At 67.6% G+C, this 56,798-nt stretch carries 50 protein-coding genes and 1 pseudogene (2 of these 51 cut by a window edge); 29 read left to right on the top strand and 22 right to left on the bottom strand.

The window, feature by feature from the left end; genetic code table 11:
- From maiA to gtdA, 5 genes are all read right to left on the bottom strand, one after another.
- A protein-coding gene (maiA, locus tag ACO1P8_RS16660) for a maleylacetoacetate isomerase (protein ID WP_486296994.1) crosses the window boundary here: on the bottom strand, positions 1-92 show its 5' end (the start). The gene continues 547 nt to the left of window position 1, outside the view; 92 of the gene's 639 nt are visible here — the first part of the coding sequence; it begins with the start codon at positions 90-92; the stop codon falls past the left edge of the window.
- Between the two features lie 31 nt (positions 93-123).
- Complete coding sequence (locus tag ACO1P8_RS16665) at positions 124-1,089, bottom strand: tripartite tricarboxylate transporter substrate binding protein (RefSeq protein ID WP_486296995.1); 966 nt, start codon at positions 1,087-1,089, stop codon at positions 124-126.
- Positions 1,090-1,147: 58 nt separating this feature from the next.
- Positions 1,148-2,404: a flavin-dependent oxidoreductase gene (locus ACO1P8_RS16670; RefSeq protein ID WP_486296996.1), complete on the bottom strand. Its 1,257-nt coding sequence runs from the start codon at positions 2,402-2,404 to the stop codon at positions 1,148-1,150.
- A gap of 3 nt (positions 2,405-2,407) precedes the next feature.
- The gene (locus tag ACO1P8_RS16675; protein ID WP_486296997.1) at positions 2,408-3,106 is read right to left on the bottom strand and encodes a fumarylacetoacetate hydrolase family protein; all 699 of its coding nucleotides are present in this window, start codon (positions 3,104-3,106) and stop codon (positions 2,408-2,410) included.
- A 295-nt stretch (positions 3,107-3,401) separates the two neighbouring features.
- Positions 3,402-4,451: a gentisate 1,2-dioxygenase gene (gene gtdA, locus ACO1P8_RS16680; protein WP_486296998.1), complete on the bottom strand. Its 1,050-nt coding sequence runs from the start codon at positions 4,449-4,451 to the stop codon at positions 3,402-3,404.
- Between the two features lie 108 nt (positions 4,452-4,559).
- Here gtdA and ACO1P8_RS16685 point away from each other — a divergent pair, with 108 nt between their 5' ends.
- Together ACO1P8_RS16685 and ACO1P8_RS16690 are read left to right on the top strand one after the other, a co-directional pair.
- A complete protein-coding gene (locus ACO1P8_RS16685; RefSeq protein WP_486296999.1) occupies positions 4,560-5,480 on the top strand; it encodes a LysR family transcriptional regulator in 921 nt (306 codons plus the stop codon).
- Between the two features lie 74 nt (positions 5,481-5,554).
- Positions 5,555-6,181, top strand: coding sequence for a LysE family translocator (locus ACO1P8_RS16690; RefSeq protein ID WP_486297000.1), 627 nt, complete (start codon positions 5,555-5,557; stop codon positions 6,179-6,181).
- Between the two features lie 88 nt (positions 6,182-6,269).
- Here ACO1P8_RS16690 and ACO1P8_RS16695 read toward each other — a convergent pair whose 3' ends face one another.
- From ACO1P8_RS16695 to ACO1P8_RS16705, 3 genes are all read right to left on the bottom strand, one after another.
- A complete protein-coding gene (locus ACO1P8_RS16695; protein ID WP_486297001.1) occupies positions 6,270-7,262 on the bottom strand; it encodes a Bug family tripartite tricarboxylate transporter substrate binding protein in 993 nt (330 codons plus the stop codon).
- A gap of 203 nt (positions 7,263-7,465) precedes the next feature.
- Positions 7,466-8,659, bottom strand: a complete 1,194-nt coding sequence (locus ACO1P8_RS16700; RefSeq protein ID WP_486297002.1) for a CaiB/BaiF CoA transferase family protein — start codon at positions 8,657-8,659, stop codon at positions 7,466-7,468.
- Positions 8,660-8,864: 205 nt separating this feature from the next.
- Positions 8,865-9,644: an alpha/beta fold hydrolase gene (locus ACO1P8_RS16705; RefSeq protein ID WP_486297003.1), complete on the bottom strand. Its 780-nt coding sequence runs from the start codon at positions 9,642-9,644 to the stop codon at positions 8,865-8,867.
- A gap of 147 nt (positions 9,645-9,791) precedes the next feature.
- Between ACO1P8_RS16705 and ACO1P8_RS16710 the strand changes: the two genes are divergently transcribed.
- The gene (locus ACO1P8_RS16710) at positions 9,792-11,357 is read left to right on the top strand and encodes an HD domain-containing phosphohydrolase (protein ID WP_486297084.1); all 1,566 of its coding nucleotides are present in this window, start codon (positions 9,792-9,794) and stop codon (positions 11,355-11,357) included.
- A 5-nt stretch (positions 11,358-11,362) separates the two neighbouring features.
- Here ACO1P8_RS16710 and ACO1P8_RS16715 read toward each other — a convergent pair whose 3' ends face one another.
- From ACO1P8_RS16715 to ACO1P8_RS16725, 3 genes are all read right to left on the bottom strand, one after another.
- Positions 11,363-12,259 (bottom strand): LysR family transcriptional regulator, encoded by an 897-nt coding sequence (locus tag ACO1P8_RS16715; RefSeq protein ID WP_486297004.1) that lies wholly within the window; start codon positions 12,257-12,259, stop codon positions 11,363-11,365.
- Between the two features lie 112 nt (positions 12,260-12,371).
- Positions 12,372-13,919, bottom strand: coding sequence for a glycerol kinase GlpK (glpK, locus tag ACO1P8_RS16720; RefSeq protein ID WP_486297005.1), 1,548 nt, complete (start codon positions 13,917-13,919; stop codon positions 12,372-12,374).
- Positions 13,909-15,297: a DHA2 family efflux MFS transporter permease subunit gene (locus ACO1P8_RS16725; protein WP_486297085.1), complete on the bottom strand. Its 1,389-nt coding sequence runs from the start codon at positions 15,295-15,297 to the stop codon at positions 13,909-13,911. The genes glpK and ACO1P8_RS16725 overlap by 11 nt, the downstream gene beginning before the upstream one ends.
- 166 nt (positions 15,298-15,463) lie before the next feature.
- Here ACO1P8_RS16725 and ACO1P8_RS16730 point away from each other — a divergent pair, with 166 nt between their 5' ends.
- From ACO1P8_RS16730 to ACO1P8_RS16745, 4 genes are all read left to right on the top strand, one after another.
- Complete coding sequence (locus tag ACO1P8_RS16730) at positions 15,464-15,652, top strand: DUF3460 family protein (protein ID WP_486297006.1); 189 nt, start codon at positions 15,464-15,466, stop codon at positions 15,650-15,652.
- A 17-nt stretch (positions 15,653-15,669) separates the two neighbouring features.
- Positions 15,670-16,560 carry a segregation and condensation protein A gene (locus tag ACO1P8_RS16735; RefSeq protein ID WP_486297007.1) on the top strand — a complete coding sequence of 297 codons (891 nt, stop codon included), beginning with the start codon at positions 15,670-15,672 and terminating at the stop codon, positions 16,558-16,560.
- A gap of 44 nt (positions 16,561-16,604) precedes the next feature.
- A complete protein-coding gene (gene panC, locus ACO1P8_RS16740) occupies positions 16,605-17,447 on the top strand; it encodes a pantoate--beta-alanine ligase (protein WP_486297008.1) in 843 nt (280 codons plus the stop codon).
- Between the two features lie 205 nt (positions 17,448-17,652).
- Positions 17,653-17,886 carry a response regulator transcription factor gene (locus tag ACO1P8_RS16745; protein ID WP_486297009.1) on the top strand — a complete coding sequence of 78 codons (234 nt, stop codon included), beginning with the start codon at positions 17,653-17,655 and terminating at the stop codon, positions 17,884-17,886.
- Between the two features lie 52 nt (positions 17,887-17,938).
- On the opposite strand, the gene ACO1P8_RS16750 is transcribed toward ACO1P8_RS16745, so the two are convergent.
- Complete coding sequence (locus ACO1P8_RS16750) at positions 17,939-18,733, bottom strand: copper resistance protein NlpE N-terminal domain-containing protein (RefSeq protein WP_486297010.1); 795 nt, start codon at positions 18,731-18,733, stop codon at positions 17,939-17,941.
- A gap of 157 nt (positions 18,734-18,890) precedes the next feature.
- Between ACO1P8_RS16750 and ACO1P8_RS16755 the strand changes: the two genes are divergently transcribed.
- From ACO1P8_RS16755 to ACO1P8_RS16785, 7 genes are all read left to right on the top strand, one after another.
- Positions 18,891-19,715: a prepilin peptidase gene (locus ACO1P8_RS16755; RefSeq protein WP_486297011.1), complete on the top strand. Its 825-nt coding sequence runs from the start codon at positions 18,891-18,893 to the stop codon at positions 19,713-19,715.
- Positions 19,716-19,730: 15 nt separating this feature from the next.
- The gene (gene coaE / locus ACO1P8_RS16760) at positions 19,731-20,369 is read left to right on the top strand and encodes a dephospho-CoA kinase (protein ID WP_486297012.1); all 639 of its coding nucleotides are present in this window, start codon (positions 19,731-19,733) and stop codon (positions 20,367-20,369) included.
- A gap of 73 nt (positions 20,370-20,442) precedes the next feature.
- A complete protein-coding gene (gene zapD / locus ACO1P8_RS16765) occupies positions 20,443-21,192 on the top strand; it encodes a cell division protein ZapD (RefSeq protein WP_486297013.1) in 750 nt (249 codons plus the stop codon).
- 211 nt (positions 21,193-21,403) lie between these two features.
- Entirely contained in the window at positions 21,404-22,744 is a 1,341-nt protein-coding gene (locus ACO1P8_RS16770) for an MdtA/MuxA family multidrug efflux RND transporter periplasmic adaptor subunit (protein WP_486297014.1), read from the top strand.
- On the top strand, positions 22,741-25,923 hold the full coding sequence (locus ACO1P8_RS16775) for an efflux RND transporter permease subunit (RefSeq protein ID WP_486297015.1): 3,183 nt from the start codon (positions 22,741-22,743) through the stop codon (positions 25,921-25,923). Before ACO1P8_RS16770 ends, ACO1P8_RS16775 begins: the two co-directional genes overlap by 4 nt.
- Positions 25,920-29,051 (top strand): multidrug efflux RND transporter permease subunit, encoded by a 3,132-nt coding sequence (locus tag ACO1P8_RS16780; RefSeq protein WP_486297016.1) that lies wholly within the window; start codon positions 25,920-25,922, stop codon positions 29,049-29,051. Before ACO1P8_RS16775 ends, ACO1P8_RS16780 begins: the two co-directional genes overlap by 4 nt.
- The gene (locus ACO1P8_RS16785; protein WP_486297017.1) at positions 29,048-30,610 is read left to right on the top strand and encodes an efflux transporter outer membrane subunit; all 1,563 of its coding nucleotides are present in this window, start codon (positions 29,048-29,050) and stop codon (positions 30,608-30,610) included. Before ACO1P8_RS16780 ends, ACO1P8_RS16785 begins: the two co-directional genes overlap by 4 nt.
- Before the next feature lie 10 nt (positions 30,611-30,620).
- On the opposite strand, the gene ACO1P8_RS16790 is transcribed toward ACO1P8_RS16785, so the two are convergent.
- From ACO1P8_RS16790 to ACO1P8_RS16815, 6 genes are all read right to left on the bottom strand, one after another.
- Positions 30,621-31,589, bottom strand: a complete 969-nt coding sequence (locus ACO1P8_RS16790; protein ID WP_486297018.1) for a Nudix family hydrolase — start codon at positions 31,587-31,589, stop codon at positions 30,621-30,623.
- Positions 31,582-32,451: an ATP-binding protein gene (locus ACO1P8_RS16795; RefSeq protein ID WP_094843910.1), complete on the bottom strand. Its 870-nt coding sequence runs from the start codon at positions 32,449-32,451 to the stop codon at positions 31,582-31,584. The genes ACO1P8_RS16790 and ACO1P8_RS16795 overlap by 8 nt, the downstream gene beginning before the upstream one ends.
- A gap of 30 nt (positions 32,452-32,481) precedes the next feature.
- On the bottom strand, positions 32,482-33,708 hold the full coding sequence (argJ, locus tag ACO1P8_RS16800) for a bifunctional glutamate N-acetyltransferase/amino-acid acetyltransferase ArgJ (RefSeq protein WP_486297019.1): 1,227 nt from the start codon (positions 33,706-33,708) through the stop codon (positions 32,482-32,484).
- 102 nt (positions 33,709-33,810) lie between these two features.
- Positions 33,811-34,854, bottom strand: a complete 1,044-nt coding sequence (locus ACO1P8_RS16805; protein ID WP_486297020.1) for a hypothetical protein — start codon at positions 34,852-34,854, stop codon at positions 33,811-33,813.
- 27 nt (positions 34,855-34,881) lie between these two features.
- Positions 34,882-35,370: a MarR family winged helix-turn-helix transcriptional regulator gene (locus ACO1P8_RS16810; protein ID WP_486297021.1), complete on the bottom strand. Its 489-nt coding sequence runs from the start codon at positions 35,368-35,370 to the stop codon at positions 34,882-34,884.
- A complete protein-coding gene (locus ACO1P8_RS16815) occupies positions 35,367-36,296 on the bottom strand; it encodes an alpha/beta hydrolase (protein WP_486297022.1) in 930 nt (309 codons plus the stop codon). Before ACO1P8_RS16815 ends, ACO1P8_RS16810 begins: the two co-directional genes overlap by 4 nt.
- 160 nt (positions 36,297-36,456) lie before the next feature.
- Between ACO1P8_RS16815 and ACO1P8_RS16820 the strand changes: the two genes are divergently transcribed.
- The 9 genes and pseudogenes from ACO1P8_RS16820 (at position 36,457) to siaD (ending at position 45,147) form a co-directional block, all read left to right on the top strand.
- The gene (locus ACO1P8_RS16820) at positions 36,457-37,620 is read left to right on the top strand and encodes an ABC transporter substrate-binding protein (RefSeq protein ID WP_486297023.1); all 1,164 of its coding nucleotides are present in this window, start codon (positions 36,457-36,459) and stop codon (positions 37,618-37,620) included.
- A gap of 7 nt (positions 37,621-37,627) precedes the next feature.
- Positions 37,628-38,548, top strand: a complete 921-nt coding sequence (locus tag ACO1P8_RS16825) for a branched-chain amino acid ABC transporter permease (RefSeq protein WP_486297024.1) — start codon at positions 37,628-37,630, stop codon at positions 38,546-38,548.
- Between the two features lie 2 nt (positions 38,549-38,550).
- A pseudogene (locus tag ACO1P8_RS16830) lies at positions 38,551-39,504 on the top strand (branched-chain amino acid ABC transporter permease); the annotation flags it as partial.
- 114 nt (positions 39,505-39,618) lie between these two features.
- A complete protein-coding gene (locus ACO1P8_RS16835) occupies positions 39,619-40,380 on the top strand; it encodes an ABC transporter ATP-binding protein (RefSeq protein WP_486297086.1) in 762 nt (253 codons plus the stop codon).
- Between the two features lie 20 nt (positions 40,381-40,400).
- Positions 40,401-41,111, top strand: coding sequence for an ABC transporter ATP-binding protein (locus ACO1P8_RS16840; protein WP_486297025.1), 711 nt, complete (start codon positions 40,401-40,403; stop codon positions 41,109-41,111).
- A gap of 280 nt (positions 41,112-41,391) precedes the next feature.
- Positions 41,392-43,380 carry a biofilm regulation protein phosphatase SiaA gene (gene siaA / locus ACO1P8_RS16845; RefSeq protein WP_486297026.1) on the top strand — a complete coding sequence of 663 codons (1,989 nt, stop codon included), beginning with the start codon at positions 41,392-41,394 and terminating at the stop codon, positions 43,378-43,380.
- Positions 43,381-43,398: 18 nt separating this feature from the next.
- Positions 43,399-43,941, top strand: coding sequence for a biofilm regulation protein kinase SiaB (gene siaB / locus ACO1P8_RS16850; RefSeq protein WP_486297027.1), 543 nt, complete (start codon positions 43,399-43,401; stop codon positions 43,939-43,941).
- Positions 43,942-43,969: 28 nt separating this feature from the next.
- Positions 43,970-44,344, top strand: a complete 375-nt coding sequence (gene siaC, locus ACO1P8_RS16855; RefSeq protein ID WP_486297028.1) for a biofilm regulation phosphoprotein SiaC — start codon at positions 43,970-43,972, stop codon at positions 44,342-44,344.
- Positions 44,344-45,147 (top strand): biofilm regulation diguanylate cyclase SiaD, encoded by an 804-nt coding sequence (gene siaD, locus ACO1P8_RS16860; protein ID WP_486297029.1) that lies wholly within the window; start codon positions 44,344-44,346, stop codon positions 45,145-45,147. The genes siaC and siaD overlap by 1 nt, the downstream gene beginning before the upstream one ends.
- Positions 45,148-45,169: 22 nt before the next feature.
- On the opposite strand, the gene ACO1P8_RS16865 is transcribed toward siaD, so the two are convergent.
- The 3 genes from ACO1P8_RS16865 to ACO1P8_RS16875 form a co-directional block, all read right to left on the bottom strand.
- Positions 45,170-45,955 (bottom strand): DeoR/GlpR family DNA-binding transcription regulator, encoded by a 786-nt coding sequence (locus tag ACO1P8_RS16865; RefSeq protein WP_486297030.1) that lies wholly within the window; start codon positions 45,953-45,955, stop codon positions 45,170-45,172.
- 61 nt (positions 45,956-46,016) lie between these two features.
- Positions 46,017-48,227 carry a phosphocholine-specific phospholipase C gene (locus ACO1P8_RS16870; RefSeq protein ID WP_486297031.1) on the bottom strand — a complete coding sequence of 737 codons (2,211 nt, stop codon included), beginning with the start codon at positions 48,225-48,227 and terminating at the stop codon, positions 46,017-46,019.
- Between the two features lie 88 nt (positions 48,228-48,315).
- Positions 48,316-48,513 (bottom strand): hypothetical protein, encoded by a 198-nt coding sequence (locus ACO1P8_RS16875; protein WP_486297032.1) that lies wholly within the window; start codon positions 48,511-48,513, stop codon positions 48,316-48,318.
- Between the two features lie 336 nt (positions 48,514-48,849).
- Here ACO1P8_RS16875 and ACO1P8_RS16880 point away from each other — a divergent pair, with 336 nt between their 5' ends.
- The 6 genes from ACO1P8_RS16880 (at position 48,850) to ACO1P8_RS16905 (ending at position 56,466) form a co-directional block, all read left to right on the top strand.
- A complete protein-coding gene (locus ACO1P8_RS16880) occupies positions 48,850-51,288 on the top strand; it encodes a bifunctional salicylyl-CoA 5-hydroxylase/oxidoreductase (protein ID WP_486297033.1) in 2,439 nt (812 codons plus the stop codon).
- A complete protein-coding gene (locus ACO1P8_RS16885; RefSeq protein ID WP_486297034.1) occupies positions 51,285-52,079 on the top strand; it encodes an SDR family NAD(P)-dependent oxidoreductase in 795 nt (264 codons plus the stop codon). Before ACO1P8_RS16880 ends, ACO1P8_RS16885 begins: the two co-directional genes overlap by 4 nt.
- Positions 52,080-52,257: 178 nt before the next feature.
- A complete protein-coding gene (locus ACO1P8_RS16890; RefSeq protein WP_486297087.1) occupies positions 52,258-53,088 on the top strand; it encodes an enoyl-CoA hydratase family protein in 831 nt (276 codons plus the stop codon).
- A gap of 67 nt (positions 53,089-53,155) precedes the next feature.
- Entirely contained in the window at positions 53,156-54,343 is a 1,188-nt protein-coding gene (locus ACO1P8_RS16895; protein ID WP_486297035.1) for an acyl-CoA dehydrogenase family protein, read from the top strand.
- A 22-nt stretch (positions 54,344-54,365) separates the two neighbouring features.
- Positions 54,366-56,051 carry an AMP-binding protein gene (locus ACO1P8_RS16900; protein WP_486297036.1) on the top strand — a complete coding sequence of 562 codons (1,686 nt, stop codon included), beginning with the start codon at positions 54,366-54,368 and terminating at the stop codon, positions 56,049-56,051.
- Between the two features lie 10 nt (positions 56,052-56,061).
- A complete protein-coding gene (locus tag ACO1P8_RS16905) occupies positions 56,062-56,466 on the top strand; it encodes a RidA family protein (protein ID WP_486297037.1) in 405 nt (134 codons plus the stop codon).
- A gap of 149 nt (positions 56,467-56,615) precedes the next feature.
- On the opposite strand, the gene hemL is transcribed toward ACO1P8_RS16905, so the two are convergent.
- A protein-coding gene (hemL, locus tag ACO1P8_RS16910) for a glutamate-1-semialdehyde 2,1-aminomutase (RefSeq protein WP_486297038.1) crosses the window boundary here: on the bottom strand, positions 56,616-56,798 show its final stretch. It continues 1,101 nt past the right edge of the window; 183 of the gene's 1,284 nt are visible here — the last part of the coding sequence; the start codon falls outside the window, past its right edge; it ends in the stop codon at positions 56,616-56,618.

Raw genomic sequence — 56,798 nt, forward strand, 5'->3', positions numbered from 1 at the left:
ATGGGCCGGTATTCCGGGTCCAGGCCCTTCAGTGCCAGCGCGATGCGGACCCGATAGGAAGTCGAACTGTTGAAGAAGCTATAGAGTTGCATGAAGCCAGTTCCGTGTGTTGCCTGACGGGCGTCAGTCCGCCTTGATGCCGGCGCGCTTGACGATATCGCTCCAGCGCTTGGCGTCCTTGGCGATCAGGGCGGCGAATTCCTCCGGCGTGGAGGTGGCCGGTACCATGCCCTGGGCTTCGAATGCGGTGGCCGTGGACGGCGCCTTCAGGGCTTCGCCGATCTGCTTGTTCATGCTGTCCACGATCGCGGCGGGGGTGCCCTTGGGCGCCAGCACGCCGTACCACATGTCGACGTCCGCGCCCGCGAGTCCCGATTCGGTCAGGGTCGGCACGTCGGGCAACTGCGGAATGCGCTTGGGGCTGCCGGTGGCGATGGCCTTCAGCTTGCCCGCCTTGATCTGCGGCAGCGCCACGTGCACCGGCAGGAACATGTAGTCCAGCCGTCCCGCCAGCATATCCGTGACGGCGCCCGCCGTACCCTTGTAGGGCACATGCAGCATCTCGGTCTTGCTTTGGTCCAGCAGCAGCGCCATGGCCAGATGGTGCGGCGTGCCGACCCCCGGCGTGCCATAGGTAAGCTTGCCCGGCTGCTTGCGCGCGGCGTCTTCCAGCTGTTGCACGGTGTTTACCGGATTGGATGGGTGGGTGACCAGCAGCAGCGTGCCCCAGGATGTCAGGCTGACCGGCGCGAAGTCCTTGACCGGGTCGTAATGCAGCTTTTCCTTGTACAGCGGCTGGTTCATCACGAAGGTATTCACGGTCACCAGGAAGGTATAGCCGTCCGGCGCGGCACGGGCGACTTTCTCCGTACCGATGTTGCCGCTGGCGCCGGCCAGGTTTTCCACGATGACCGATTGCCCGAGCGTCTTGGGCAAGGTGGCAGCCAGTTGCCGCGCCACCAGGTCGATGCCGGTGGCCGGCGTGAACGGCACGATCAGCGTGATCGGCCGGTCCGGCCAGGCGGCCTGGCTAACGGATGCCGTCGCGGCAAGAACCAGCGCGGCCAGGGCGCGAAACAGGGTTTTCATTGTTATCTCCTTGCGGGCGCGGTGTCTCGGCCGCGCCCGTCGGGTGGTACTGCGGGGATCAAAGGAAGGACGGCCGCGAGGTCAGCGTCGCGGGATCGAATCCGGCGACCTGTTTGTAGCGGTCCGAGATGGCTTGCAGTTCGTCGCGGCTGATCACGTCCTCGATACGCTCGAAGCGTTGGTCGTGAGAACGCTCGTAGGCTTCGCGCAGGATAGCGTCCGGCGGATTGCTGCGATTGGTCAGGACCACCTTGGTGGTCGCCGCCACGCGCGCCTTGTCGTATTCCTGCAGCGCAGCCGGGGTCAGGCCCTGCGTCTTGAGCCGCCCCGCCAGGAACCGCGCGTCGATGATGGCCTGGCCCGCGCCATTGGAACCGCGCGGCACCATGGGGTGCGCGGCATCGCCCAGCAGGGTCATGCGGCCCTGCGTCCAGGTGGGCAGAGGATCCTGGTCCACCATGGGGTATTCCAGCACCGAATCGGCGTTCTCGATCAGCGCGGCCACGTCCAGCCAGTCGAAATGCCAATCGGCGAAGGCCGGGAAGAAGTCTTCCAGGCGTCCCTGGCGGGTCCAGTCGCGCACCGCCGGTTCGGGCGATTCGATTTCGGCGACCCAGTTCACCAGCTGGTTGCCTTCGGCGTCGACGTTGTCGCGGATCGGGTAGATCACCATCTTGCCGATCGACAGCCATCCCGCGCGCACCATGCTGCCGCCGCTCAGGAAGGGCTTGCAGCGCGTCACGCCGCGCCACATGTTGACGCCGGAATAGCGCGGCGCACCTTCGTTGGGATAGAGCTGCTTGCGCAATGCCGAATGGATGCCGTCGCACCCCACGACGATGGCGCCGCGCACCGATGGACGCGCCTTGCCGGCGCCGTCCGTCATGTGTACGGTGACGCCGTCGGCATCCTGCTCCACGCGGACGGCCCGGTGGTCGGTCAGGATGCTATCGGCGCCGAGGCGCTGGCGCACGGCTTCCAGCAGGGCCATCTGCAGATCGCCGCGGTGTATGGAGTATTGCGGCCAGGCATATCCGGCCGCCTTGCCCGCCGGTTCGCTGTAGATGAACTGGCCGTGCCGCGTGAAGAAGATCGATTCCTTCGTATGCACGCCCAGTTTGTCCAGCGCGGGCAGCAGGCCGAGCTCGTCGAGCTCGCGCGCCGCGTGCGGCAGCAGGTTGATGCCCACGCCCAGCGGCTTGATTTCCGGAACGGCTTCGTACACCCGGCAGGCGATGCCGGCCTGGTGCAGGCTCAGGGCCAGTACCAGGCCGCCCACGCCCGCGCCTACGATGATGACGTCGGTATCTTTCATGATTTACACCACCCGTGCGCGCAAGGTACCCAGACCTTCGACCCCGCCTTCCATGAGGTCGCCCTTGACCACCGGCCCCACGCCTTCGGGGGTGCCGGTGTAGATAAGATCGCCCGGTTCCAGGCGGAAGTAGCGCGACAGGTAGCTGATGGTTTCGGCCACGGACCAGATCAGCTTGGACGTGTCGCTGCGTTGCTTGTCCTGCCCGTTCACCTTCAGCCAGATGTCGGCCTTCGGGAAGTGGCCCTTGGCGGCGACGGGATAAAGCGGGCCGATCGGCGCGCTGTCGTCGAATGCCTTGCCCAGTTCCCACGGGCGACCGGCCTCGCGCATCTTCATTTGCAGGTCGCGGCGGGTCATGTCCAGCCCGACCGCGTAGCTGTGCACGTGGCCCAGGGCATCGTCCACAGCGATATCCGCGCCGCCCTTGCCGATGGCGGCGACCAATTCGATTTCGTAGTGGTAGTTCGACGTTTCGGTCGGGTAGGGCAGGTTCAGCGTCTCGCCCTCGACCACCGGCATGACGGCGTCGGCCGGCTTGCAGAAGAAGAACGGCGGTTCGCGGTCGGGATCGAAACCCATCTCGCGCGCATGGGCGGCGTAGTTGCGGCCGACGCAGTAAACGCGGCGCACGGGAAAGCTATCGCCGGTTCCGGCGACGGGCACGGCGACGGTCGCCGGCGGAGCAAAGACGTAAGGCATGTGCGAAGAAACCTTAATTGGCAGGACAAAAAAATGGCGACCGACTACATCGCATGAAACCGTGTTCCCATGAAGGGAAGCGCGCAGCGCTTCGGAGACTGGAACAACCCACCACAACACCCCAAAAAAAACAGGTGCATCCGACCCGGGACGCCGAGGATCCGGCTCCGCCGGTCCTCCGGCGTCGCCCCCCTTGAAGGGGGGAAGCGCGCAGCGCTTCGGGGGTGGGCCTCCTCCCCGGTCCTCCAGCGTCGCCCCCTTTGAGGGGGAAGCGCGGAGCGCTTCGGGGGTGGGCCTACAACCGTTCTTCCCGCAGCAGGCCGAGCGCCGCCTGCACGGGGCGGTCGGAATAGCTGAACAGGATGGCGTCGTCCATGGCTGCCAGTTGTACCGGCTGCCACGAGGGCGCCACGAAGACATCGCGGGGTCCGAAATGGAATTCCTGGTCGCCTACGCGTGCGGTGCCGCGGCCTTCCACCACGGAATACACGGTGGAGTCGGTGCTGCGATAGGTCTTGCCCTGGAATCCGGCCGGCAGGAATTGCATGAAGGTCGCCATGGTGGGCATCGGATAGCCGCCGGTCGCCGGATTGACATAGCGCAGCTTCACGCCGTCCCATGCGTCCAGTTCGCCGTAGCGGTACAGCTGGTCCAGGGCCTCGCGGCTGCGCTCGTAGGGATAGTTGAAGATGGGCGAATTGCCGTTGGCCGGCACGTGGCGCACAGGTGCCATGTTGTTGCCGAACCGGGCGAAGCTGTCGCCCTCGTGGCGCGTCACGGGCTGCGTGGCCGAGGGGTAGTTTTCGGCGAAGCCGGCATCCAGCATGCGCAGCAGCGGGATATCGAGTCCATCCAGCCAGACTACGGGCTCGCCGCCCTCGGCTGCCTCGATGTTGCCGTGATCGTGATAGGTCCACGACGGCGTGATGATGAAGTCGCCGGGATGCATGGTGGTGCGTTCGCCGTTGACCGCCGTATAGGCGCCGGAGCCTTCCACAATGAAGCGCAGCGCGGACTGCGTGTGGCGGTGGCTGGGCGCGATCTCGCCGGGCAGGATCAGCTGCAGGCCGGCATATAGCGTTTGGGTGATGCTGGCCTGGCCGGGCAGGCCGGGGTTCTCCAGGATCAGGACGCGGCGCACCGCTTCCTCCGCGCTGATCAGCGTGCCGGCTTCCATGACGTCGGCGCGCACGTCGTTGTAACGCCACATGGCCGGTACGCAGCGTGGCGTCGGGGTGCGCGGTACCAGGTTATGCAGGGATTCCCACAGCGGCGCCATGTTCTTGCGGGCGATCCGTTCGTAGTACGCGGCACGATCGGCGCGCGTCGATGTTCCTTCGGCCATGGCCTTGTCTCCTGAACGTTTTTTCGTATTATGTGAGCCCAGATATGCCTTCGGAAATGAATTTATCTTATTATCCATACATAAAAATGTATGGCTGACGGGCGCCCCATGGACTGGACCTACCGACTGCGCTTGCGCAACCTGAAGATGCTGCTCAGCCTGGCGCAGACGCGCAATATCAGCCATTCCGCGGCGATGCTCAATACGACGCAGCCGGGCTTATCGAAATGGCTCAAGGACCTGGAAGACGACATCGGGCTGCCGCTGTTCGAGCGGCACGCGAGGGGGCTGCGCCCCACGCCTTACGGCGAAGCCCTGATCGCCCATGCGCAGCGCATCGATGCCCAGCTGGAGCGCGCCAGCGGCGATATGGCCGCATTGCGCCAGGGCGGTGGCGGGCGGGTGGTGATCGGTGCGTCGGGCGCGTCGGCATCGGACACGGTGCCGCTGGCCGTCATGCGGCTGCTGGAACTGATGCCGCAGGCGCGCGTCAAGCTGGTCGAATCGACCATGGATCACCTGCTGGGCCAATTGGCGCAAGGCGAACTGGATATCGTCGTCGGCCGCTCCGCGCCGGAGCATCACGACCCCGCCATTCTGTCGGAATCGCTATACCTGGAGCCGGTCCACATGGTGGCGCGGCCGCGCCATCCGGTGTTCAATCTGACGGCCATCGCATGGGAAGACCTGATGGCCTATCGCTGGATCGTCTGGCCCAAGGGAACGCCGATCCGCAATGCACTGGATACGGCGCTGGCCGCTGCCGGCAAGGCCATGCCCGCGGATCACGTGGAATCCAACTCGGTAACGGTGAACCTGACCCTGATCAGCAACAGCGATCTGATCGGCGTGGCCTCGCACCGCGCGGCGCTGCGGTTCACGCACATGAATGTCATGCGCATCCTGCCGATCCGATTGTCGGGCTTCGGCGCGGTCGCGATGTATTGGCGGCAGGAAACCTTCCAGCCCGCCGCTGTGGAAACGGCGCTGCAAAGCCTGCGCGACGTGGTGGGAGAGCATCAGGGATAGCGACGCTGGCGGCCGCCATGACGGCTGTTATGCGGGCGCATCGATGATTATCGTGGCAAGGAGGAAAAGTCGTTATGTCCTGGGAACATTGGCTGGCCTTCGTGGCCGCTTCGGTCGTCCTGCTCGTCATTCCGGGGCCGACCATCCTGTCCGTCATCAGCTATTCGCTAGCGCATGGGCGGCGCGCGCGCTGGCCGCTGGTCGCGGCGGTGGCGCTGGGCGATTCCACCGCGCTGTGCCTATCGCTGCTGGGCCTGGGCGCCTTGCTGGCGGCGTCGGCGTTCTGGTTCACGGTGGTGAAGTGGATGGGCGGCTGCTATCTGCTTTACCTGGGTATCCGCATGCTGCGCGCGGGCGTGGCGGGCGGCGCCGCGCCGGCCGTAGCGCCCGTGCCGTTATCGCGCTGGAAGCTGTTCGCCAATACCTGGCTGGTGACGGCGTTGAACCCCAAGGGCATCGTGTTCTTCGTCGCCTTCCTGCCGCAGTTCATCGACCCGGGCCGCGCCACGGAAGCCCAGATGTGGATCCTGGCGACGACCTTCGTGGTGCTGGCTGCGATGAATGCCAGTCTTTACGCGCTGTTCGCCGGTGCCGCCAGTCGTTGGCTGGCGGCACCGCGCGCGCGCCGCGGCTTTCATCTGGCGGGCGGATCGCTATTGTCCGTGGCCGGACTCTGGGCCTTGCTGGCCCGCCGGCCGTAATGCGCGATCGTGTGTCGCGGCAACGGGACCAGGCGGGGGGCTTGCCTGCCCCCGCCTCGACCTGTCGATGCAGGGGCCGCGCCGTCGCTCAGTTGGCCGTGATGTGGGCCTTTTCCACGACGGCCTTGTAGCGCACCAGTTCGGTTTGCGTGTACTTCGCCAGCTGTTCGGGGCCCATGAACTCGGCTTGCGCGCCCTGCTCCGCGGCTTTCTTGCGGAACTCGTCGGTCTTCATGATTTTCTCGATTTCACCGGCGAGTTTGTCGATGACGGCCTTGGGCGTATTCGCCGGCGCGTACATCGCGAACCAGGACGACACCAGCAGGTCGGGATAGCCGGCTTCGGCGGCGGTCGGGACGTTGGGTAGCGATTCCAGGCGGGTCTTGCCGGTGACGGCCAGCGGACGCAGCTTGCCGGCGGCGATCTGGCCCAGCAACGGCGGCGGCGTGGTGATTGTCATGTCGACCGAACCGCTGAGCAGATCGGCCAGGGCCGGGCCCGTGCCCTTGTAGGGAATATGCGTGGTCTTGATGCCGGCCATCTGGTTCAACAGCTCGGTGGCGACCTGCTGCAGCGAGCCGTTGCCCGAGGACGCATAGTTCAGTTCGCCGGGATGCGCCTTGGCGTAGTCCACCAGTTCCTTCATCGATTTGATCGGCAGCGTGGGGCGCACCACGACGACCTGCGGCGCCGACAGCACATTGGCGACGGGCGTGAAGGACTTGATGGGGTCCCAGTTCAAGCCGCTGGTGATCAGCGGCGTGATGACCTGGTATCCGGAATATTGCAGCAGCAGCGTGTAGCCGTCGGGATTGGCGCGGCTCACGGCCTGCGCCGCGATGCTGCCCGATGCGCCTGGCTTGTTCTCCACGACCACGGATTGTCCGAGCGCCTGGGCCAGCGGCTGGGCGATCAGCCGTGCCGCGATGTCCGTCGTACCGCCAGGGGCGGCGGAGACGATCAGCGTGATCGGGTGGTCGGGATAGGCGGCGCCGGCGGCCAGGGGCGCGGCGGCCATGGCGGCAAGGCCCGCGGCGGCCAGCAGGCGGCGCAGGGATGTGGTCAGGGTGCGGTCATGCATGTCGATGTCTCCGTCTTGTTGTGCGGGATGATGGCGGGTACTGCGTCGCCGGTACGATGAAGCGTCGGTCTGCGATGGGTGCGGCGTTGCCGCGCGCAGCCGGTACCGGTGGGGTGCTGATATGGAAATGATGCCGATTCAGTGCCGAGATAATTTCGATTCGATGCCGATGCGCTGCTGATGCGGTGTGCGGACGCGGCCTTCTATCCGATGATTCCGGCGGCGCGTAGCGCGGCGCGCTGCTGGTCGTCCACACCGGCCTCGCGCAATACGGCATCTGTGTCCTCGCCCAGGGTGGGTGCGCGATCGCGCACCGTGCCGGGATTGCCGGACAACAGCGGGAAGACGGCCGGCATTTCTACCGCGATGCCGCTGGCCGATTCGACCGTCACGATGGCCTGGCGTGCGCGGTAATGCGGATCCTGCGCAATGTCGGCCACGCTGTAGATGCGTCCGGCCGGCACGCCCGCCTCGCGCATCGCGTCCAGTACCTGGTCGATGGTGCGGCCGCGCGTCCAGGCGCCGATGGCGGCATCGATTTCCTCTACGCGGGCGACGCGGCCGTCGTTGCGGGCCAGCGCGGGATCGTGCGCCAGGTCCTCGCGGCCGATGCGCGCCATCAGCCGCGTATAGATGCCGTCGCCGTTGCCGGCGATGAGGACGAATCCATCCTCGCAGGGATAGGCGTTCGACGGCGCGATGCCCGGCAGCGCCGCGCCGGCGGGTTCGCGCACTGCGCCGAACACGGAATATTCCGGCAGCAGGCTTTCTGTCAGGTTGAAGATGCTTTCGTACAGCGCCGCGTCGATCACTTGCCCGGTACCGCCGCGCGCATCGCGCTCGTACAGCGCCAGCAGCACGCCCAGCGCGCCGTGCAGCCCGGCAATGGTGTCGCCCAGCGACACGCCGGCGCGTACCGGCGCGCGACCCGGCTCGCCATTCAGGTAGCGCAGGCCGGCCATGGCTTCGCCTATCGCGGCGAAGCCCGGTTCACCGGCCTTCGGGCCGGTCTGCCCGTAGCCGGAGATGCGCAGCATGATCAGGCGCGGGTTCAGCGCGTGCAGCGTTTCCCAGGAAAGGCCCCATTTCTCCATGGTGCCCGGACGGAAGTTTTCGACCAGCACATCGGCCTCCGCCGCCAGCAGGCGCACGATGTCCTGCCCTTCCGGCTGGCGCAGGTCGACGCAGACGGATTGCTTGTTGCGCGATTGCGCTTCCCACCAGACGGACGTGCCCTCATGCAGCATCCGCCATTTGCGCAAGGGGTCGCCCACGCCGGGCGGTTCTATCTTGATGACCTGGGCGCCGAAGTCGGCCAGCGTCTTCGCTGCGAATGGGCCGGCGATCAATTGCCCCAGTTCCAGCACGCGGATACCCGCGAGAATTTGTCGTGCCATGTCTCCTCCCCGCGTACAGCCGTCAGGGACCGACAGTGTGCCGTGGGAAGGGAAGCCCCGGGAATGATGCATTCGCCAAAGGGGGTTTCCGGAAACGAGAAAGCCCGGGCCGCGCGTGCCGGGGCTGGCGGGCCGCGGTTCGCCGCCAGGCGCGCAGGCCATGGCGGCGGCCGGGCGGCGCCTGTACGTGGTCCGTTCTACCGCTTCAGTCGACCTTTTTCGCCTCGGCGATGATGGCCGCCGCGACGGCGGCCGGATGGCTCAGCATGGCGACATGGCTGGACCGCACATGGGTGACCGTCGCGCCGATGGCGGCCGCCATCCTGGCCTGTGCGGCGGGGTCGATCATGTGATCGAGGTCGGTCACGACGAAGGCGGAGGGCTTGTTGTGCCAGGCAGCGGTCGAAACCTTATCGTCCAGGGCGCTTGCCGCCCAGGGGCCTTGCGTGGCGGCGAGCACCCGGGCCGAGGCCGCGGGCAGGTCCTGCGCGAATTGATGCAGGATTCCATTTGTCGACAGCGTCAGGAAGCCGCCGGAATCCTTGCGCAGTTCGGGCGCCCATGCGGGGGCGGGCGCGCCCCGCATCAGATCGTTGACCGATTGCCCGTTGTCCGGCGCGATGGCGGCGACATAGACCAGGGCTTTTACCTTGTCGTCGTTGCCCGCTTCCGTGATGACCGAGCCGCCCCAGGAGTGTCCGACCAGGATGACCGGCCCCTGCTGCGCGTCGATGACGCGACGTGCCGCCGCGGCGTCGTCGGCCAACGAGGTCAGCGGGTTCTGGACGGCCACGACGTGGGCGCCGTGCGCTTCGAGCAGGGGGATGACCTTGTTCCAGCTGGAACCGTCGGCGAAGGCGCCGTGCACCAGCACGATATTCTTGCCTTTCAGGTCCTGCGGCGGGGGAGCCGCGTGCGCGGCCGCGGTCGCCAGGGCGCTGCCCAGGAGCAGGGCGGAGAGGGATTTCTTCAACTGGGTTTTCATGATGCTATTCTCGATGCGGTTCAAGGAGACGCCAGCTTGACGCATGGGCCGGAATAAATGCATCGGATGAACATCCGATGCTCGCCCATTCCTTCCATGGCCGCGATCCGCGCGGCCTGCGGGGCCGGCGATACGGAGTATTCGCGGATGGACGCGCGCAGCGACCCTATCCCGGTTTTTGACGGCATACGGGCATTGGCCTTCATCGGCGATCTCAGCATGGGACAGCCGACGGACCACTCGCCACGCGTGGCATGGCTGGCTTGCCGCATCGCGCGCGCGGCGGGGTGGGGCGTCGACGAGCGGCACGCGGTGCAGGAGGCGGCCTTGCTGCGATGGTCCGGCTGCACCGCCAATGCGGGGGACGTCGCCAACGTGCTGGGCGATGACATCGCCAGTCGCGAGGCGATGCTGGCGATGCGTCCGGGATGGTCGGCGCCGCTGGCGCAGCACGTCGCGGCGGCGGCCCTGCGTCCCCTGGCGGAAATCCATTGCGAGGTAGCGGCCCAGGTCGCCGCGATGCTGCGGCTATCCACCGCCGCGCAGGAGATCCTGCGCAATACGTTCGAAACCTGGGATGGCGGCGGCCTGCCGGCGGGCCGTGCGGGTGCGGCGGTGCCGCGCGGCCTTTTCGCTGTCGCTTTGGCCGGCGACCTTGACGTACTGGCCCGCGTATATGGCATGGACCGGGCGCGCGAGACGATCCGGGGCAGGGCCGGCGGCGCCTATCCGGCCGACCTGGCGGATATCGTCCTGGCCGATGCCGGGGAGTGGATGCGGGAGCTCGATGCATGGGACGGGTCGCGCCAATCCGGCCCGGCGTCGGCCGTCGATGCCGCGGATGGCAATCCTGCGGCAGCCGATGCGGATGGCGATGCGGCTGTTGGCTTGCCGCCTACGCCCGCCTCGCTGCGGCCCGCATCGTTGGAACTGGTCGCCGATATCGTCGACCTGAAACTGCCATGGATGACGGGCTTTTCGCGCGGGGCCGCGACGGCGGCCGCTGTCTGTGCCCAACGGCTCGGGACGGGGGAAGAGATCGTCCGGGCCGTTTACCGCGCCGGGCTGGTACATGGCATAGGCCGCGCCGCGGTACCGAACGCCGTCTGGAATACCCCGGGCCCGCTTTCCGCCCAGGCCTGGGAAAAAGTGCGACTGGTGCCCTATTGGACGGCGCGCGCCGGCAGGCAGACCGGTTCGCTGGCGGATGCCGCGGAGCTCGGTTCGCACGCCTATGAGCGTGCCGACGGCTCAGGCTATTTTCGCTCGATCGGCGCACCGGCCATCGGTCTGCCCGCCCAGATCCTGGCGGCGGCGGTGGCCTGGGTCGCGCTGCGGTCGCCGCGGCCCTGGCGCGTAGCCATGACCGACGAAGCCGCCACTGCCTGCCTGCGCGACGAGGCGGATCGCGGACGCTTCGACCGCCATGTCATCGAGGCGCTGGTTTCCATCCATGCCGCCGACGGCGTGGACTCGCCGAAGGCATGCGCCGGCATCGATGCGGCGCCACGCGCTGACAGCGCCTTGCTGACCCATCGCGAACGCGATGTGCTGCGCGCCATCAGCCTGGGTGCCACCAACAAGGAAGCCGCGCGCCAGCTGGCGCTAAGTCCCAGCACGGTGCGCACCCACGTCGAAAACGTCTTTCGCAAGCTGGAGTGCTCGACCCGCGCGGCCGCCACGTTGAAGGCGACGGCGCTGGGCCTGCTATGAGAAGGTCAGCCGGCTGCGCGCAGCTGTGCCAACAGCATGCGCGAGGCCAGGGTCAGCGTGTCCACGTCGCGCACGCCCAATAGCAGCCAGCGCCGCGTCCAGTCGTCGGTAAGCGGGATCAGTCGCAGCTGCATGGAACGCGCATGCGGTTCGGCCGCGATGCGCGGCAGCACGCCCACGCCGCGCGTGGCGACCACCATGCGGCAGATGGCGTCGAAGCTGCGGACCTGGATGCGCAGTTTCATGGCGGTATCCAGGCTTGTGCAGGCCTGCGCCAGCAGGCTGGCCAGCGATGTGCTGGGCGGCAGCCCGACATAGTCGTATTCCAGCGTTTCGGCGAAGGCCACGCTGGCGCGCGGGGCCAATGGATGGCTGTCGGGCACGACCAGCATCAATTCGTCGCGCTTGTACGGAAAGGTCTGCAGGCCCGCTTCGGGCGTGTGTTCGCCGAAGATGCCGATATCGGCGCGGTTCTCGACGACGGCGGCGACGATCTCGCTGCTGTTCTGTTCTTCCAGGTCGATGCGCACGGCCGGATGTTCCGTCATGAAGCGCGACAGGTCATCCGGCAGGAATTGCGTGATGGAAGACGTGTTGGCGGCAATCCGCACCTGGCCCCGCACGCCTTGCGCGTAATCGGATAGCGTGCCCGCCATCTGGTCGACTTCCTGCAGGATGCGGGTGGCGTGCGCCAGGCAGGCCTGGCCGGCATCCGTCAATTCCACGCCGGCCGCCTTGCGAAACAGCAGCGGCGAGCCCAGCGCGGCCTCCAGGTCGGAAATCCGCTTGCTGGCCGCCCCCACCGCCAGCCGCGCCTGCCGCGCGCCGGCCGATATGCTGCCCAGCCGCGCGACCGAAGCGAACAGCGCGAGCGTGACAAGATCGATGCGGGCAAGATTCATATCAATTCCTCCACGCGCGTAGCACTCCCATCATCCGTGACACCGAGGTCCGGCTCCGCCATCCCTCCAGCGTCGCCCCCCTGGGGGAAAGCGCGTAGCGCTTCGGGGGGGGTCACTTCATCCAGCCCTTGGATAATTCGACCGCCTGGCCCCAGCGGCGCAGGCGTGCCTCGCGCTGGTCGGCGGACCAGGTGGGCTCGAAGCGCCGTTCCGCCTGCCACTGCGCGGCGAAGGCGTCCATGTCGGCCCAGAAATCTACCGCCAGGCCGGCCAGACCCGCCGCGCCGCGCGCGGTCGATTCCGAGACGCGCGGCCGCACGACGGGTACGCCGAGCAGGTCGGCCTGCATTTGCATCAGCAGATCGTTGCGGGCCGCGCCGCCGTCGACGCGCAGTTCGGACAGGTCTATGCCGCAGTCGGCCTTCATGGCCGTCAGCAGTTCGGCGCTTTGCAGGGCGATCGACTCCAGGGTGGCGCGCGCGATATGGGCGCGGGTGGTGCCGCGCGTCAGGCCGACCAGGGTGCCGCGCGCGTAGGGGTCCCAGTGCGGCGCGCCCAGGCCGGCGAAGGCGGGCACCAGGAACACGTCGTCCGTGTCGGCCACGCTGCCGGCCAGCGCTTCGACGTCTTCCGAGCGCTGAATGATGCCCAGGCCGTCGCGCAGCCACTGCACGGCCGCGCCGGCCACGAATACGCCGCCTTCGAGCATGAAGGTGGGCGTCCAGGCGGGCCCGCCGCTGGCGAAGACCTGCGCGTCGGCCGTATCCTGCGCCGGGGCCGGCAGGCCCCAGCCCACCGTGGACAGCAGCCGGTTGCGCGAGGCCACCGGCTTGTCGCCGACGTTCATCAGCATGAAGCAGCCGGTGCCGTAGGTGTTCTTGGCCATGCCGGGCTTGAAGCAGGCCTGGCCGAAGGTGGCGGCCTGCTGGTCGCCGGCCACGCCGGCGATGGGAATGGCGCCGCCGAACCACTGCGGCAGCGTCTCGGCGATCACTGCGCTGCTGGGGGCCACCACGGGCAGCACCGAGCGGGGAATGTTCAGGCATTCCAGGAGCTCGTCGCTCCAATCCTGCGTATGGATATCGAACAGCAGCGTGCGCGATGCATTGGTGCAATCCGTGCTGTGGACCTTGCCGCCGGTCAATTGCCAGATCAGCCAGGTGTCGACGGTGCCGAACGCGATCTCGCCGCGTTCGGCCGCGGCGCGCGCGCCCGGTACGTTGTCCAGCAGCCAGGCCAGCTTGGTGCCGGCGAAATAGGCGTCCAGCACCAGGCCGGTGCGCTGTTGCAGGAAGTCGGCGCGGCCTTCGCGCCGCATGCGGTCGCAGGCTTCGGCGGTGCGCCGGTCCTGCCAGACGATGGCGTGCGCCAGCGGGCGGCCGCTGGCGCGGTCCCAGATCAGCGTGGTCTCGCGCTGGTTGGTGATGCCGATGGCGGCGACGTCGGCGGCGGTCGCCCCGGCGTTGTGCAAGGCCTCGCGCGCAACCTCCAGCTGGCTGCGCCAGATTTCGCCGGCGTCGTGCTCGACCCAGCCGGGATGCGGGTAGTACTGGCGGAATTCGCGCTGTCCGACCCCGCGCGCCCGGCCTTCGCGGTCGAACACGATGGCGCGCGAGCTGGTCGTACCCTGGTCCAGGGCCAGAATGTATTCATTCTTCATCGCTGGTCTGCGCCTTCTGTCCGTTGAGGTTACTGCCGGCCGCCGGATCCAGCCGGCGGAAGGAGAAAAACGAGGCCGCGCACAACAGGCCCACCACCAGGAAGCCGGCAACGATATCGGCGATGCTGGCGCGTTCGGAGCCGCGCAGGGCCATGCTGACATTCAGGGTGACGGCCGCCACGCCCACGCCCAGGCTGACGCCAAGCTGTTGCGCCATCGCCGCGAAGCTGCTGGCCCGGCTCATTTTGTCCGGGCCGATATCGGCATAGGTCAGCGCGTTCACGCCGGTGAATTGCAGCGAACGGAAGAAGCCGCCGACGAGCAGCACCAGGATGATCAGCCACGAGGGCGTGTCCGGCTGGAACAACGCGCATACGCAGATGAATGCCCCCGTCAGCACCGCGTTGACGGTAAGCACGCGCCGGAAGCCGTAGCGGCGCACGATCGGCGTGGCGACGAATTTCATCAGCAGGGCGCCGGCCGCGCTGGCGAAGGTAATCATGCCCGCGGCAAACGGCGTCAGGCCGAAACCCACCTGCAGCAGCATGGCCAGCAGGAAGGGCGTCGCCCCCACCGAGAAACGGCACAGGTTGCCCGCCAGGGTCGAGATTTTGAAGGTGGGGATGCGCATCAGCGACAGGTCGATGATCGGATGCGCGGCCTTGCGCGAGTGATGCACGTACCAGAAGCCGCTGAGCAGGCCGATCACCACCACGCCCAGGGCGTGCGCATTGCCGGCGGCGTCCTGTCCGACGGCCTCGAAGCCGCCGACCAGGGTGGCCATGCTGATACCGCTGAGCACGAAGCCCAGCCAGTCCAGGCCGGGCACGTCCTTTTCGCGGATCTCCTGGATATATCGCAGGATCAACGCGATGCCCAGCGCGCCCATGGGCACATTGATCAGGAAGATCCAGTGCCAGGATGCATAGGTAACCAGAAAGCCGCCCAGCGGCGGCCCGATAACCGGCCCCAGCAGGGCCGGAATGGAAAGGAAGGACATGGCCTTGAGCAGGTCTTCCTTAGGTACCGTGCGCAGCAGGATGATGCGTCCCACCGGCACCATCATGGCCCCGGCAATACCCTGCGCGACGCGCGACAGGACCAGTTGCGCGACCGTTTGCGACAGCGCGCAGGCCACCGAGCTGAGCGTGAACAGGCCGATGGCGGCGATGAAGACGCGGCGCGCGCCGAAGCGGTCCGCCGCCCAGCCGCTGACGGGAACGAAGACGGCCGCCGCCAGCAGATAGGAGGTAATCGCGACGTTCAGCCGCACCGGCGTGGAATCCAGCGACGCCGCCATGGCGGGCAGCGCGGTGGCGACCACGGTCGCGTCCAGCATCTGCATGAACAGGGCGCAACCTACGATGAAGGGAATCATTTTGGCCGCCCGCAAGGCGGCGGGATCGGCGAGCGGGGGGACGGAGGCCAGCGTTTTGGTGGGCATGTCGGGGGAGGGCGGCGGGGTGCCGGCTCATTGTAACGCCGCGCTTTCGGCTGCCCTGAAGTAAACTGCCGGGTAACGCAACTGCCCCAAGCATGGTCCCATGGCCAACAATTACGAATCGGAAATCACCCGTTTCCTCAACGATTTCAAGAAGACGCATCCCGATGTGGAAAAGCGGCAGCGCGAAGGCCGCGGCCTGCTTTGGGATAAGCCGCAGGATCCCGAGCTGCTGGAAGGCTTCCGTGCCGCGCGTGTCCCGCAAAGGCCCTACGTCTATCAGAACGACTGAGCGGGCCCTTCTCGCTTATGTCGAAGAACGCTTCCGTGCCGGGGAAGGACCTGGCTGCGCTCGTGGAGCCGCCGGTGGATAGCACGCCCGACACCGTCGATAGCGTGGCTTTCGCGCGGTTGTACGGCGAGCCGCTGTTCCAGCTGCCGCAGGATCTCTACATCCCGCCCGACGCGCTGGAAGTGTTCCTGGAGGCCTTCGAAGGCCCCCTCGATCTGCTGCTCTACCTGATACGCAAGCAGAATTTCAACGTGCTGGACATTCCCATGGCGGATGTCACGCGGCAATACCTGTCCTACGTCGAACAGATCCGCGTGCACAACCTGGAGCTGGCCGCCGAATACCTGCTGATGGCCGCGATGCTGATCGAAATCAAATCGCGCATGCTGCTGCCTGTCAGGAAAAGCGATACCGGCGAAGAGGTCGAGGACCCGCGCGCCGAACTGGTGCGCCGGCTGCTGGAATACGAGCAGATGAAGCTGGCGGCGCAAAAGCTGGACGCGCTGCCGCAGCTGGGGCGCGACTTCCAGCGCGCCCAGGCCGTGGCCGACCTCAGCGTCGAGCGCGCCATGCCGGACGTATCGCCCGAGGACCTGCGCCAGGCCTGGGCGGACATCATGAAGCGGGCCAAGCTGAACGCCCACCACCACATCACGCGTGAACAGCTGTCCGTGCGCGACCACATGACGCACATCCTGCGGCGCCTGAGCGACGTGCGGTTCATGGAATTCAGCGAAATGTTCATGGAGCGCATCGATGAAGGCGCGCCCGTCGCCGTGGTCGTGGTGCATTTCATCGCCATGCTGGAGCTGGCGCGCGAGTCGCTGCTGGACATTACGCAGGCAGAGCCTTACGCGCCCATCTATGTGCGGCTGGCTTATACCAGCGTGGCGGCCGAAGCGGCCTGATCTACGGCGCCCGCCGCGCGGTGCGCTTATTCCCGGAGACATCCTTGAAAGTCGTACACAGCATCCAGGAACTGCGCGATCACCTGCGCGGCCAGAACCGGGTGTCCTTCGTGCCCACCATGGGCAACCTGCACGAAGGCCACCTGGCGCTGATGAAGCTGGCGCGCCAGCATGGCGACCCGGTCGTGGCCAGCATTTTCGTCAATCGCCTGCAGTTCGGGCCGGCGGAGGATTTCGACCGCTATCCGCGCACGCTGGCCGAAGATATCGAAAAGCTCGAGCGCGAGCGCGATGTCTACGTGCTGTTCGCGCCCGACGAGCGCGAGATGTACCCGGAGCCGCAGAACTACCGCGTACGTCCGCCGGATGACCTGGGGGATATCCTGGAAGGCGAGTTCCGCCCCGGTTTCTTTACCGGGGTATGCACCGTGGTGTTGAAGCTGTTTTCCTGCGTGCAGCCGCGCGTGGCGGTATTCGGCAAGAAGGACTACCAGCAGCTGATGATCGTGCGCGCCATGTGCCGTCAGTTCCAGCTGCCCGTGGACGTACTGGCGCACGAGACCGTACGCGCACAGGACGGCCTGGCCCTGTCGTCGCGCAATCGCTATCTTGGCGAGGCCGAACGGGCCGAAGCGCCGGCTTTATACGCCCAGTTGCAGCAGATCCAGCAACAATTGGCCGGCGGCCAGCGCGATGCCGCCGCGCTGGAAGCGGATGCCACGGCGGCGTTGGCCGGCCGTGGTTGGAAGGTGGACTACATCGCCGTGCGCCGCCGCCGCGACCTGAAAGCCCCGGACGCCGCCGATATGGCCGCGGGCGAACCGCTGGTCGCCCTGGCGGCTGCCAAGCTGGGCGCCACGCGCTTGATCGATAACCTGGAGTTGTAACGTAGGGCGGGGCTGCGTCGGATTAGTCCGATCTCCCGGCCTCGCCGGGCGGGGACCCTCCGGTCTCCGGCCGGCGTTCTCCCTCTGGAAATCCGCCATCTGTACTGGTTCCGTGACGAAATCGTCACCCTGTCAGAACTGACAGCTTTCGGCGTCCGGGTATCCATGCAAGACTACCGGCCCACCGATCACCAGGGAGGCCAGCATGGTTCAGGCGCAGGGGTGCGCAAGAAAACGCGCGGCGGCATTGACGCCCCGCGAACGCGATATCGCGACGTATCTCGTTACCGGCAAATCGAATAAATACATCGCCATCGAGCTGAATATCTCGTCGCGGACGGCGGAGGCGCACCGGGCGCGCATCTTCCGCAAGATGGGGGTGCGCAATGCGATGGAGCTGGCGTGCCGGATGTGCCCCCATACCCGCTGCAATGACTAGCGAGGGCCAGGCCCGGCGGGCATGCCACGCCGGTATGGCCGGCGCGCCCGCATCAGGGGCATTTGGGAGGCGTCTGCTTGGCCAGTTCGTTGATAGGGTCCAGATCCGGCTGGCGCGTCAGCGTGTAGTTCAGGCTGGGCGTGACGCCGGCAATGGTGCGCAGGCGCAGGACGTTGTTGGCGGCCAGTACGAATTCCGCGCGGGTCTGGTTGTCCGGCCCGATCAGGAAAATGCGCGGCGGCTTTTCATCGGTGACTTGCCAGCAGCCCTGTTCCGCGATCGGTTTGCCGCCGCCCGCCGCCGAATCCAGGTAGGCGGAGCGCCCGCGCCAGCGGCCGTTGGGCGCCAGCGTCAGCGTGATGCGTTGCGCCTCGCACTCCATGCCGGCGGCGAAACAGGGCAGGGTGCCCATATAGGTTTGCGGCTGCGGCACCAGGCTGCGCTCCGCCGCGCTGGGCGGCGCCGCGGGTTGGGGCGCGGTGTCGGCCTGCGCCACGCTGGGCGGCGGCACGGGCTGCCCGTCTTCGGCGGTATGGCCTTCCTGGATCGCCCGGGCGCGCTGCGCTTCCATCTGTTGCTGCTGGGTGGGCGTCGGCGGGTTCAGGTCGATCTGCAATTGCGCGGGGGCACGCACCACGGGCCGGTAATCCGCGCCCGTGCCCATGACCTGGGCATCATGGACGGTGTTGCCGCGCGGCAGGTCGTAGTAACCGGCCTGTTTCTGCTCCGCGCAGCCCGCCACGCCGGCCGCGCCGGCCATCGCCAGGGCCAGTACCGCGATCGAGCGTATCCGTGGAAACGGCGCGGACCGGGCCGGGGGTTCACAAGCGGTGGAGAGGGCGGGCATGACAGCGTATCCTGATTAAACACATGCGCACAATTCTCGCATGAATGCCTTGGCGCGGCGCGTTGTCCTTTATGTTGAATCCTGCCGGCTCGCGATACTCGCCAGGGTAAAGCGCGGCCGCTATGATCGCGTCGCCTTCCTCCATGGATATTCATTCGTGTCTCTCGATCCCCATGCCGCCATCCTGCTTGCCGCCATACTGGGCCTGGCGATCGGCAGTTGGCTGACCACGGTGGTGCATCGCCTGCCCCGCATCCTGGAATACGATTGGGCCGAGCCGCCGTTCGAGGGCGAAGCCGGACAGGGCCAGGCCGCCGTGCGTCCCCGCCTGTGGCGGCCGTCCAGCCATTGTCCGGCGTGCGGCGCCGCCATCCGCGGATGGCGGCGGATTCCCCTGCTGGGATGGCTGTGCCTGCGCGGCCGCTGCGGCGTGTGTGGCGCGCGTATCGGCTGGCGCTATCCCTCGATCGAGTTGATGACGGCGGTGCTGTTCGGGCTGTGTGCCTGGCATTACGGACCTGGCCTGGCGGCGGCGTGTGCGATGGTCCTGGCCGCCTCGCTGGTGGCGATGGCCTGGATCGACGCGGAAACCGGGCTGCTGCCCGACGCCATCACCTTGCCGCTGATCTGGGCCGGCCTGCTTGTCAATACGCTTGGCGTATTTGCCTCGCCCGTCGAATCCATCCTCGGCGCCGCCGTGGGCTATCTGTTCCTGCGCGGGCTGCATCACGCCTTCCTCTGGGCCACCGGCCGCGAAGGCATGGGGTATGGGGATTTCAAATTGCTGGCCGCGTTGGGTGCCTGGCTGGGGCTGGGGGCACTGCCCCTGCTGTTGCTGCTTGCCTCGCTGGCCGGTGTCGCGGTCGGGCTGGCGCTGATACTGACGCGCCGCATCGGCCGCGACCAGCCGCAGCCCTTCGGCCCCTATCTGGCGCTGGCTGGTATCGTTGGGCTTCTGATGGCCCGTCCACCGCTGGGATAGGGCAGGGGGAGGACCATGCAAAGCGAAACGCCGCGCCTGATTATCGGGCTGACGGGCGGTATCGGCTCCGGCAAAAGCCGCGTCGCCGATCTGCTCGCCTCGTGGGGCGCCACGGTCATCGACACCGACGAGATCTCGCGCTGCCTGACCGCGGCCGGCGGCGCCGCCATGCCCGCGATCGTGCGGGAATTCGGCCCGCAGGCGGCGGGGCCTGACGGTGCGATGGATCGCGACTGGATGCGCGCGAAGGTGTTCGCCGAACCGCAGGCCCGTGTGGCTCTGGAGGCGATCCTGCACCCCTTGATATCGCGCGAGGCGCTGGATGCGGGCGCGCGCGCGACGGGATGTTACGTGGTGTTCGTGGTGCCGCTGCTCATCGAATCGGGACGCTGGACGCAGCGGGTGGATCGGGTGTGCGTGGTGGATTGCGACCCCGACACCCAGATACGCCGCGTGCAGTCGCGCAGCGGGCTGACGGCCGACACCATACAGCGTATTATGGCGGCACAGGCCGCGCGGGATACCCGTCTGGCCGCTGCGCACGACGTTATTTTGAATGACGGCGCCACGTCCGCTCAAACGCTGTGCGCGCGGACGAGAGCACTGCACGACAGGTGGTGCGCCCTGGCGTCGGCATCGGGCCACGCCGCGTGATCGCGGCCGGCATCCATGACAACTTCGGCGCGACTTCGGTTGCGACCGGTTTTACGACGGGCCTGTATCCAGCGTGATCCTTTACGAATATCCCTTCAATGAGCGTATCCGGGCGTATCTGCGGCTGGAATATCTCTTCGACCGGCTGTTCTTCTTCGCGCGCCCGGGTGATCCCAAGAATCACCAGATCGCCGTCGGCACCATTTTCGACATCCTCGACGCCATCGAACGCACGGATGTGAAGAGCTCGGTCCTGCAGGATATCGAACGGCAGCGGCTGCAGCTGGTGGCGCTGCGCGATCACCCCGGCGTGGCGCAGGATGCGCTGGAAGGCATGCTGCGCGATATGGAAAAGACCAGCACGTCCCTGGTCAGCCAGGGCAAGACCGGCCAGCCGCTGCGGGAAAACGAATGGCTGGTCAGCCTGCGCGGACGCCTGGCCGTGCCCGGCGGCGGTACCCAGATCGAAATGCCGTCGTATTACGCCTGGCAGCAGAAGCCCGAAGCCGTGCGCTGCGCAGACCTGCAATCCTGGATAGAACCCTTGGTGCCCCTGCACGAGGGGCTGCAGATCGGTTTGCGGCTGCTGCGCGAATCCGGCCGGCGGGTCCAGGCCGTGGCCGAACAGGGGACCTACCAGCAGATGCTGGCAGGCAAGACGCACCAGCTGCTGCGCGTGTGGGTCGATGGCGAAAGCGGGATCTTTCCCGAGATCAGTGCTAATAAGTACATGATCTGGATACGGTTTTCCGTCCAGGACGGGGAGCTCAAGCCGCAGCAGGTTGCGCGCGACATGCGTTTCGAAATGTCCCTCTGCGCGTGAGCGGCCAGCCGCCCGCCTGCCATCCGCCCCACCGTCCCCTCGCCTGAAACACCCCGCCTGCCGCCCTCCGGCTGCGGCCCCGCGTCCGCCGAAGCTGAACGCCCGGGCGGGATACCTGTTGCGGCGGATTTCAAACGCCGTGGCCTTGCTATAAAACCGGAGTTGTCTGATGGACAATAGCGGGTCCCGGTAGCGTCCCCCTTTGGCCCCCATGTCCGATCGTCCATCCGTTTCCCCTGCTCCCCGGTCTCGCCGGCGCCTTGTCGCGTGGATCGTCGCGATCATCGTCCTGGCCGGCATCGCCTGGCTGGTATTCCGGCCCAAGGTCGGCGTCGAGCCGGGCGGACAGGCCCGCGTGGGCGCCGCCGGCCATCGAACGGGGGCGGCCGCCGGTGGCGGGGCCGGCGGGTCGCGCCATCGGCCCGGCGGCGCGCCAGGCGCCATGGCCGAGCCGCCGGTGCCGGTGCGCGTCTATGCCGCCGCCGTCAAGGACGTGGATATTTCGCTGCCTGCCCTCGGGACGGTCACCGCCTACAACACCGTCACGGTACGCAGCCGCGTCGATGGCGAACTGGTGCAGGTCAATTTCAAGGAAGGGCAGCACGTCAAGGCGGGCGACGTGTTGGCGCAGGTGGACCCGCGTCCTTTCAACGTGCAATTGCAGCAGGCGCTGGGGACGCAACAGCAGAACCAGGCGCAGCTGGAGAACGCGCGGCGCGACCTGGCGCGCTATCAGGCGCTGTTCAAGCAGGATTCCATCGCCAGGCAGCAGGTGGATACCCAGGCCGCGCTGGTCCGCCAGTTCGAGGGCACGCTGAAAACCGACCAGGCGAATGTGGATAACGCGCGCCTGCAATTGACCTTCGCGCGCATCACCGCGCCCATCGACGGGCGCCTGGGCCTGCGCCAGGTCGATCCCGGCAATCTGGTGTCCTCCGGCGATACCACGGGGTTGGTGGTGATCACCCAGACCCAGCCCATCGCCGTGATTTTCACGCTGCCCGAAACGCAGCTGCCCGAGGTGCGCGACCAGCTGCGGCAAGGCAGGACGCTGCGTGTCGATGCCTGGGACCGCGCCAATACCAAGCGCCTGGCGACCGGCGTGCTGGAAACCCTTGACAACCAGATCGACGTCAGCACGGGTACCGTCAAGTTGAAGGCGCGCTTCGACAACGCCGACGATGCGCTTTTCCCCAACCAGTTCGTCAACATCCAGCTGCTGGTCGAAACGCGCAAGGGCATGACGGTGATTCCCAACGGTGCGGTGCAGCGCGGGTCGCAGGGACCGTTCGTATTCGTGGCGCAGCCGGACAATACCGTGGTCGTGCGACAGCTGAAGCTGGGCCCCGTCAGCGGCGATCTGGTGGTCGTGAACGACGGACTCAAGCCGGGCGACCGCGTCGTCACCGAAGGCACTGACCGCCTGCGGGCCGGCGCCAGGGTCGAGGTGGTGACCGATGCCGCCGACGTCACGCCGCCCACGCCCGGCGCGTCGCTGGGCGCGGGACCGGCTACCGCCACCCCAAGCGCGCCAGCGCGGACCGCGCCGTGAGCCCGTCGCGCCTTTTCATCCTGCGGCCCGTCGCGACCACTCTTTCGATGGTGGCCATCCTGATCGCGGGGCTGATCGCCTATCGCCTGTTGCCGGTCGCGGCACTGCCGGAAGTCGATTACCCCACGATCCAGGTCGTCACGCTCTATCCCGGCGCCAGCCCGGATGTGATGACTTCGCTGGTCACATCCCCCCTGGAGCGGCAGTTCGGACAGATGCCGGGCCTGAACCAGATGTCCTCCACGAGTTCGGGCGGCGCATCGGTCATCACCCTGCAGTTCACGCTGGATATCTCGCTGGACGTGGCCGAACAGGAGGTGCAGGCGGCCATCAACGCCGCGTCCAATCTGCTGCCGACGGACCTGCCGCTGCCGCCGACCTATAACAAGGTCAATCCGGCGGATGCGCCGGTGCTGACGCTGGGCATCACCTCGCCGACCATGCCGCTGCCGCAGGTTCGCGACCTGATCGATACCCGCATGGCCCAGAAGCTGTCGCAGATTCCCGGCGTGGGCCTGGTCAGTATCGCGGGCGGCCAGCGTCCCGCGGTGCGCGTGCAGGTCAATCCGCAGGCGCTGGCGGCCAACGGGCTATCGATGTCTGACCTGCGGACCGCCATCGTCGCGGCCAACGTCAATCAACCCAAGGGCAACCTGGACGGCCCGCGGCGTTCGACGACCATCAACGCGAACGACCAGCTGAAGGCGCCCACGGACTACAACGACCTGATCATCGCCTACCGCAACAACGCGCCGGTGCGCCTGTCCGACGTCGCCAAGGCGGTGCAGGGCGCCGAGGATGTGCGCCAGGCCGCATGGGCGGGCGACAAGCCGGCGGTGCTGCTGAACGTGCAGCGCCAGCCTGGCGCGAACGTCATCGACGTCGTCGATCGCATCAATGCGCTGCTGCCGCAGTTGCGTGCATCGCTGCCGGCGACGCTGGACGTCACCGTGGTGGCCGACCGCACGCAAACCATACGCGATTCGATCGCCGACGTGCGCTTCGAATTGCTGCTCTCCGTGGCGCTGGTGGTGATGGTGACCTTCCTGTTCCTGCGCAGCGTGACGGCGACGCTGATCCCCAGTGTGGTGGTGCCGCTGTCGCTGATCGGCACTTTCGGGGTCATGTACCTGGCCGGTTTCAGCATCAACAATCTGACCCTGATGGCGCTGACGATCGCCACGGGCTTCGTGGTGGACGATGCGATCGTGATGATCGAGAACATTGCGCGCCACCTCGAGGAAGGCGAAACGCCTTTGCAGGCGGCGCTCAAGGGCGCCGGGCAGATCGGCTTCACGCTTATTTCGCTGACGTTCTCGCTGATCGCGGTATTGATCCCGCTGCTGTTCATGACGGAAGTGGTGGGGCGGCTGTTTCGCGAATTCGCCATCACGCTCGCGGTATCCATCCTGATTTCCCTGCTGGTGTCGCTGACGCTGACGCCCATGATGTGCGCGCGGCTGCTGCGCCAGGAAGGCAGGCGTGTGCGCCGCGACGCGGCCGGCCGCCCCCTGCCGGGCGCCGAAGCCGAAACCGTGGTGCCCGAGCCCGGACAGCGGGTTGCCCATCATGGCCGTTTCCACGAGTGGACAGGTTCGCTGATCGACCGGACCATCGCCGGCTACGACCGCATGTTGCGGGTCGTGCTGGACCATCAGCCGCTGACGCTGCTGGTGGCGCTGGCGACGTTCGCCCTGACCGTCCTGCTGTATACCGTCGTGCCCAAAGGCTTCTTCCCGTCCCAGGACACCGGGCTCATCCAGGCGATTACGCAGGCGTCGCAGACCATTTCCTTCCCGGCCATGGCGGAGCGCCAGCAGGAGGCCGCGCGCATCATCCTGGCCGATCCCGACGTGCAGACCGTGTCGTCGTTCATCGGCGTCGACGGCAGCAACGCCACGCTAAGCGCCGGGCGCATCCAGATCGCGCTGAAGCCGCGGGGCGAGCGCAACGGATCGATGACGGAAGTGCTGGCGCGGCTGCGCCACGCGCTGGCGGGGATGCAAGGCATGACCGTCTATATGCAGCCGGTGCAGGACCTGACCATCGAGGACCGTATCAGCCGCACGCAGTACCAGCTGACGCTGTCGAATCCGGACCTGAAGCTGCTCAGCGCGTGGACGCCGCGTGTCGTGGACCGGCTGCGCCAGCTGCCGCAGCTGGCCGATGTGACCGACGATCTGCAGGATGAAGGCCTGGAGACCTACATCGACATCGACCGCGATGCGGCGTCCCGGCTGGGCATTACGGCCGCCGTCATCGACGAGGCCTTGTACAACGCATTCGGCCAGCGGCTGATCTCCACGATCTTCACGCAGTCCGCCCAGTACCGGGTGGTGCTGGAGGTGCAGCCGCAGTTCAGCCGCGGACCCGATTCCTTGTCGCAAATCTACGTGCCGACGTCCAGTGGCTCGCAGGTGCCGCTGTCCAGCATCGCGCGCATCAGCGAATCCAGTACGGTGCTGGCGATCAACCGCCTGGACCAGTTCCCCATGGTGACCGTGTCGTTCAATCTGGCGCCGGGTGCCTCGCTGTCGGATGCGGTGACCGCGATTCATGCCGCGGAACAGGATATGGGCGTGCCCGCAGGCATCGAGACGCGCTTCCAGGGCGCGGCCCAGGCGTTCCAGAATTCGCTGACCAGCACGCTCTGGCTGATCCTGGCCGCCATCGTCACCATGTATATCGTGCTGGGCGTGCTGTACGAAAGCTTCATCCATCCGGTGACCATCCTGTCGACGCTGCCTTCGGCCGGTGTGGGGGCGCTGCTGGCGCTGCTGATCACGCGCACCGAACTGGACATGATCGGCATCATCGGCATCATCCTGCTGATCGGCATCGTGAAGAAAAACGCCATCATGATGATCGACTTCGCCCTGGAGGCCGAGCGCAAGCGCGGCCTGCCGCCACGCGAGGCCATCCATGAGGCGGCGCTGCTGCGCTTCCGGCCCATCCTGATGACCACCCTGGCGGCGCTGTTCGGCGCGGTGCCGCTGATGCTGTCCACCGGCACGGGCTCGGAGCTGCGCCAGCCGTTGGGCCTGGTCATGGTGGGGGGGCTGCTGGTCAGCCAGGTCCTGACGCTGTTCACCACCCCTGTCATCTACCTGATGTTCGACCGGTTGTCGCACCGCTGGGCCGTGCGCCGCCGCGGCGGACGGGCGGAGGCGCCGCGATGATCCTGTCGGCGCCCTTCATCGTGCGGCCGGTGGCCACCACGCTGCTATCCCTGGCGGTGGTGCTGGCGGGCTCGCTGGCCTTCCGCCTGCTGGCGGTCGCGCCGCTGCCGCAGGTGGATATCCCGACCATCTCCGTCACGGCCAGCCTGCCCGGGGCCAGCCCCGAAACCATGGCTTCCAGCGTGGCAACCCCGCTGGAGCGCGCATTGGGCGCCATCGCCGGCGTGACCGAGATGACGTCCAGCAGCACGCAGGGCTCCACGCGCATCACGCTGCAATTCGACCTTGGCCGCGACATCGACGGCGCCGCGCGCGACGTGCAGGCGGCCATCAATGCCTCGCGCACGCTGCTGCCCAGCGGCCTGAAAAGCAACCCCACCTATCGCAAGGCGAATCCGTCGGCCGCGCCCATCATGACGCTGGCGCTGACCTCGGACACGCACACGCAGGGCGAGCTCTACGACCTGGCCTCCACCATCGTGGCGCAAAAGCTGTCGCAGGTGAACGGCGTGGGCGACGTGACGGTGGGCGGCAGCTCGCTGCCCGCGGTGCGGGTGGAGGTGCTGCCCGGCGCGCTGACCAGCCGCGGGGTGTCGCTGGACGAGGTGCGCACGGCGCTGTCCAACGCCAACGCCAACCGGCCCAAGGGCTTTATCGATAGCGGCCAATACCAATGGACCATCATGGCCAGCGACCAGCTGAGCAAGGCGGCGCAGTACCGCCCGCTCATTGTGGCTTGGCGCGACGGTGCGCCCGTGCGGCTGTCCGACGTGGCCACGGTCGAGGACTCGGTCGAGGACCTGTTCCAGACCGGCTTCTACAACGAACGCAAGGCCATCCTGCTGATCGTGCGGCGCGAGGCTGCCGCCAACATCATCCAGGTCGTCGATTCGCTGCGCGAGGAACTGCCGCAGCTGCAGGCGCAGATGCCCGGCGGCGTGCAGCTGGCGGTGGCCCAGGACCGCAGCCCCAGCATCCGGGCGTCGCTGCACGAAGCCGAGATGACGCTCATCATCGCGGTGGGCCTGGTCATGGTCGTGGTGCTGGTTTTCCTGCGCCGCCTGCGCGCGGCGCTGATCCCCTGCGTGGCGGTGCCGGTGTCGCTGATAGGCACCTTCAGCATCATGTACCTGTGCGGCTATACGCTGAACACCATCTCGCTAATGGCGCTGATCGTCGCCACGGGCTTCGTCGTCGACGATGCCATCGTGGTGCTCGAGAACATCATGCGCTACATCGAAAGAGGCATGTCGCCGGTGCGCGCGGCCATGCGCGGCGCGCGCGAGGTCGGCTTCACGGTGCTGTCGATGAGCCTGTCGCTGGTGGCGGTGTTCATACCCATCCTATTGATGGGCGGGGTGGTGGGGCGCTTTTTCCGCGAATTCGCCGTGACGCTGTCGGCGGCCATCCTGGTATCGCTGGTGACGTCGCTGACCCTGACACCGATGATGTGCGGCCGGATGCTGCGCGCGCGCGACGAGGAGCCGTCGTCGGAAAGCCGCCGGGCGCTGTTCGCCCGGCTGGGGGCGTGGTCGGAACGCGGCTTCCAGCGCCTGAGCGACGGCTATTCCCGCTCGCTGCGCTGGACGCTGAACCACGGCCCGCTGGTCATGGTGGTCCTGCTGCTGACCGTGTGCCTGAACGTCTACCTGTACATCATCGTGCCCAAGGGATTTTTCCCGAACCAGGATACCGGTCAGTTGCTGGGATTCTTCCGTGTCGACCAGGGCACGTCGTTCCAGGCGACGGTGCCCAAGCTGGAATACATGCGCAGGATCGTGCTGTCCGATCCCGCGGTGCAGAGCATGACCGGCTACGCCGGCGGGCGCGGCGGCAGCAATAGCAGTTTCATGCAGATCCAGCTCAAGCCGCTGGCCCAACGCGGCGTATCGGCGGAGGTGGTGATCGAACGCCTGCGCGGACGCCTGCAAAGCATTCCCGGCGCGCGCATGTTCCTGGTGGCGCAGCAGGACATCCGCATCGGCGGCCGGGCCAGCAGCACGGGCTCGTACGACTACGCTCTGATGGCCAGCGACCTGTCGACGCTGCGGACCTGGATGCCGCGCGTGCAGCAGGCGCTGGCCAGGCTACCGGAACTGGTGGATGTCGATACCGACGTCGAGGACAAGGGCCAGCAGGTCAACCTGGTGATCGATAGGGAAGCCGCCACCCGGCTCGGGGTGAGCATGTCGGATATCTCCGCCGTGCTGAACAACTCCTTCAGCCAGCGCCAGGTGTCCGTTATGTACGGCCCGCTGAACCAGTACCACGTAATACTGGGTGTCCCGCAGAGTTTCGCGCGCGACGCGCAATCGCTGCGCAACGTCGATGTGGTCAGCGCCAGCGGCGCGCGCGTGCCGCTGGCCTCGTTCGCCTCGTTCGAAGTCGGCAGCGCGCCGCTGAGCGTGCAGCACCAGGGGCTGTTCGTCGCCGATACGATTTCGTTCAGCCTGGCGCCCGGCGTATCGCTGGGGCAGGCCAGCGATGCGGTGGACGCCGCGGTGGCGCGCATCGGCCTGCCGACGGACCAGATCCAGGCCAGCTTCCAGGGCACGGCCGCGGCCGCGCAGCAGACCCTGCAGCAGCAGCCCTGGCTGATCCTGGCCGCGCTGGTCACCATGTATATCGTGCTGGGCATCCTGTACGAAAGCTTCGTGCATCCCTTTACCATCCTTTCCACGCTGCCGTCCGCCGGGATCGGCGCCCTGCTGGCGCTGATGCTGATGCGCAGCCAGTTCACCGTGATCGCGCTGATCGGCGTCTTCCTGCTGATCGGCATCGTCAAGAAGAACGCCATCATGATGGTCGACTTCGCCCTGGCGGCCGAACGCGGGCGGGGCCTGGCACCGCGGGAAGCGATCTTCGAGGCCTGCGTCACGCGCTTCCGGCCCATCATGATGACCACGCTGGCGGCGATCATGGGCGCGATCCCGCTGGTGCTGGCCACCGGGACCGGGGCGGAGCTGCGCCAGCCCCTGGGCATTACCATCGTCGGCGGCCTGTTCGTCAGCCAGGTGCTGACGCTGTACACCACGCCCGTCGTTTATCTCTATCTGGATCGCCTGCGCCACTGGGCGCGGCGCCGCCGCGCCGCGCGCGCCGTCGCGCCTTCCACGGATTATTCATGACCCGCTCGTTCGAACCCTGCCCGCCCGCCGCGCTGGCGCGACTGCTTTCGGTGATGGCCCTGTGCGGCGCCTTGGGCGCCTGCGCGGTGGGCCCGGATTATGTCCGCCCCGCGATGGACGTCGGCACGCAGTTCAAGGAAGGCCAGGACGATACGCCGGGCTGGAAACCGGCACGGCCCAACGAACTGGCCGACCGCGGCGCCTGGTGGCAGGTCTATCAGGACCCGCTGCTGGACGATCTGATGCGCCGGCTGGACGCCGCCAATCTGGATATCGCGCAGGCCGAGGCGAACTACCGCCAGGCCCAGGCGCTGGTGCGCGGTGCGCGGTCGGCATTTTTCCCGACCGTCGGCGCGGGCGCCGGCGTCACGCGATCCGGGGGTGGGACGGGCGCTTCATCGGGCAACGGCACCGTGGGCAACACCTATTCGCTCAGCGGCACGGTCAGCTGGGAAGCCGACCTGTGGGGATCCGTCCGGCGTTCCGTGGAGGCCAGCCGGGCCGGCGCGCAGGCCAGCGCGGCGGACCTCGCCGCCGCCCGCCTGAGCGCGCAAAGCACGCTGGCGCAGGATTACTTCCAGCTGCGCGTGCTGGACGAACAGGAACGGCTGCTGCGCGAGACGGTGGAGACCAACGAACGCTCGCTGCAGCTGACCATCAATCGCTACAACGCGGGCGTGGCGGCGAAATCCGATGTGGCCGTGGCGCGCACCCAGCTTGAGAACACGCGCGCGCAATGGGTGGACCTGGAATGGCAGCGCGGCCAGTTCGAACATGCCATCGCGGTGCTGATCGGCGAGCCGCCCTCGAAATTTTCGATTGCCCCCGCGCCTTTTACGCAGAAAGTGCCCGCCATCCCGGTAGGCCTGCCCTCGCAGTTGCTGGAGCGCCGCCCCGATGTCGCCGGCGCGGAACGCCGCACCGCGCAGGCCAATGCGCAGATCGGCGTGGCGCAGGCTGCCTGGTTTCCCGACCTGACGCTGAGTGCCGACGGCGGATTCCGCAGCGGCCAATTCGCCCAATGGCTGACGGCGCCGGCGCGCTTCTGGTCCATCGGCCCGGCCCTGGCGCAGACCCTGTTCGACGGCGGCCTGCGCGCGTCCCAGGTCGAATCCGCGCGTGCCGCGTATGACTCGCAGGCGGCCGCCTACCGGCAGGTCGTGCTGGGAGCGCTGCGCGAGGTCGAGGACACCATGATCCAGCTGCGCGTATACGACCGCGAGCAGCAGGTGCAGCGGCGCGCGCTGGAGGCCGCGCGCGAGTCGCTGGAGCTGACGCGCAACCAGTACAAGGAAGGCATCGTGGATTACCTGAGCGTGGCGGTGCTGGAGAACACCGCGTTGAGTTCCGAGCGCCAGGCGATATCCCTGATGGGCAACCGGCTGGTCGCCAGCGTGCAGCTGATCGCCGCGCTGGGTGGCGGCTGGGACGGCAATGTGGACGCGCCGCTCATGCCGCAGGCGGACGCGAATGTTCCGGGTGCCGCAGCGCCCGCCGCCCCGGCGTCCCCGTCGGCGTCCGCGACGCAATCCCCATCCACGGCCGCGCCGCGCCAATAAGGCGCGCGCGTTATGCGCCGAACAGCGCCCTGATCGCGGCGATGCCGTGCGCGCCGTGTTCCTGGGCCGCGGACAGGGTATCCGGCCCCTGGCCGCCGATGGCATAGGCGGGCAGGCCGGCATCCCGGTTGATGTCCATGAAGGCCGTCCAGCCAAGTCCGGCCTGGCCGGGGTGGCTGGCGGTTTCGGCCACCGGGCCGACGACCGCGAAGTCGGCGTCCAGCCGGCGCGCCTGCGCCATTTGTTGCGCGTCATGTACGGAGACGCCCACCCAGTAGCCGTCCCGCGCCAGCGGGCGCTGCGCGTGCGCGGCGGCGTCGGTGGCGCGCAAATGCACGCCGTCCGCTTCCCGCCACCAGGGTTCCGGATGCGCGCTGTTCACCAGCACACGGGCGCCGATCCGCCGGCAAAGCTTCAGCACCTGCTGCAGCGCTTCGTGCAGGCTGGCCGATGCCGTCCCATCGGGCCAGCCCGGCTCGCGCAGCTGGACCAGCCGCAGGCCGTCGTCCAGCGCATGCCGCAGGCGCGCCAGGAAACCCGGCAGGCCCGCGGGCGAGCCGATATTGCTGATGCCGTAGGTATCGGGCAGTCGCAGCCAGCGCAGCGGCGGCAGCGTGGCGGGCAGCAGTTCGCCCACGCTGGCGGCATAGGCCGGGTCGACCCATTCCAGCCGCTGGTTTTCAAGGCCGCGCGGATCGCCCTGCCAGCCGGTAACGCGGCAGAATGCCAGCCTGACGGTGGTATGGGGATAGGCGTGGACATAGGTGACCCAGCGCCGCGCGGCGGTCACCTGGATGCCGAGTTCTTCGTCCAGCTCGCGCGCCAGCGCCTGCAGGACGGTCTCGCCGGGCTCCAGCTTGCCCCCGGGCAGCTCCCACCAGCCCGCCCACGGCTTGCCTTCCGGGCGCTGGCCCAGCAGCAGCTTGCCGTCGCGGCGCAGGATCAGCCCCGCCGCGACGTCGACGATCTGTTCAGACATGGCGGGCCGCCCAGTCGCGCGCGAACTGATACGCCACCCGGCCCGACCGCGAGCCGCGCTCGATCGTCCATTGCAGCGCTTCGGTGCGCGACGATTCGATGTGTTCTTCCGGGCAACCGAGTTCGCGCAGCCAGTGGCGCACGATATCCAGGTAGTCGTCCTGGCGGAAGGGATAGAAAGACAGCCACAGGCCGAAGCGCTCGGACAGCGAGATTTTTTCTTCCACGGTTTCGCCGGGATGGATTTCGCCATCGGGCTGGTGTTTGGCCTGCAGATTCTCGCTCATGTATTCGGGCATCAGGTGCCGTCGATTGGACGTCGCGTAGATCAGCACATTGTCGCCCGATGCCGCCACCGAGCCGTCCAGCACCGACTTCAAGGCCTTGTAGCCGGCCTCGCCTTCCTCGAAGGACAGGTCGTCGCAGAAGACGATGAAGCGCTCCGGGCGCGTACCGACCATTTCGACGATATCGGCCAGGTCGCCGAGGTCGGACTTGTCGACTTCGATCAGGCGCAGGCCGCGTGGCGCGTAGGCCGCCAGCATGGCCTTGACCAGCGAGCTTTTGCCGGTGCCGCGCGCACCCGTCATCAACACATTGTTGGCGGGTTTCTTTTCCAGGAAGTGCAGCGTATTGCGATCGATGATGCCTTTCTGGCGTTCGATGTGCTGCAGGTCGTCCAGGTCGATGCGCGACACGTGGCGCACCGCGTCCAGCCAGCCGCGCGATCCGCGCTTGCGCCAGCGAAAGGCATGGGCGCTCCAGTCGATGTCCGGCGGCGCCGGGGGCAGATAGGCTTCGAGCTGGGCCAGGACGCGCTCGGCCCGGGCGATAAGGGTGGTGAATTCGGAAGAAACAGTCACTGTAGTGGTTCCAGGCGATCGGCTACCCGTTCAGGAGCGGTAGTCCGCGTTGATGCTGACATACTCGTGCGAGAAGTCGCAGGTATAGACGGTGTCGGCAACCTGCCCGCGGCCCAGCGCGATGCGCACGAGGATTTCGGCCTGCTTCATGACGCGCTGGCCGTCTTCCTCGCGGTAGTCGGGGTTGCGGCCGCCCTGCGTGGCCACCAGCACGTCGTCCAGCCACAGGCGCAGGCGGCCGACGTCCAGGTCGTCGATGCCGGCATAGCCGACGGCGGCCAGGATGCGGCCCAGGTTGGGGTCCGACGCGTAAAAGGCCGTCTTGACCAGCGGCGAATGGGCGACGGCATAGGCGACCTTCAACGCTTCGTCGGTGTTGCCGGCTTCTTCCACGCGGATGGTGATGAATTTGGTGGCGCCTTCGGCGTCGCGGACGATCTTCTGCGCCAGTTCGGCGGCCGCGTCGCCAAGCGCGCCCGCCAGTTCGGCGTAGTGCGGGTCGCTTTCGCTTTCCACGCGCAGGCCGGACTTGCCGGTGGCGATGACGATGAAAGAGTCATTGGTCGAGGTATCGCCGTCCACTGTAATGCGGTTGAAGGACCGGTCGGCGATCTGGCGCGTCAGTTTTTCCAGCAGCGGCCGGGCGATGCCCGCGTCGGTGGCCAGGAAGCCCAGCATGGTGGCCATGTTGGGCCGGATCATGCCGGCACCCTTGCTGATGCCGGTAAAGGTAACGGTGTGGCCGCCGATGGTCCTGCGTGCCGACGAGATCTTCGGCAGCGTGTCCGTGGTCATGATGCCGTGCGCGGCATTCATCCAGTTGTCCGGCGCCAGCGTGGCGATGGCCTGGGGCAGGCCGGCCACGAGGCGGTCGACAGGCAGCGGCTCGAGGATGACGCCCGTGGAAAAAGGCAGGATCTGGGTGGGCTTGACCTTCAGCAGGCCGGCCAGGGCAGTGCAGGTGGCCTGGGTCCGCGCCAGGCCGTCCGCGCCCGTGCCGGCGTTGGCGTTGCCGGTGTTGATCACCAGCGCCGCGATGGCGTCGCCGCCGGCCAGATGGCTTTCGCATACCTGGACCGGCGCGGCGCGGAAGCGGTTGCGCGTGAAAACGCCGGCCACGGCCGCGCCCTCGGCCAGGCGGAACACCGTCAGATCCCGTCGCCCCGCTTTGCGGATGCCGGCTTCGGCGACGCCGATGTCGACGCCGGATACGGGAAAAATTTCGGATTCGGAGGGGATCTTCAGGTTGACGGCCATGGGAGTCTCTGTGGCGGCCCGATGCGACGGACCGGCGTGGGCGAATCGCCGTCCGTGCGGAACGGCGGTGGCGAAGGCGCCTATTATCCCAGCGTTTTGGCCCTAGGGCGTGGTGCCCAGGGACGCGACATCCAGAACGCCGGCGGCGCGGTTGCTCATGATGCCGCGCACGCTGCCGTCGGGCGACTGCAGGACCGATTGCCCGGAGGGCACGTCGTCGCCGTCATTGCGGCCGGCGGAACGCCCGCGCGACGGACTGAAAACCAGGTCGCCCGGCCTGGCGCCGGCGACCGTGGCGCTGGCCGTCGCCACTCGCGTGCCGGCCGGGTAGGTCATGGGGCCCAGGGTGTATTCCTTGCCCAGGCTGCCCTCGAACCACAGCAGCTTGCGGGCGCGGTCCAGGCGCAGGTCCGCCTTCAGCAGCGGCATGCCGGCCACCATGGAAGGTTCGCTGCCGTCGGTGCGCAACAGCCAGCCGTCCACATGCTGGAAATCCGTAGCCGGGCGCGGCCCGTGGCGCAGCGCGACCCAGGTGCCCGCCGGCAGCGGCTGCCCGTCCACGGTATTGCCTCCCGCGAGGTGGCAACTGCTGAAGCGCAGCGTGCCGTTGTCGTCGGCCTTGAATTCCACTTTGTGGCCGCGGGTGCAGCGCCAGCCGTCGGCGCTTTCGTCTTCCGGCAGGGTGCCCGACGCGCCGGTGGCGCGGAATTCCCGCACGCCGGATTGAGCCAGATAGCGTTCCAGGCTGTTGACCGGGATGCCGCCGACCGGAACGGGGCGGGGAAAATACGCCATCTGGAAGGTGTCCGGCCGGCCGGGCAGGCGGACCAGCAAGCGCGTGCCCGCCGGCATGTCGATGCCCGCCAGTGTCCGGGAAGCATCCAGGACCAGGGTGTGGGCCGCCTGGTCGGCGGCGGCCTGCCGGGTATCGAACCAGTGCACGGCCAGGCGGGCCGGGAAGATGCCGCCGACGATGGCCAGGGCCAGCATGGCGACGGCATTGCTGCGCGGGCGGGCACGCAGGCGGGTCCGGGCCAGCCGGTTGGTGCACAGCACGGCGATCCAGGTCAGCAGCGTGGCCAGGCACACCAGCGAAACCGCCAGCATGGGGTAGAAGTTGCCGCCGGGCAGCGCGACCGGGATCATCGGGGTTCTGACGGATCGTTGAAGAAATCAGCGCGCCTGCGCGCGACTGGCCACGACCTGCAGTTTAAGCTCTCCCAGGGTTTGAAAGAGTGCGTTGCGGCTGCTTTCCGGCAAACCCGACAGCAATTCCTTCACCCAGGCCTCGTGGGCGCGCGCCATCCGGGCGAAAGTCTTGCGTCCCTGCGGGGTCAACCTGATCAGCGAGGTGCGCCGGTCCGAAGCAACCTTGGTGCGCGTGACCAGGCCTTCCTTTTCCAGCTGATCGGTGATGCCGGTGATGTTGCCGTTGGTCACCATCATATGGCGCGACAGTTCGCCCATCTTCATGCCCTTGGGTGCGCGTTGCAATTGCGCCATCAGGTCGAAGCGCGGCAGGGTGGTATCGAATTCGGCGCGCAGGCGGCCGCGGATTTCGCCTTCCACCAGATTTGCGCATGTCAGCAGGCGCAGCCACAGGCGCAGCGCATGATGGTCGTCCGGCGCGGCCCGCGATTCCAGGTCGGGCGGCTGCGTCATGGCTGCCGCCCGCCGGCCGGGGCCGAGGTGCCGGGATGCCCGTCGCCGGCGCCGCCGTCCGGATGCAGTCCCATCTGCGCGAAGATGGCGCGCGTGACGGGCGCGTCGGGATCGTTCAGCCGCAGCACGATATCGAAATGGTTGCTGCCCGGCATCGGCACATAGCGGGCATCGCCGCCGCGGGCGCGCAGCGCATCCACGTAGTCGCGCGTTTGCCGTTTGAATTCGTCCGTCTCGTTTGCCCCATGGCTGGCGACGACGGGCGGGGGCGCGGCGGGCAGGTGCAGCATCGGACTGTTGCGCGCGGCCGATTCCGGCGTCAGGCGCATCCATTCGTTGATGTGCGTGTGGACCAGCGGCGTCAGGTCGAACAGGCCCGACAAGGGCGCGGCGCCGCGGACGATATCGGCCGGCACGCCGTAGCGCGCCTGCCAGTCGTCCGTCAGCAGCATGCCGGCCAGATGGCCGCCGGCCGAGCTGCCGCCGACGTGGATGCGCGCCGGGTCGCCGCCATGCGCGGCGATATTCCGGTGCAGCCACGCCATGGCGCGGCGGATCTGGTCCACGATGCGGTCCAGCGTGACCGCCGGCGCCAGGGAATAGTTCACCGCGACCAGCACCGCGCCGGCGCGCGTGAACGCGGGCGCCATGGCGCTGGAGTCGTCCTTGGACAGCAGGCGCCAATAGCCGCCGTGCAGGAACACGAACACCGGCGCGGCGCCGGGGCGGGCCGACGGGAAGATGTCCAGCGTTTCGTCGGCGTGATCGCCGTAGGCCACGTCGGTCACGCAGGGCAGCGTCTGGCGCGCGTGCCGGCTTTGTTCGGCATACTGGCGCATGATGTCGCTGAAATCGGGTGCGGTGGCGCGTGCGTTGTATTGGATATCCAGCGCGGCGCGATCGTAGTCGCGATAGAGGGGTGCCATGGGGGTATTGGTAAAAACCCTAGACTTGTTCCGCACATTACTTTAAACCTAAACTATGTCGGACGCCAGCGCGCAGGGGGAATCTAGGCGCTGGCGGTCCGTGGAACCGCATCTCAAACATTCAAGAACCGGCCGGCGCGGCTCGCGCCAGGAGCATCGCATGCGTTTCATCCCGTCTCTCATCGCGGCCGCCGCGCTGCTGCCCGGCATTGCCGCGGCGGACACCATCAAGGTCGGCATCGCCAACGATATTTCCGGACCGTTCTCGGCCCTGGGCGCCGAAGCCCGCGATGGGTTCAATCTGGCCATCAAGCAACTGGGCAACAAGCTGGGCGGCCAGCCCGCCGAATTCCTGCAGACGGACATGGGCGGCAATCCTGACCAGGCGCGGCAATTGGTCACGCGCTATATCCAGCGCGAAAAGATCGATTTCTTCACCGGCCCCATCGGATCGAACGTGGCGCTGGCGGTCGGCCCCGCGCTGTTCGCCGCCAAGGTCCCGTACCTGTCGAACAATCCCGGTCCCAGCCAGTATGCCGGCGAGCAATGCAACACCTACTGGTTCGGCACGGCGTACCAGAACGATGCCTTCCATGAGGTGGCGGGCAAAATGGCGGCCGACCGTGGCTACAAGAAGATGCTGGTCATCGCACCGGACTATCCGGCCGGGCGCGATGCACTGACCGGCTTCAAGCGCGGCTACAAGTCGCCGGTGGCCGAGGAAATCTATACCAAACTGGGCCAGCTGGACTATGCCGCGGAGCTCGCGCAGATACGCGCCGCCAAGCCGGATGCCGTGTACATCTTCCTGCCCGGCGGCATGGGCATCAATTTCATCAAGCAATTCGTCGGTGCCGGCCTGAAGGGCGGGATCGCGCTGGTGGGACCGGGGTTCTCCGCCGACGAGGATGTGATCCAGGCCGTCGGCGCCGACATGATCGGCATGTACAACACGGCGCAATGGGCGCATGACCTGGACGTGCCGGCCAACAAGGACTTCGTGGCCGCCTTCCGCAAGGAATACAACGGCCGCTATCCGTCGTTGTACGCGGCCCAGGCCTATGACGCGATCATGGCCATGGACGCGGCCGTCCGGCAGAGCGGGGGCAAGGCCAGCGACCGCCAGGCCATCGTGGCCGCCCTGTCCAAGGCCGACTTCACGTCGGTACGCGGCAAGTTCACCTACGGCGCCAACCACTATCCCATCCAGGCCTACTACGTGCGCGTGGTCGACAAGGACGGCAGCGGCCGCGTGACCAACAAGCTGGTGGGTAAGGCGGTCGATCACTACCAGGACGTCTACGTCGGCCAGTGCAAACTCTGACCGCGCCATGGGATACACGCTCGTCCTGGAGCAATTGCTCAACGGACTGCAATTCGGACTGATGCTGTTCCTGATCGCCGCCGGCCTGACCCTGGTCTTCGGCGTGATGGACATCCTGAACCTGGCGCACGGTTCGCTGTACATGGCGGGCGCCTACGTGGCGGCCGAAACCATGCAGCGCACCGGTTCCTTCGTGGCTGCCGTGTGCGTGGCCGCGCTTGCCACCGGAATCATCGGCGCCGTGCTGGAGCTGGTGTTGATCCGCCGCCTGGCGGTGCGCGACCATCTGGCGCAGGTCCTGGGCACGTACGCGGTCATCCTGATCGCGGGAGACCTGGTCAAGATGATCTGGGGGCCGGCGCCGGTCATGCTGGCCACGCCGGCGGCCCTGAGCGGACCCGTGCGCCTGTTGCCGGACCTGATGTATTCCTCGTATCGCCTGATGATCATCGTCGCCGGCCTGCTGGTGGCGCTGGGCCTCTATTTGTTCGTGACGCGCACCCGCGCCGGGGTGCTGGTGCGCGCCGGCGCATCGAACCGGCAGATGGCCACCCGCATGGGCGTGCGCGTGCCGCTGTTGTTCCTGGGCGTCTTCTGCCTGGGCGCCATGCTGGCCGCGGTGGCCGGCGCGCTGCTGGGGCCACTGACGGCGGTGCAGGTCGGCATGGGAGAGGACATCCTGATCCTCGTCCTGGTGTGCATCGTGATCGGCGGCATCGGCTCCATACGGGGCGCCTTCGTCGGCGCGCTGCTGGTCGGCATGGTCGATACCGCCGGCCGTGCCTTCCTGCCGCTATTGCTGCGCCAGGTTTTCGCGCCATCGGTGGCCGGGAGCGTCGGCCCCACGCTGGCGGCCCTGTCCATCTACCTCCTGATGGCGGCGGTGCTGGTGTTCCGCCCCGCCGGCCTGTTTCCCGCGCGCGGCTGATTATGCGACGTACAACGATGTGGACGATGGTGGGAGTGGCCGCGCTGGCGCTGTTCCCGCTGGTCGCGCCCTTCATGGGCCTGGACTTCTATATCTCGTTCGTGCGCCGGGTGCTGATCTTCGCGCTGGCGGGCGCGGGCCTGAACCTGGTGCTGGGCTACGGCGGCATGGTCGCGCTGGGGCATGCCGCCTTCTTCGGCGCGGGCGCCTATGCGGCGGCGATACTGGGCGTGGCGGGCGTGCGGTCGGCGTTCATCGTGTGGCCCGCGGCGGCGGCACTGGCCGGGCTGCTGGCCTGGATCACCGGCGCGATATCGCTGCGCACGCGCGGCGTCTACTTCATCATGATCACGCTGGCCTTCGCGCAGATGCTGTATTACGTCTTCATTTCGCTGCGGCAGTATGGCGGCGAGGACGGCCTGAACCTGCCCGGGCCGGCCGCCTTGCCCGGCGTCGATCTGGGCGCCGATCTGCCGTTCTACTATGTGGTCCTGCTGGTGTTCTTGCTGCTGTCGGCGGGCTTGAACCGGTTGACCGCTTCGCGCTTCGGCGCCGCGCTGCAGGGCGTGCGCGAAAACGAATCGCGCATGGTGGCGCTGGGTTATCCCGTCTACCGGATCAAGCTCGCGGCCTTTGTCGCCGGTGCCGCAGTGGCCGGGCTGGCGGGGGCGCTGCTGGCCAATAACAATCTGTTCGTATCGCCGAACCTGATGCATTGGACACAGTCGGCGAACCTGCTGATTATGGTGCTGGTCGGCGGCATGGGGTTGCGCTACGGCGGCCTGGCGGGCGCGGCGCTGATGCTGACGCTGGAAGAAGTCCTGCGCATGTGGACCGAGTACTGGCATCTGCCGCTGGGGCTGGTGTTGCTGGCGGTGGTATTCGGCGCGCCCCGGGGAGTGGCGGGGCTGGCGGCCCCGTGGTTCGCGGGCAAACCGCGGGGCGAAGACCTGACTGGCCTGCCGGCCACGGCGCCGGCCGCGGCCGCGCGGCCCGCCCGGGCCGCGGCGCCCGCTTCATCCGCGGCGCCCGCGACGGCGACGCCATCGGCCTCGACCCAGTCTCCGGCGCTGAGCGCGCAAACGCTGGTCAAGCGCTTCGGCGCCCTGGTGGCGACCGACAGCCTGTCCCTGACGCTGATGCCCGGAGAAATCCATGCCGTCATCGGGCCCAACGGCGCGGGCAAGTCGACCCTCATCCATCTGCTTGCCGGCACGCTGCCGGCAGATGCCGGCAGGCTCTGCCTGAACGACGCCGACATCACGCATCTGGCCGCGCACCAGCGCGTCGCCGCCGGCCTCTCCCGGTCCTATCAGATCACCAATATATTCAAGCGCCTGTCCGTGCGCGACAACCTGATGCTGGCCGTTCAGGCGCACGACGGCGGCGGCCTGGGCTGCTGGAGCCCGCGCAGCGCCGATCGCCCCCTGTATCACGCCGCCCACGCCCTGGCGCGGGAATGCGGCCTGGACGAAGAGCAACTGGCCCGCCGTGCCGATACCTTGCCGCATGGCGAGCAGCGCAAACTGGAGTTCGCGCTGGCGCTGGCCGCGCGGCCCAGTGTGCTGCTGCTGGATGAACCCATGGCCGGAATGGGGCCGGACGAAACCGCGCGGCTGGCGGACCTGATCGAATCGATGCGCGGACGCGCCGCCATGCTGCTGGTCGAACACGATATGGAAGCCGTATTCCGTTTGGCCGACCGCATTTCGGTGCTGGTCTATGGACGGATCATCGCCACGGGCACCCCGGACGAGATCCGCAATGACGCGGCGGTGCGCCAGGCCTATCTTGGGGACGAGATGGACGCAAGTCCGCTCGCGGCGACATGAGCGAGGGCGTGGACGGCGCAATGCTCCATCTGCAAGGCGTGCAAAGCGGCTACGGCGCCAGCCAGGTGCTGTTCGGCGTCGATATGTCCGTCAACGCCGGAGAAGTGGTTACCCTGCTGGGCCGCAACGGCATGGGCAAGACCACCTTGCTGCGCACGCTGTTCGGCGAGTTGCCCCTGAGGGCCGGGGGCATCCGCTTCGACGGGCGCGAGATCGGCGGCTGGGCGACCGACCGCATCGCGCGCGCCGGGATCGCCATAGTCCCGGAAGGGCGCCAATGCTTTCCCAATCTGACCGTGCGCGAGCACCTGACCGCCTTCGCCACGGCCCGGCGCGGCACCGTCCCGGGCGCCGCGCCATGGACGCCCGAACGCGTCTGCGAGCTCTTCCCCCGCCTGGCCGAGCGCGCCGGCAACATGGGCAACCAGCTGTCCGGCGGCGAGCAACAGATGCTTGCCATCGGCCGCGCGCTGGTGACCAACCCGCGCCTGCTCATCCTGGACGAGGCGACCGAAGGACTGGCGCCCAAGGTGCGCGAGGAAATCTGGGCCTGCCTGGCGCGCCTGCGGGCGGCCGGACAGACCATCCTGGTGATCGACAAATATGTCGAGCGGCTGCTGGCCCTGGCCGACCGCCACATCATCCTGGAACGGGGACGCATCGTATGGACGGGCGATTCGCGCCAGTTGGACGCCGACCGCGGACTGTGGAGCCGCTACCTGGGCGTGTGATCCCCCCGGCACCTTCGCCATCGAGGCCGGGTGCAATGGGAAAATTTTCGAAATAAACGCGCTCGCCATCGTATTGTTGCGCTGCAGCGCCGGGCGGACGCGGCCGAAGCCGCTTGGAGCAGCCAATTTTGCCTTGTTTTCAAGGGTAATCCGGTGGATACGCCCCTCTACACTTACAGTCGACCGTACGTGGTCCAACGCGCGGCTGCGGCGCCGGTCGGATACCAGAGCCGTCTTGATTGCCCGGGGGCACCCGCGGCCTGGTAGGGGATAGGAATTCATGGCGAAGTTAGGTTTGCGGGCGAAATCGCTGCTCGCGCTGGTGCTGGCATGCCTGCTGGCGCTGATTCCCACCGCATTGCTCGGTTGGCACGCCATGGAGCAGGTGCGCGAGCATTTCGGCCGCGCCTATGCCGACAACTTCGCACTGCTCAGCCGCCAGCGCATTCTGGCCCCGATTGCACGCGAGCTCGCGCTGTCGCAGCGGCTGGTCCAGTCGCAACTGGCCATCGATTGGATGCGGGACGAAAACAACGCCGCCAAGCGCGACCGCTTCTTCAAGGAAGCGGAAGGCTACCGCGCCGCGCTGCGTTCGCATGCCTACTTCCTGATCAATGCCGCCAGCGGCAAGTATTACTTCAACGAGGCCGGCAAGCCGTTTTCCGACGCGCCGCGCTACCAGCTGCATCCCGGCGACCCCGAAGACCGCTGGTTCTACGACAGCCTGCGGTCCAGCGCGGACTACAACATCAACGTCAATCCCGATGGCAAGCTCAAGGTCACCCGGGTCTGGTTCAATGTGATCGTGCGCGACCAGGGCAAGCCCCTGGCCATCGGCGGCGCCAGCCTGGACCTGAGCGACTTCCTGCATGAATTCGTCGGCAGCGGCGAACCCGGCGTCACGCCCATCATCATCGACGACAAGGGCAGCATCCAGGCGCACCCGGATCCGGCGCTGATCGATTACAACTCCGGCGCTGTCGAGGACGGCAAGCGTGGGCGGATATTCACGCTGATCCAGGACGAGGCCGGCCGTGCCGCATTGGAGCAGGCACTGCGCGATGCGCCGAAAACGCCGGACGCCGCGCAGGCGATCTGGGTACGCCTGCAGGGCAAACGCCAGCTGATGTCGGTGTCGTATGTGCCGGAGCTGCACTGGTATGTGCTGGCCGCCGTGGACCTGCACGCGGCGCGCATCGTCGACACCGCCGGCCTGTGGCCCGCCGCCGCGGCCGTGGTGCTGCTGATCGGCGGCTTGCTGGCCGCCTTCGGCTACGCGGTCAACCGACTGGTGCTGCGGCCGATACGCAAACTGCAGCAGTCGGCGCGCGCCATCGCGGATGGCCGCTACGATGTGGGCCTGCCCAAGGGCGGCGCCGATGAAATCGGCGATCTCAGCCGGGCCTTCGGCGTGATGGCGGAAAAGGTTCGAACCCATACCCAGGAGCTCGAAAGCAAGGTGCGCGAGCGCACGCGCGCGCTGGAAGCCGCCAACCTGGCCATGGCCAGCGCCAACAAGAAGATCGGCGACTCCATCGACTATGCCAGCCTGATCCAGCAGGCCATCCTGCCGCGCCGCCAGATGGCGCAGTCGCTGGGAACGCATCACTTCGTCATGTGGAAACCCCGCGATGTGGTGGGTGGCGATTTCTATGTCTTCCGCGCCGATGGCGATAACTGCCTGCTGGGCGTGATGGACTGCGCGGGGCATGGCGTCCCGGGCGCGCTGATGACAATGCTGGTGCGGGCCGCCGTGGACGTGGCCATTGCCGAGATCGGGCCGTCGGATCCGGCGGCCATCCTGGCGCGCACCGACGCCGCCATCCGGGCGATGCTGGCCGATATGCAGGTACCGCACGCCCTGGCGACCAACACCGACGCCGGTCTGGTCTATATTGACCGCGCGTCCGGTAAGCTGCTGTTCGCCGGCGCGAAGATTTCGCTGTACGAAACAGACGGCGTGGACTGCCGCGAGCATCGGGGCGCGCGCCGGGCGCTGGGCGACAAGCGCCAGGGCGAGTACGCCAACCTGAGCCTGCCCCTGGGCGCGGGCATGACGTTCTACCTGAGTACCGATGGCTTCCTGGACCAGGCGGGCGGCGACCACGGCTTCGGATTCGGCAGCACACGCTTCACCCGCACGCTGATAGAGATGGCGCGGCTGCCGCTGGGCGCCCAGGCCGAGGCGCTGGACAGGGTCCTGGAGGAATACCGAGGCGACTTGCCGCAACGCGACGACATCACCATACTTTCCTTTCGCTTCGAATAACTTTCCAGACCCACACCCATGAAAGCATCGGACCTTTACGCGCTGCGGGAGCGATTCAACCAGGACCGCACGCTGCTTTGCTTCAACGGGCCCATCTCCCGCAGTCTTATCGAGGAGATCGGCAACGCGCTGAAGAACTACCTGGAAACGCAGATGGCGCGTCCCGCGGAAGCCATGGACGTGTTCTCGGCCTATATCGAGATGACGCAGAATATCCGCCAGTACGCCATGCAGCAGGGCTACGGCGACGCCGACGCGGCGGCCACCGTCGTGATCGCCCGCGACGAGCAGGGACGCTATACCGTCAGCGCGGGCAATCGCGTCGAGCTGCCCGATGGCGAACGCCTGGTCGAACGCGTGCGCGAGCTGGCGGCGATGGACAAGGCCGAACTGAAGGCGGCCTACAAAACGCAGTTGCGCCAGCCGCGCGATCCGTCCGCCTCCACCGGCGCCGGCCTTGGCCTGATAGACCTGGCGCGCCGCGCCAGTGCCGGCATCGAGGCCTCGCTCAGCGCGCACGGCGACGGCCGTGGTTTTTTCAGCCTGAGCGTAGTCATCTGATCCGTATTGCTCTCGAGCAACAACCAACATGAAAGAACTCAATATTCCCGCCTCCCAATCGACGCCGGCCATCGTGACCGACCGCTCGAAGGGAAGCCTGCACCTGAGTGGCGACTCCTATCCCGAGAACTCCTTCGAGTTGTTCGGGCCGGTTATCCAGTGGGTGGACGACTACCTGGCCTCTAGCCGCCAGGCGCTGTCCGTCACCCTGGAGCTGCAGTATCTGAACACCAGCAGCGTCAAGGCCGTCATGGACATCTTCGACCTGCTCGAAGCAGCGCACGGAGACGGCCACGATGTGGCGGTGACCTGGTACTACGACAGCCGCAACGAACGCGTCGGCGAACTGGCCGAAGAGTTCAAGGAAGACTGTACCTTCCCCTTTACGGTCGTCGGCCGCTGATGAAAAAGAAGCGCTACCAGGATCTCGAGGCGCGCATCCAGTCCATGCTGGATGAGCCCGGCTATGCGGATCACCCGCTGCGCGGCGTGCTCGATGAACTCTGGCAGCACACCAACGAGCAGCTGGACCGCATCGAGCGCATTTCGTATTTGTCGGATGCCTTCCAGATGATGGCGCGGCAGCGCGAACTGGGCCTGGTGGCGCGCTACGACCGCGAGCTGAAGCGCCTGGCCAAGCTGGTGCGCATCTCCGACGGCTACCAGGAAATGATGCGCGACATGAATGCCGCGCTGAAGGAATCCTCGATCCGCGATCCGCTGACCAATCTGCTGAATCGCCGGGCGCTGATGGAGCGCATGAAGGAACTGTCCCTGGCCGCGGAAGCGGACCAGCCGGCCTTCGTCGTGGCCATGCTGGACGTCGACCATTTCAAGCGCATCAACGACCGCTACGGCCACGATGCCGGCGATCGTGCCTTGACGCGGCTGGCCGACATCATGCGCTGCTCCGTGCGCGACAGCGATGACGTGGCGCGCTGGGGCGGCGAGGAATTCCTGGTGCTGCTGCCCAATATCAGCCTGGAGGAAGGCGAGGCCGTCATCGACCGCATCCTGGCGGGCGTGCGCGGCAATGCCATCGAAGTCGAGGGCGAGCAACTGCTGCTGACCGTCAGCGTCGGCATGGCCCTGCATCGCAACGGCGAAAGCGTTTCCACCACCCTGAGCCGCGCGGACCGCGCCCTGTACCTGGCCAAGCAGGCCGGTCGCGACCGTGTCGCGCTGGAGCGGCGCCCGGCGCTTTAGCCGTGAAAGTGCGGTCGGTCTGTCAGGCCAGCACGACCTCCACGCCGGCGCCGCGCCAGCGCCGCAGTTCTTCTTCGACACCTGTATCCGCGTGCGCGTTGGTAACGATGCGGCTGATGTCCTGGGGGCTGGCATAGCGAACCCGGCTGACCAGGCCGATCTTGCCGTGGTCGGCCAGCAGTACCCGTTCCCTGGCCTGCGCGGCCATCGCTTGCGCGATCGCGGCTTCGTGATGGGCATAGCTGGTTGCCCCATGGATGGCGCTGAGTCCCACCGGCGATAGCAGGGCCAGGTCCGCATGGTAGCGGCCGATTTCGTTGATGGTGCCGCTGCCATAGGTCGCAGGTACATCGCCGTGCGGGGTTCCTCCCAGCAGGATGACTTCATGGCGCGGCGCGGCGCCTGGGCCGGTCCGTTCCGAGAGCGTCATGGCGATGCCGAGCGAGTTCGTGATGACGGTCAGGCCGGCCAGGCCGCACAGCGCCTCGGCGAGGTAGCCGGTGGTGGTGCCGGCGTCCAGCAGAATGACCTGCCCCGGCGCCAGTAGCGGCAGTACGGCGCGGGCGATGGCCCGCTTTTCGCGGGCACGCAGGTGCTGGCGCTGGGCGTAGGGCGGCTCGGCGTGAGCCGCCGTCGTCACCACGCCGCCATGTACGCGCCGCAGGGCGCCCTGGGCTTCGAGTTCCAGGATGTCGCGGCGCACCGTTTCGCGCGAAACCGAGAGCTCCCGCGCCAGCCGCTCGGTGCTCATGCGCGCATAGGCACCGAGCAGGGCCTGGATGCGGGCGATGCGTTCTTCCTGCAGCATGTCGGATCGGGTTGTCGTCGGTTGCGCGAGGGGCCGCGGCGCTGCGCGGCCGCCTCACCCCTTAAAGGTCTTGCATGCCCATCGCGGGATCGCTCAGGCCGTCCTGGCCCGTTTCGACGCGGCCGGCGAAACGGCGCGACCAGCCGGGCTGCCCGGCGCAGGTGGCGACGAAATCGTACCACCGCGCGCTGTCCTTCAGATCCCAGTGCAGATCCTGGCTGGCGCCCGGGGCCACCGTCAGGTTCCATGGCCCGTCATCGCGGTAGGCCTTGGCCCGCACGGTGATGCGCGCATCCTTGCCGCCGGTATTCAGCGCGGTCAGGTAGACGTTGCCGTTCGCCACGTCATAGCAGACGCGGATCTCCGGCACGGCGGCACCGCTGGCGGCCTGCGCCGACAGGTCGCCGGCAAAGGCGCGGTGGTAGCCGTTCGGCCCCAGTACCCACAGGTCGTACCGGCCATCGTCCTCGGAATTGGCGTCCCAGCTGTCGTCCAGCTGCTTGCCGGCCTCGACCGCGTAGCGGCGCGGAATGCGGTCCAGGTGCAGCCGGTCGTAGACGTGGAACACCGCGGCGGCCGATCCCGTATTGGCGAAGATCAAGGTCACCTTGCCGCTGGCCGCATCGGCGCGGGCGCTGGTGTGCAGTTCATAGGGCAGGGCGCGCGACGGCCGGGTGCCGCTGTCCTGGCGCGGCAGGTCCTGTGGCGTGGGTAGCGCGACCTGGCCCAGCGCGTCCTGCGAAATGCGCAGGGTGTCCGCGTCGTTGCGGGTGCGCCTGCCGCCCAGCGTGGGCAGCGGGTCGTCGTTCGGCGTGGCGAAGTTGAAGGCGGAGGTCAGGTCGCCGAAGACGGCGCGGCGATACGGGCTGATCTGGGTTTCCGCCACGCCGAAGCGGGCTTCGAGGAAGCGCAATACGGATGTGTGATCGAACTGCTGCGAGTTCACCCAGCCGCCGCGGCTCCAGGGCGAGATCACATACATGGGCACGCGCGGCCCCGGTCCATAGCAGTCGCCATCGGCCGCGGGCATCGAGGTATTGGGCACCGCGCCGTGCGTGTAGTACTCGTAGGACATGTCGGCGGCGCTTAGCGTCGACTTGCCGGATGTGGTGCCGGACGCGATGTCCAGCGAGGGCGCGCACGGCGGCGGGACGTGATCGAAGAAACCGTCGTTCTCGTCGAAGTTGATCAGCAGCACCGTCTTGGACCAGACCTCCGGATTGGCCGTCAGCGCGTCCAGCACCTCCTGCGTGTACCAGCCGCCCTGCACGGGGCTGGATGGCCCGGGATGTTCGGAATAGGTTTCCGGCGCGACGATCCACGAGACCTGTGCGAGCTTGCCGTCCAGGATGTCCTGCTTGAACGTGGCGAGGAAGCCGCCGTCCGGCATGGTATTGGCGATGCCCTTGTACAGCGGATTGCCGGCGTCGTCCGTGGCGGGGTTGTAGGGCGGGTTGACCGGGACGTCGTGATACACCGGCTTGCCCGAGCGCAGGTTGGCGTCGCGATATTGCTTGAAGCCGATGAGCGAGTTGTCGGTGAAGTTGTCGGGCATGTTCTGGTAGACCATCCAGGATACGCCGGCTTGCGTCAATCGCTCCGGGTACGTCATCCAGTCGAACCCGGTGGTCGCCAGATCGGTGGTGGTGTCCAGCCCGTCCCAGACGTTGTTCACGACCACGCGGCCAGCCGGCGTCGTGGCGCCGTTGGTGCCGGTCCAGAAGAACAGGCGGTTGGTATTGGTACCGCCATGCAGCGAGCAGAAATACCCGTCGCATACGGTGAAGGCATCGGCCAGCGCGAACTGGAAGGGCGCCTCCTGCTCGGTGAAGTACCCCATGGATTGCTGTTTCTTGAAGCGGGCCCATTGGTACATGCGGCCCTTGTCCCAGGCGTCGCGCGCGTCCGTCCAGCTGTGCGGCGTGCCGCTGACGCGTTGCGCGTTGCCCTGCGTCTGGTCCAGGTGATAGGGCAGGATGGGCTTGCCGTTGGCATTCAGCTGCTGCCACACGTTCAGGGCGTTGGGCATCGGAATGGTGAAGCGGTCGCCGAAGCCGCGCACGCCGGCCAGGGTGCCGAAGTAGTTGTCGAACGAGCGATTCTCCTGCATCAGGATGACGACATGCTCGACGTCCTTGATCGTGCCCGTGCGGTTGTTCGCCGGGATGGCCAGCGCGCGGCGGATGCTGGGCGGGAACATGCTCAGTGCGGTCAGGGACGCGGTGGCCCCCAGGCTGTTGCGCAGGAACTTGCGTTTGGCGTTGTTGATCATTGTCGGTTCGCGGATGGGTTGTGGCGCGAGGGCCTACGCGGCGGACGCGATGCCGCCGGGTTGCTGTCGGAAGGGAGCGGTGCGATGGCTACGGCGCGCAGTGCAGCACCGGCGCCGGCGGTTGATCCGGCGCGGGCTGCGTGGGGGTGTCGGGGGGCGTCGGCGTGTCGTCCTCATGGTCGCCGCCGCAGGCGGTCAGCGAGCAGGCGACGGCCAGGGCGGCCAGCAGCATGGGCCAGCGCGAGCCGGGACGGGCGTGGGGGCGTTGGATAGGGGTCGGTTTCATGCGGCAAGGGAAGAGGGGTGGCGGAAGCGGCCTACCTGGACGGTGGGCCGCGCGCGGCGTCCGGCGCGTCGAAACGCACGTAAACGCACAATTCCAAAAAAGTGCAAACGCATGATGGGCCAGCGAAGTGACATGGCGGTGACAGGGAAATCTAAGGAACGTGGCGGAAATGTGGCGCTGATGTGGCAGGGGCGCGGCGGCAAGGCCTGTAATGCGGCGGGGGATGCGGGATGCGCGGGCCTTGCGGCCACCTGCGCGCCGGGATATATTTGAAGCCTAAACTATCCAGGCTTCAAACTCCCGGCCGCGCGGCCGTACCGGATTGCGAGTGATGCGATGAAGATAGTGTGCCTGGGCGGCGGCCCCGCGGGGCTGTACTTCGGCCTGTTGATGAAACTGCGCAACCCGGACAACCGGGTTACGGTGGTCGAACGAAATCGTCCGTACGACACCTTCGGCTGGGGCGTGGTCTTCTCCGACGCGACCATGGAAAACCTGCGCCGCGCCGATCCCGTTTCCGCGCGTGAAATCAGCGAAGCCTTCAACCATTGGGACGACATCGATATCCACTTCAAGGGTCGTACCCTGCGCAGCGGCGGACATGGCTTCATCGGCATCGGCCGCAAGAAGCTGCTGAATATCCTGCAGGCGCGATGCGAGCAGGTCGGCGTCGAGCTGGTATTCGAAACCCTGGTGGACGACGACCAGTCCCTGGCGCGCCGCTACGATGCCGATCTGGTGATCGCCGCCGACGGCATCAACAGCCGCGTGCGCGACACCTACGCGGATACCTTCGAGCCCGACATCGATCTGCGACGCAACCGCTTCGTCTGGCTGGGGACGGAGAAAGCCTTCGACGCCTTCACTTTCGCCTTCGTCCAGACCCCGCACGGCTGGTTCCAGGCGCACGCGTACCGCTTCGAACCGGGCCTTTCCACCTTCATCGTCGAAACGCCGGAATCGACCTGGCAGGCGGCTGGCCTGGATAAGATGAGCCAGGAAGAGGGCATACGCTACTGCGAATCCCTGTTCGCACCCTGGCTGGACGGCAAACCGCTGATGAGCAACGCCCGCCACCTGCGCGGATCCGCCATCTGGATCCGTTTCCCACGCGTCATCTGCGGACACTGGGTGCGTTGGAATACCCTGGACATACCCAGCGGACGGCGCGAGGTTCCCGTGGTGCTGATGGGCGACGCCGCGCATAGCGCGCATTTCTCCATCGGCTCCGGCACCAAGCTGGCGCTGGAAGACGCCATCGAGCTGGCCGACCAGCTCACGGCCGGCGCGTCCGCCACGCAGCGGCTGGCCGGCGACCCGCCCCTCGGCAACGGCACGCCGGCGCGGCAAGCCGACGCCGGAAGCATCGAGGCGCTGCGCGCGGCCCTGCGGCGCTACGAAGATATCCGCGGCGTCGAGGTCCTGAAGATCCAGAATGCCGCGCGCAATTCCACCGAATGGTTCGAGCACGTCGATCGCTACGCCTGCCTGCAGCCGGAACAGTTCGCCTATTCGCTGCTGACGCGGTCGCAGCGGATCTCGCACGAGAACCTGCGCCTGCGCGATCCAGGCTGGCTGCAGGCCTATGAACGCTGGCTGGCCGCGCGCGCCGGCATCGATGTCGACGCGCGCGAACGGCCGCCGCTACCCATGCTGACGCCATACGAAGCGCGCGCGGTGCGCCTGAAGAACCGCATCGTGGTGTCGCCCATGGCCATGTACGCCTGCACGGACGGCGTGCCGGGCGACTTCCATCTGGTGCACCTGGGGGCGAAAGCCCTGGGGGGCGCCGGCCTGGTCATGGTGGAGATGACCTGCACGTCGCCGGATGCGCGTATTACCCCGGGCTGTCCGGGATTGTGGAACGACGCACAGGGTGCGGCCTTTGCCCGTATCGTCGGCTTCATCCATGGCCACAGCGACGCGCGCGTCGGCATCCAGCTCGGCCATGCCGGCCGCAAGGGCTCCACCCAGCTGGGCTGGCAGCGCATGGATCATCCGCTGCCGTCGGACAACTGGCCGCTGCTGTCGGCGTCGGCACTGCCCTATTTGCCGGGCATATCGCAGACACCGCGCGCGATGAGCCGCGCGGACATGGACCGCGTGCGCGACGATTTCGTGGCCGCCGCGCGGCGCGCCGCAGTGGCGGGATTCGACTGGCTGGAATTGCATTGCGCCCACGGCTACCTGTTGTCCAGCTTCATTTCGCCGCTGACCAACCGGCGCGACGACGAATACGGCGGCGACCTCGATGCCCGCTTGCGTTATCCGCTGGAGGTCTTCGCCGCGGTGCGTGAAACCTGGCCCCGCCACCTGCCGATGTCCGTGCGCATCTCCGCACACGATTGGGTGGAAGGCGGCATCACCGCCGACGACGCCGTGGAGATCGCGCGCCGCTTCAAGGCCGCCGGCGCCGACATGATCGACTGCTCGTCCGGCCAGGTCAGTCCGGACCAGCATCCGGTGTACGGGCGGATGTACCAGACGCCCTTCGCCGACCGCATCCGCAACGAGGCCGATATCCCGACCATCGCGGTAGGCGCGATCTTCGAGGCCGATCACGTCAACGGCATCATCGCGTCGGGCCGTGCCGACCTCTGCGCGCTCGCGCGGCCGCATCTGGCCGATTCCGCCTGGACGCTGCGCGAGGCGGCACGGGTGGGCTATACCGATGTCGATTGGCCGGTGAACTACCTGGCCGGCAAGCGCCAGCTGGAAACCAATTTCGCCCGTGCCGCGGCCGCGCCGCAGGCCGATGCCAGGAGCGAAGCATGAGCGCCCCTCTGAATGGCCGTCACGCGCTGGTCACCGGCGGCAGCCGCGGCATCGGCCATGCGATCGCGCAGCGCCTGCTGCGCGACGGGGCTTGCGTGACGCTGCTGGGCCGCGACGAGGCCTCGCTGGCAAAGGCGGCGGCCGCGCTGGCGCCGCTGGCAGAACCCGGCGGCAATGTGCGCTGGCAGGCTGCCGACGTGACGGACCCGCACGCGGTGCGACAGGCCTGCTCCGCCGCGGCCCGCGCATCGGGGCCGATCGGCATCCTGGTGAACAACGCCGGCCAGGCCCGCAGCGAGCGCTTCGACCGCACCGATGCGGCCCTGTGGGAGAGCATGCTGGCGGTCAACCTGAGCGGCCCCTTCCATTGCATCCAGGCGGTGCTGCCCGGCATGCTGCAGGAAGGGTGGGGCCGCATCGTCAATGTCGCCAGCACGGCCGGGCTTGCGGGGTATGCCTATGTCAGCGCCTATTGTGCCGCCAAGCACGGCGTCATCGGACTGACGCGGGCGCTGGCGCTGGAGACGGCAGGCAAGGGGATTACGGTGAATGCCGTCTGCCCGGGCTACACCGATACCGATATCGTGCGCGATGCGGCACGCAATATCGCGGCGAAGACCGGCATGGACGAAACGCGCGCGCGCGAAACGCTGGCGCGCCGCAATCCGCAGGGCCGGCTGGTGCAGCCGGAGGAAGTGGCGCACGCCGTCGCATGGCTGTGCCAGCCGGGCGCCGCCGCGATCAACGGCCAGTCCATCCCCGTGGATGGCGGGGAAATCATGGTGGGATAGCGTCGGGCCCGGGCAGCGCCCGGCGCGCCCGCGAACGCGCGCCGCCTTGCCGGCCGCGCGCGCAGCGACAGGAGATACGACAGTGAACGACACGCCGCAGAACGCCGCGCCGCGGCACGATGAAGCGCCAGGGGCCGCCGGCGCCGGCAGGACGCCCGATCCCGCCGGGGAACATGGCATGGCGCATCATCGCCGCCCGATGGCCGACAGCCGACCCCGCACCTTCCGCTGGGATGCGCTCGAGAACGGCAAGGTCGGCCTGATCACGCTGAACCGCCCGGAACGCAAGAATCCCCTGACCTTCGATTCCTACGCGGAGCTGCGCGACCTGTTCCGCGCGCTGGTGTACGCGACCGACGTCAAGGTCGTGGTGGTTGCCGGCGCCGGCGGCAACTTCTGTTCGGGCGGGGACGTGCACGAGATCATCGGCCCGCTCACCCGCATGGCCATGCCGGAACTGCTGGACTTCACGCGCATGACCGGCGATCTGGTCAAGGCCATGCGCGCCTGCCCGCAGCCCATCGTCGCGGCGGTCGATGGTGTTTGCGCGGGCGCCGGCGCCATGATCGCCCTGGCGGCCGATATGCGGCTGGGTACGCCGCGCGCGCGCACGGCCTTCCTGTTCACCCGCGTGGGCCTGGCCGGGGCGGATATGGGCGCCTGCACGCTCCTGCCCCGCATGATCGGGCAGGGCAGGGCATCCGAGCTGCTGTATACGGGCCGGGCCATGACCGCGCAGGAAGGCGCGGCGTGGGGCTTCTTCAATGCGCTGCACGAGCCGGATGCCCTGATGCCGGCAGCATGCGGGCTGGCCGGCCAGCTCGCCGCGGGCCCGACCTTCGCGCATGGCATGACGAAAAAATTGCTGCACCAGGAATGGAACATGGGCGTGGACGAAGCCATCGAGGCGGAAGCCCAGGCGCAGGCCATCTGCATGCAGACGCGCGATTTCCGCCGCGCCTACGAGGCCTTCGTGGATAAGCGGCAACCCCGCTTCGAAGGCGACTGACCGCGGCGTGGCGGCGCCTCGGGACCGGCGCGGCCACGCGGCGATCGCCCCGTAAAGGACATTCGACGTGAACGCAGAAAACGACTGGCTGGATTGGCCCTTCTTCGACGATACGCATCGCGACCTGGCCGCGCGGGCGCAGGCCTGGTGCGCATCGGCCCTGGCCGGGATCGACCACGCCGACACCGATGCCGCCTGCCGCGAGCTGGTCGGCCGGCTGGGACAGGCGGGATGGCTGCGCTATTGCGTTCCCGCCGGGCCGCAAGGCGGGTGGGGCGGCGCCTTGCCCATCGTGGATTCGCGCGCCGTCTGCCTCCTGCGCGAAACCCTGGCGCGCCACGACGGCCTGGCCGATTTCGCCCTTGCCATGCAGGGGCTGGGTAGCGGCGCGATCGCGCTGGCCGGCTCGGATGCGCTGCGCGCGCGCTATTTGCCGCGCGTGGCGCGCGGCGAGGCGATCGCGGCCTTCGCGCTGTCCGAGGCCGAAGCCGGTTCCGATGTGGCCGCGATGGCCTGCGAAGCGCGGCGCGATGGCGACCATTATGTGCTGAACGGCGCCAAGACCTGGATATCCAATGGCGGTATCGCGGACTTCTATTGCGTCTTCGCCCGCACCGGCGAAGCGCCCGGGGCACGCGGCATCAGCGCCTTCGTGGTCGACGCCGGCACGCCGGGATTGCGCATCGCCGAGCGTATCCAGGTCATCGCCCCGCATCCTTTGGCGACGCTGCGTTTCGAGGACTGCCGCGTGCCGGCCTCCCAGCGCCTGGGCGAGGCCGGACAGGGCTTCAAGCTGGCGATGATGACGCTGGATATCTTCCGCGCCTCGGTCGCGGCGGCAGCGCTCGGCTTCGCCCGCCGGGCGCTGGATGAGGCCCTGGACCGGGCACGGTCGCGGCGCATGTTCGGGCAGGCGCTGGGCGATCTGCAGCTGACGCAGGCCGCGCTGGGCGATATGGCCACGGCCATCGATGCATCGGCGCTGCTGACCTATCGCGCCGCCTGGCAGCGCGATGTGCAGGGACGTCCCACCACGCGCGAGGCCGCGATGGCCAAGATGATGGCCACCGAATCGGCGCAGTCCGTGATCGACCGCGCCCTGCAGATGTTCGGCGGCGCCGGCGTGGTGTCCGGCATGCCGGTGGAAAAGCTGTATCGCGAAATTCGCGCCCTGCGCATCTACGAAGGCGCGACCGAAGTACAGAAACTTATCATCGCCCGCGCATTGCTCAAGGGCGGCCAAGCCGGGGCCTGACTCCGGCATCAAGGGGAACGTCATGCAAGAAACCTTGGAAGGAGCGGCGCGCGGCACGGCGCACGTCGACACCTTTGCCCGGGACAATCTGCCGTCGCCGCAGGAGTGGCCCGAGCTGCTGCTGGAGGGGCCGGACGCCGTGTATCCGGCGCGGCTGAACTGCGCCGTCGAGCTTGTCGATGCCGTCGTGGCGCGCGGACAGGGCGAGCGCGTCGCGCTGCGCTGGCCGACGCCCGACGGCGGCCAGTCCGCCATGACCTACGCCGAACTGGCGGCGCTGACCGACCGCATCGCGCGCGTGCTGGTGGAAGACATGGGCCTGGTGCCCGGCAACCGCGTCCTGCTGCGCGGGCCGAACAATCCCATGATGGCGGCGTCCTGGCTGGGCGCCATCAAGGCCGGCATGGTGACCGTGCCGACCATGCCGCTGCTGCGCGCCAAGGAACTGAAGCAGATCATCGACAAGGCGCGCGTCAGTGCCATGCTCTGCGATGTGCGGCTCAAGGACGAGGTGCTGCCCTGCCTGCAACCCGGCCACGAATACCACTGCCCCGACCTGCTACGTATCGTCTATTTCAATGACACGGGTCCCGACAGCCTGGATACCCTGGCCCGCGCCAAGCCGGACGGCGGCTACACCGCCTGCGACACGGCCGCGGACGATGTCTGCCTGATCGCCTTCACCAGCGGCACCACCGGCAAGCCCAAGGGCTGCATGCATTTCCACCGCGACGTGATGGCGATGTGCGATCTGTTCCCGCGCCACGTCATCCGTCCTACGTCAGACGACATCTTCTGCGGGACGCCGCCGCTGGCCTTCACCTTCGGCCTGGGCGGACTGCTGTGCTTTCCGCTGCGCATCGGCGCCTGCGCGGTGCTTGCGGAGAAGCTCACGCCCGACGGACTGCTCAAGCTGGTGCAGGATTTCCGCGCCACCATCGTGTTTACCGCACCCACCTTCTATCGGCAGATGGCCGGACTGGCCGCGCACTACGACCTGTCGTCCCTGCGCAAGAGCGTATCGGCAGGGGAAGCGCTGCCCGATGCCACGCGGCAACTGTGGAGGCAGGCCACCGGCATCGAAATGATCGACGGCATCGGCGGCACGGAAATGATCCACGTCTTCGTCTCCAGTCCCGAGAACGAAGTGCGGCGGGGCGCGATCGGCCGCGTCGTGCCCGGCTACATCGCGCAGGTGGTGGACGAAAACATGCGCCCGGTGCCTCCGGGTCAGCCGGGCAAGCTGGCGGTCAAGGGGCCGACGGGCTGCCGCTACCTGGCCGACCCGCGCCAGCGCGAATTCGTGCGCGAGGGCTGGAACCTGCCCGGCGATACCTTCGTGCAGGACGACGACGGTTATTTCTTCTACCAGGCGCGCAACGACGACATGATCGTCACGGCCGGCTACAACATCGCCGGGCCGGAAGTCGAGGATGCGCTGCTGCGCCACCCCGCCGTGGCGGAATGCGGCGTGGTCGGGGCGCCCGACGACGAACGCGGCCAGGTCGTGAAGGCCTATGTCGTGCTCAAGCCGGGCGTCCGGGGCGATGCCGGGCTGGCCGCGGCCATGCAGGACTTCGTCAAGGCGGCGATCGCGCCTTACAAGTACCCCCGCGCCATCGTTTTCGTCGACGCGCTGCCGCGTACCGAGACCGGAAAACTGCAACGCTTCGTCCTGCGCCAGCGGGCGCAGCGCGAATCACAATAGGATGGACTTTATGCAGATACTGCAACCGCCCGACTGGCTGCCGCCACGCGGATACTCCAACGGCGTGCTTGCCGAGCTGCGGCCAGGCAGCCGCCTGGTCTTCATCGGCGGCCAGATCGGCTGGAACGGAGAACAGCGCTTCCACAGCGACGATTTCGCCGACCAGACGCGCCAGGCACTGGCCAATATCGTGGCGGTGCTGGAGCAGGGCGGCGGGCGGCCGGAACACATCACGCGCCTGACCTGGTACGTAATCGACCGCGACGAATACGTGGCATCGTATCCGCGTATCGGCGTGCATTACCGGGAGATCATCGGCCGCCATTTTCCCGCCATGACGGCGGTGCAGGTGGCCGCGCTGGTGGAGCCGCGCGCCAGGGTGGAAATCGAGGCCACCGCCGTCATCCCCGCCTGAGCGGACCGCGGCCGCGCGGCGTGGCGCGGGGCCCATCGCCCGTCGGGCGGCGACGTCCCGCAGCCGGGCCAGCCGCGGGAAGGGCGTATGGCGGGAAGGGCGCGTCGCCGGATCGCGGCGCTCAGCCCTTCATCGGCGCGAACCCCTGTTCAGCCCTTCATCGACGCGAACACCTGCTCGGCCGCGTCCAGCGTATGGCGGATCGCCGCCTCGTCGTGCGCGGCCGACACGAAGCCGGCCTCGAAGGCGGAGGGCGCGAAATGCACGCCGCGTTCCAGCATGGCGTGGAAAAAGCGTTTGAAGGCCTCGACGTCGCACGCGGAAACTTCCGC

The organism is Bordetella sp. (assembly GCF_057362025.1).

Bases quoted from the DNA above. Each gene is read 5' to 3' on its own strand.
- ACO1P8_RS16665 (WP_486296995.1), bottom strand. From the start codon at position 1,089: ATGAAAACCCTGTTTCGCGCCCTGGCCGCGCTGGTTCTTGCCGCGACG.
- ACO1P8_RS16670 (WP_486296996.1), bottom strand. From the start codon at position 2,404: ATGAAAGATACCGACGTCATCATCGTAGGCGCGGGCGTGGGCGGCCTG.
- ACO1P8_RS16675 (WP_486296997.1), bottom strand. From the start codon at position 3,106: ATGCCTTACGTCTTTGCTCCGCCGGCGACCGTCGCCGTGCCCGTCGCC.
- gtdA (WP_486296998.1), bottom strand. From the start codon at position 4,451: ATGGCCGAAGGAACATCGACGCGCGCCGATCGTGCCGCGTACTACGAA.
- ACO1P8_RS16685 (WP_486296999.1), top strand. From the start codon at position 4,560: ATGGACTGGACCTACCGACTGCGCTTGCGCAACCTGAAGATGCTGCTC.
- ACO1P8_RS16690 (WP_486297000.1), top strand. From the start codon at position 5,555: ATGTCCTGGGAACATTGGCTGGCCTTCGTGGCCGCTTCGGTCGTCCTG.
- ACO1P8_RS16695 (WP_486297001.1), bottom strand. From the start codon at position 7,262: ATGCATGACCGCACCCTGACCACATCCCTGCGCCGCCTGCTGGCCGCC.
- ACO1P8_RS16700 (WP_486297002.1), bottom strand. From the start codon at position 8,659: ATGGCACGACAAATTCTCGCGGGTATCCGCGTGCTGGAACTGGGGCAA.
- ACO1P8_RS16705 (WP_486297003.1), bottom strand. From the start codon at position 9,644: ATGAAAACCCAGTTGAAGAAATCCCTCTCCGCCCTGCTCCTGGGCAGC.
- ACO1P8_RS16710 (WP_486297084.1), top strand. From the start codon at position 9,792: ATGGACGCGCGCAGCGACCCTATCCCGGTTTTTGACGGCATACGGGCA.
- ACO1P8_RS16715 (WP_486297004.1), bottom strand. From the start codon at position 12,259: ATGAATCTTGCCCGCATCGATCTTGTCACGCTCGCGCTGTTCGCTTCG.
- glpK (WP_486297005.1), bottom strand. From the start codon at position 13,919: ATGAAGAATGAATACATTCTGGCCCTGGACCAGGGTACGACCAGCTCG.
- ACO1P8_RS16725 (WP_486297085.1), bottom strand. From the start codon at position 15,297: ATGATTCCCTTCATCGTAGGTTGCGCCCTGTTCATGCAGATGCTGGAC.
- ACO1P8_RS16730 (WP_486297006.1), top strand. From the start codon at position 15,464: ATGGCCAACAATTACGAATCGGAAATCACCCGTTTCCTCAACGATTTC.
- ACO1P8_RS16735 (WP_486297007.1), top strand. From the start codon at position 15,670: ATGTCGAAGAACGCTTCCGTGCCGGGGAAGGACCTGGCTGCGCTCGTG.
- ACO1P8_RS16745 (WP_486297009.1), top strand. From the start codon at position 17,653: ATGGTTCAGGCGCAGGGGTGCGCAAGAAAACGCGCGGCGGCATTGACG.
- ACO1P8_RS16750 (WP_486297010.1), bottom strand. From the start codon at position 18,733: ATGCCCGCCCTCTCCACCGCTTGTGAACCCCCGGCCCGGTCCGCGCCG.
- coaE (WP_486297012.1), top strand. From the start codon at position 19,731: ATGCAAAGCGAAACGCCGCGCCTGATTATCGGGCTGACGGGCGGTATC.
- ACO1P8_RS16770 (WP_486297014.1), top strand. From the start codon at position 21,404: ATGTCCGATCGTCCATCCGTTTCCCCTGCTCCCCGGTCTCGCCGGCGC.
- ACO1P8_RS16780 (WP_486297016.1), top strand. From the start codon at position 25,920: ATGATCCTGTCGGCGCCCTTCATCGTGCGGCCGGTGGCCACCACGCTG.
- ACO1P8_RS16785 (WP_486297017.1), top strand. From the start codon at position 29,048: ATGACCCGCTCGTTCGAACCCTGCCCGCCCGCCGCGCTGGCGCGACTG.
- ACO1P8_RS16790 (WP_486297018.1), bottom strand. From the start codon at position 31,589: ATGTCTGAACAGATCGTCGACGTCGCGGCGGGGCTGATCCTGCGCCGC.
- argJ (WP_486297019.1), bottom strand. From the start codon at position 33,708: ATGGCCGTCAACCTGAAGATCCCCTCCGAATCCGAAATTTTTCCCGTA.
- ACO1P8_RS16805 (WP_486297020.1), bottom strand. From the start codon at position 34,854: ATGATCCCGGTCGCGCTGCCCGGCGGCAACTTCTACCCCATGCTGGCG.
- ACO1P8_RS16810 (WP_486297021.1), bottom strand. From the start codon at position 35,370: ATGACGCAGCCGCCCGACCTGGAATCGCGGGCCGCGCCGGACGACCAT.
- ACO1P8_RS16815 (WP_486297022.1), bottom strand. From the start codon at position 36,296: ATGGCACCCCTCTATCGCGACTACGATCGCGCCGCGCTGGATATCCAA.
- ACO1P8_RS16820 (WP_486297023.1), top strand. From the start codon at position 36,457: ATGCGTTTCATCCCGTCTCTCATCGCGGCCGCCGCGCTGCTGCCCGGC.
- ACO1P8_RS16825 (WP_486297024.1), top strand. From the start codon at position 37,628: ATGGGATACACGCTCGTCCTGGAGCAATTGCTCAACGGACTGCAATTC.
- ACO1P8_RS16840 (WP_486297025.1), top strand. From the start codon at position 40,401: ATGCTCCATCTGCAAGGCGTGCAAAGCGGCTACGGCGCCAGCCAGGTG.
- siaA (WP_486297026.1), top strand. From the start codon at position 41,392: ATGGCGAAGTTAGGTTTGCGGGCGAAATCGCTGCTCGCGCTGGTGCTG.
- siaB (WP_486297027.1), top strand. From the start codon at position 43,399: ATGAAAGCATCGGACCTTTACGCGCTGCGGGAGCGATTCAACCAGGAC.
- siaC (WP_486297028.1), top strand. From the start codon at position 43,970: ATGAAAGAACTCAATATTCCCGCCTCCCAATCGACGCCGGCCATCGTG.
- siaD (WP_486297029.1), top strand. From the start codon at position 44,344: ATGAAAAAGAAGCGCTACCAGGATCTCGAGGCGCGCATCCAGTCCATG.
- ACO1P8_RS16865 (WP_486297030.1), bottom strand. From the start codon at position 45,955: ATGCTGCAGGAAGAACGCATCGCCCGCATCCAGGCCCTGCTCGGTGCC.
- ACO1P8_RS16870 (WP_486297031.1), bottom strand. From the start codon at position 48,227: ATGATCAACAACGCCAAACGCAAGTTCCTGCGCAACAGCCTGGGGGCC.
- ACO1P8_RS16875 (WP_486297032.1), bottom strand. From the start codon at position 48,513: ATGAAACCGACCCCTATCCAACGCCCCCACGCCCGTCCCGGCTCGCGC.
- ACO1P8_RS16880 (WP_486297033.1), top strand. From the start codon at position 48,850: ATGAAGATAGTGTGCCTGGGCGGCGGCCCCGCGGGGCTGTACTTCGGC.
- ACO1P8_RS16885 (WP_486297034.1), top strand. From the start codon at position 51,285: ATGAGCGCCCCTCTGAATGGCCGTCACGCGCTGGTCACCGGCGGCAGC.
- ACO1P8_RS16890 (WP_486297087.1), top strand. From the start codon at position 52,258: ATGGCGCATCATCGCCGCCCGATGGCCGACAGCCGACCCCGCACCTTC.
- ACO1P8_RS16900 (WP_486297036.1), top strand. From the start codon at position 54,366: ATGCAAGAAACCTTGGAAGGAGCGGCGCGCGGCACGGCGCACGTCGAC.
- ACO1P8_RS16905 (WP_486297037.1), top strand. From the start codon at position 56,062: ATGCAGATACTGCAACCGCCCGACTGGCTGCCGCCACGCGGATACTCC.